Raw genomic sequence first — 56,134 nt, 5'->3', positions numbered from 1 at the left:
TTGTGTTAAACCACTTTACAGTGCCGGTTGGCATTGGTCTTCCTCCGTAGTGACGCCCTGAATAGATTTCCCCCAAGGCTTGTATGTCTAGACTTATGTGTTTTATGCAAAATGCAAGTGACAGCTTACCGCAAGTACGGAACGCTTCAAGACATTCAATCAGGAGGTGAAATGCGCTTTTTCGGTCTAAAAACATGCGATACCTGTCGCAAAGCGTTAAAATCATTGCAGGCGGCGGGTTTTACCCCCGAGATTATTGATGTGCGCGCAGACGGGGTTTCGGCCGCAGATTTGGCGAAAATCGTTGATGAGTTTGGTGAAAAGGCGATCAATCGCGCGTCAACAACATGGCGTGGACTGTCTGACGAAGAAAAGTCAGGCGCGCCGCTTGCACTTCTTGCTGCGCATCCGACCCTTATGAAACGCCCGGTGATAGAGGCTGATGGTGTCTGGACTATCGGTTGGAAAGCTGACGCGCAGGCGGTCCACCTTGGCGAATAGTATGCGGACGACTATCTACATTCTGAGCAGTACGGAGAAATAGATGCGTAACGCAGCGCTGACCCTTGGCCTAATCGCAGGTGTGATGGGAATTTTTGTGGGATTGTTTGGCTATGGCTATGCCGAACTGACCGAACGCCATACCGAAGTGGGGGAATTCCTGGGGGTCTTTGAAAACCCCGGCTTTATCCGGTTTGCGAGCTTTGTCGCGCCGATGCTAGCGATTGCTGGTGGCGCGATGGCAAAGGCGCGCGCGCTTTGGGGTGGGGGGCTGATGCTATTGGCAGCGCTATGCACCTATGCGGCCTTTGGGTTTAACGTTGCGACGATGTTCCCCATCGGGTTCGCAGCATTGGGCGGTATCTTGGCGATTGCTGCCGGTAAACCCGACGAGCCTAAGGCGCATTTCTAAAGATCAGCCGGTCGATTGAAATCGCGCCGGCACCTTTGAAGACCAAGGTCAGCAGGCAGAATACCCAAAAAGCCCGCTGATCAAGAATGAGCCCATCTGGCAGCCGATCAAACCACATACCGAGCGTACCAGCATGCGCGATCCCACCGTGACCAAAGAGATCGGTCAGCGATTGCACGATGATAAATCCAATCATGCCAAGTGCAGCCAGTCGCGTCATCAAGCCGACAAGGATTAGTAGGGGCAAGATGAACTCGGCCAATGTTCCTGCTGTCACAACCGCCCAGTGGAAAATTGTAAGCTGACTGGTGTCATAGCCTGCGGCCTCCATCGCGCGGGGGAAAATCTGGACGTAGGCGCCTGATGAGGGGCTGAGAAAGCCGAATATCCCATCGCCAAGTTTGGTTTTGGCAGAGTTCCAAAAGTAAAACAGCAACACGGCGGCAAAGATAAACCGCGCGAGAAACGGAAGCAGCGCGTCACCAAGGCGGTGCAATCGGGCGGCGCTGTGAGATAAGAGAGGTGAGTTCAGCATTGAAGCGCCTTTCAGTAGATTTCGGTGACCGCAGATTGCCCCAAGAGTAGTGACAAAGTCGCGCCCAGATCCAATGTTTCATCAGTGAGCGTTTCGCCCAGTGGTGAACCCTGCATCAGTGTTGCAATGCAGCTTGCGGATGCTTGACTGATGAGATGTATCTCAGGATCAAGGTTTGGACGGGTGACCAAGACGGTCTCGGGGCGCATTATAGGGGCCGGTGCATCGGCAGTCGTATTTGCCAGATAAATCGCATGGATCGGATAGTCTGATCGAATGATAGCAAGCGCAGGGGCAAGCCGAACGCGCGAAGAAAGCAGTTGATTGGGGGCGATTTCTGACAGGCGCTGCGGATCAATTGGGGTGGCATCTGCGGCATGATAGGCGCGCCGCATCGCGATCTCGAGCTTGGCAATATCGGGAAGGTATTTCAGGCTTTGTGCTGGCTGAAAGCGGCGCAAAAACTGGGGCATTTCTTCGCCGTAATACATCATCAGCGGAGACTTGGGCGGATGCTTTCGCAGGTATACCCCTGCCATCGCGCGAAAAAACTGATCACCGACGAGTTTGTGCAACACGGGAAACCCCGCAACAAGCGCATCTGTCAGGCTGACCGCGACATTGTTGCGATAGACGTCGTAGCGTTTGCTTGCCTGTTGGCCGTCGGGATTGCACAGCCCATTTGGGGCGGCGAGCGACGGATCAAGAAGAGCCGCTTGAAATGATGATTGGCTCACGGTCATGCGGTAACCTTCGAGAGTGCGGTCGCTGCACGTGTTGCCTCTGCCGCCAATTCTGGCCAATCGGGAACATCATTATCCCATTCAATTAGCGTTGGTTTCGGGCCAGATCGTTCCAGCGTGTAGTCCAGCAGGGCCCAGACGGGATCAACAATTGCCGCGCCATGGCTGTCAATCAAGAGGGGCGCACCTGTTTCGTCTTCGTCCTCGTCATGACCGCCAAGGTGGATTTCGCCCACCGCGGTCAGCGGAAAATCGTCGATATAATCTTGTGGAGAGGTTTTGAGATTGGTTGCGCTGACAAAAACGTTGTTCACGTCCAGCAGAAGGCCACAGCCTGTGCGTTGCGTGACCCGGCGCAGAAATTCGGTCTCGGACAGGGTGGATTCAGCAAATGCCAAATAGCTAGATGGGTTTTCCAGCAGCATTTGACGGTTCAGTGTCTCTTGGACTTCGTCAATATGATCGCACACACGTGTAAGCGTGGTTTCGGTATAAGGGAGCGGCAGCAAGTCATTTAGGAAATGACTGTCGTGCGTGGACCAAGCAAGATGTTCGGAAAAGCTTGCTGGATTGAGCCAATCCACCAAATGTTTCAGTCGCGCGAGATGATCTTTGTCGAGTGCGCCTTCGCCACCGATCGACAGGCCGACCCCGTGGACGGAAATCGGAAAACGCTCTGCCAGATGGCGAAGCTGCGCAATCGGGCGGCCACCGTTGCCCATGTAGTTTTCGGCGTGGATTTCCAGCCAGCCCACGGGCGCAGGATCGGCCAAGATCGCGCTGTAATGCTGCGGCTTGTAACCAACGCCGGGCAGGGGGGGCAGGTGATTGTCGCTGTTGTGGTCAAGCATGGCGGCCTCCGAATTGCTGGTGGGGTGGATCAAGATCCACCCTACGCGGTGTTGGTTTATGCTGGCAGGTCGCGATCAAGCGCCTCAAGCGAGCCCATGCGCTCTTTACCGTCGGCCGTTGCAGGCAGTTCCATTGTTGTGCAAGTGCCCTCTGGAACCAGCGACCATGCGTTACCTTGGTAATCAACAGTAGATGTGCCTGCGCAGCTTGTACCTGGGCCAGCCGCACAATCGTTTTCACCGGCGAGCGAAACACCGTAGCATTTTTCGTCAGCGGCATGTGCTGTCGTGGCAAGGCCAGCAACCGCAGAAGCAACAGCGGTCGCGAGAACAAGAGTTTTCTTCGTGTTGGACATCAAAATATTCCTTCAGTTGGATCAATTATGTGGTCGCCTCGCAGCGGCGATGCCTAAAGATTAATCGTTGCAAATATGGGTTTTCTATTCACAGCCGCGTGCATCGCGTTTCCGTGAGGTCGCGTGAGGTACGCATTTTCGGTGTGACCTGCTGACGCACCACAAATTTTAGACAAAAAAGAACCCGCCGTGCGCGTGGCGCGGCGGGTTTGTTACAGCTTCCAGCGCTGGAATGTTACAAAAGATCGGGTGCTTTCGCGCTTTTTGTGAGTTCCGCGAGGATGTCTTCAAAAGATGTTACAGTCGTTTTGTTCTCGCCAAGGCGGCGGACTGTCACGGTTTTCTCTTCGACTTCGCGTGCGCCAAGCGCCAAAATCACCGGAACTTTGCCGACAGAGTGTTCACGAACTTTGTAGTTGATCTTCTCGTTTCGTGTGTCTGTCTCGGCGCGGACGCCAGCGGCGCGCAGCGCTGTGACGATCTCTTCGGCGTAGTCATTGGCGTCGGATACAATAGTCGCAACAACAACCTGACGTGGCGCCAGCCAGAACGGCAGCTTGCCTGCGTGTTCTTCGATCAGGATGCCGATGAAACGCTCAAACGATCCGAGCGTTGCACGGTGCAACATAACGGGACGATGTTTCGCGCCGTCTTCGCCGACAAAGGTTGCGTCCAGCCGCTCGGGCAGGTTGGCGTCAACTTGCAATGTCCCGCACTGCCAGTTTCGGCCAATCGCATCAGTCAGTGTGAACTCAAGCTTAGGTCCGTAGAACGCGCCTTCGCCCTCGAGGATTTCGAACTCGTGACCGGCTGCACGGCAGGCATCGCCAAGCGCCTTTTCCATGTTGTCCCAAGTTTCATCTGATCCAATCCGCTTTTCTGGACGGGTGGACAGTTTGATCGTCCAATCGTTGAACCCAAGGTCTGCATAGATCCTCGATAGGAACTCAATAAACCGGGCTGTTTCGGCCTCAATTTGATCGTCAGTACAGAAGATATGCCCATCATCTTGGGTAAAGCCACGTACGCGCATGATGCCATGCAACGCACCCGATGGTTCATAACGGGCACATGACCCGAATTCCGCCATGCGCAATGGCAGGTCACGATAGGATTTCAGACCTTGGTTGAAAATCTGCACGTGGCATGGGCAGTTCATCGGCTTTAGCGCATTCACAGCCTTTTCGCGGGCATGCTCTTCGTCCACTTCGACGATGAACATGTTTTCCTGATATTTTTCCCAGTGGCCAGAGGCCTCCCAGAGTTTGCGGTCAACGACCTGCGGAGTATTGACCTCAACGTAGCCGCCTTTGCGCTGTTGACGACGCATGTAGTCTTGTAGCTCGGTGTAGACTGTCCAGCCGTTCGGGTGCCAGAATACCTGACCGGGGGCTTCTTCTTGCATGTGGAACAGGTCCATTTCGCGGCCCAGCTTGCGGTGGTCGCGTTTGGCGGCCTCTTCCAACATGTTCAGATGTTTGCGCAGGCCCTCTTTGTTGGTGAAGGCACAGCCGTAAATTCGCTGAAGCATGGGGCGGCTGCTGTCGCCGCGCCAGTAAGCGCCTGCGATTGACATCAGTTTAAAACCATCTGCGGGGACTTGGCCCGTATGTTGCAGGTGCGGGCCGCGACACAGGTCTTGCCATTCGCCGTGCCAGTACATGCGCAGCGGTTCATCGCCCGGGATGCTTTCGATCAGTTCAACCTTATAGGGTTCGCCGCGGTCCTTATAGTATTGGATCGCGCGGTCGCGTTCCCAAATCTCGGTCCGGACCTCATCGCGTGCGTTGATGATTTCCTTCATCTTCTTTTCGATGACGGCCAAATCTTCGGGGGTAAACGGTTCTTTGCGGTCAAAGTCGTAGTACCAGCCATCCTTGATCACGGGTCCAATTGTTACCTGCACATCTGGCCAGATTTCCTGAACGGCACGCGCCATAATGTGCGCCAGATCGTGACGGACCAGCTCGAGCGCGGGTTCTTCGTCTTTCATGGTGTTGATGGCGATGCTGCTGTCAGCGTCAATCGGCCATTGCAAATCCCAGTGCTGACCATTCACGGTCGCTGAAATTGCCTTTTTGCGCAAAGAGTTGGAAATTTCCGCCGCGACATCAGCAGGGGTGATACCTGCCTCGTACTGGCGGCTGTTACCATCGGGGAATGTAAGAGAAATCTGGGCCATTGCCGGTCTCCTCGTCAGTTTGGCGCCCACGGAACGCCCGGTTGCGGGTAAGGGTTTGGCCCGTCGATACCGCCAAGGCCCAAGGGGGGCAAGGGCCTTGATGCGCCGATGTTGCACATCAAGGCGATCTTTTAGGCGGCGGCAAAGACCGCGTAGCCCATGATCAGGCAGCACAGCCAACCAAGGTTAAACAAAATGGGCCGCAACGGCATCTTGGCCCAGCCGCCGATCATTCCGACCGCATGAGCAATCCTGATCCCTAAAAATGCAATGGCAGTCCAATATGTAAGTGCTGTAAAGCCGTCGACGCGGTCAATGATCAGCACCAAAACTGCAAAGGGCAAGAGCTGTTCGAGCAAGTTAAGGTGTGCGCGATGTGCCCGATGGACCCATGCAGGCAAGGTGTTCAAGTCAATCGGACGGGCAAAGGCGTCGCCTTCGGTCGCAGGCTGTCGCGAAATGCCGACAATATAAGGGATCCATAGCGAGGCGGCCAACAGCACAAGAAGCGTCAAAACACTGAGTTCAGTTGGGAGTTGTTCCATTTTGTATCCTCCTACATTGCGGCCTTTAGGCCAGTCCCGGTTTCTAGATATGTCTTGAGAGAAGAGGCCAAACGCGCCCAACCTTCGGCAAAGCCCTCCTGACCCGGCGCCATGTTGTAGTGCTCAATGGTGAGCTTGCACATCTCTCCTTGGGGTTCGATCAGGTAGACCATGTTTGATGCAGGCGCGTCTGGCCCCATAAACAGCGGTTCAAATGTCATCGCGATGCGGGTCTTGGGATCAAGTGCGGTCGTCACCTGCCGTAGCATCGCTTCGCCGTTGGGCAAGATAAATGTCGTGGTTTCGTCCACGGCGGCGTTTCCTTGAACGGCGTTGCAGGCAAAATGATAGGCGGCCATCTGATCCGCTTCGGTAAGGGCGGCCCATAGGGCGTCTTGGGTGCAGCGGATAAAGGTCTGCATCATGAAATCGGGTTTTCCCATTTGCGTATCTCTTTCCAGTTTTAGCTTTAATTCAGTCAATGCACGCGCTTGGCGCTGTAAAAATGGCGCAGCCCAGCGATCCATCAGTTCCTGCAAGGGCAGGACATTGAGGTAATGGTATTTGAACCGCCCCTGTTTACGGGTGACGATCAGGTTGGCGTCTTCGAGAACGCGCAGGTGTTTCATGACACCAAAGCGGGACATGCTGAGGTGGGTTTCAAGGTCCGACAGGCTTTGACCGTCTTTTTTGCGAAGCTGGTCTAGCAATTCCCGTCGGGCGGGGTCGTTCAGGGCTTTGAATAATGCGTCCATGGAATCAACTATACGTTACATTCTAGTCACGTGACAATATGGTAACGTAATTCTCAATTGGCGGCGACCCGCAGATGTGATTTTGTTACGGCGAACTAAGACCAAAGGACACGCCATGCCCGCATTCTTGACGACGCCTCAGGGGCGACAGATCGCCTATCACTTGACCCAAGGAACAGGCCCAGCGGTGGTATTTTTAGGCGGTTTCAAATCCGACATGGGGGGCACGAAGGCTGTCTACCTCGAAGAATGGGCACGTAAATCCGGCCGCGCGTTTCTGCGGTTTGACTATTCGGGGCATGGCGAATCGAGCGGTGCGTTTACCGACGGCGCGATTGGTGACTGGTTCGAAGATGCCTGCGCTGCCATTAGCCTGCTGGATGGCCCGGTTATTCTGGTGGGGTCCTCAATGGGTGGCTGGATATCGCTTCTGATTGCGCGCGCGATGCCTGAGCGCGTGGCGGGGCTGGTGACCATTGCAGCAGCCCCCGATTTTACTGAAGACAGCATGTGGGGATCATTCACAGATGAACAACGTGCCGAGGTCATGGCAGGGCAACTTGCCTTGCCGTCAGAGTATGGCGAGCCCTACATCATCACCCGCCGCCTGATTGAAGAAGGGCGCAACCGGCTTGTCCTTCGCGATCCGCTCGCATTGCCATTTCCGACGCGGTTCTTGCAGGGGACAGCAGATGCAGATGTCGATATGTCCGTTGCGCTAAGGCTTCTTGAGCACGCTGAAGGGGATGACATGCGTCTGACATTGGTTGATGGGGCGGATCACCGTTTCTCGGATGATCGTTGCCTTGCGCTGATTACGCAGTCTGTCCAAGAGCTCATCGACGCCGCCACGTAACTATTGGCGGCGCGTACTCTCTCAGGCTAACAATTTGAAACAACAACGCATTTATACGGTTAGGCGCAGTCATGAATATTGCGACGATTGAACAAGAAATTGCAAATGCCGAAGCGCAGGTGCCCAATCTGCGACCCGGCTGCGAAAAGCACATTGTCTGGGCGGATAAACCAGCGACCAAGACGGCACAGGTATTGCTGAATATCCACGGATTTTCTGCCTCGCCCAAGGAATTGCATCCGCTACCAGAAATGATCGCTCAAGACATTGGGGCTAACGCTGTCTACGCGCGACTGACTGGGCATGGTCAGGATGGCGACGCATTGGCGAAAGCTACATTCGTTGAATGGATGAACGATGTGGCCGAAGCGGTGAAAGTTGCCGAATTGCTTGGCGATGAGATTATTCTCATGGGGTGCTCGACCGGTTGTACGATGGCCGCTTTGGCACTGGCGAGCGGTGCTCAGGCAAAGGCCTGCATAATGGTTTCTCCGAACTTTGGTCTGCGAAACTGGTTTGCTCAGACCATTTTGGATATGCCGGGCGTGCGTTACTGGGGGCGCTATGTCGCAGGGAAGACCCGGAATTTTGACCCCATAAATGAAGGGCATTCCGCTTATTGGACAACGCGTTATCCGACCGAAGCGCTGTACCCGATGGCCGATGCCGTGCGTGCAGCTTGTCAGGCGGATTATTCAAGGGTGACCACGCCAACTTTGCTGGTGATGAACGAAGCAGATACAGTCGTGCACCCCAAGCGAACACGCAAGGTCATGGCCGGCTGGGGTGGCCCAGTCACCGAAGAGATCGTGATAGCCGGGCCAAATGATGACGCCAGCGGGCATGTTATGGCGGGTGAAGTCTTTAGCCCCGATCAAACTGAACCACTTGCTCGGCGGATTTCGGCTTGGTTGCAGACGCTCTAGCCGCGCGATCCGGTTGCACCACAGGGGCGACCACGTCAAAGTTGCGCAGAGCAATTGCCTGACAATCGGGCGTAACGCAGGTCTTATTCTATGCCATGTGAAACACTGGTGATGATCCCACCAATGCTGTGTGATGCGCAAATCTTTGAGCCGCAGTTTCGCGAATTGGGGCAAGATCACGCAATCATGTTCGCGCCAACCAGCAAGGGTGAACGCATGGAGGAAATTGCATCGCAAATCCTGTCTTGGGCGCCCAGTAAATTTGCTGTGGCTGGCATGGGGATGGGCGGGATGGTCGCGATGGAAATCATGCGCCGCGCGCCTGAAAGGGTAACGCGGATTGCATTGATCAGCACAAGCCCGCAACCAGACACACCAGAGATGGCTTCTGCGAGAGAACCGCAAATCATAGCGGCGCGAGCAGGGCGCTGGGCGGATGTGCTACAGCATGAAATTCACTCAACCTGGATGTCGCCGCAGATCGACAAGGTTGCGCTGGTGCGGATGCTGACGCGCATGGGGAATGCTCTGGGTCCAGAGGCCTATGTGCGGCAAGCCCGCGCAATGCAGCGCCGCAAAGACCAGCAGCCAGTGTTGCGCAAGATTACGCAGCCTGCCTTGGTTGTGTGTGGGCGGCACGATGGGATGTACCCGGTGAAACGCCACGAATTCATGGCAGAGCTGATCCCCTACGCGACGCTTTCCGTTGTCGAAGAGGCAGGATATCTGCCCACGGTTGAGGCACCAGAGGCCGTCAACGCTGCGATGCGCGAATGGATGAAAGCGCCGCTTATGCTGCGGCGTTAGATCAGGCAGCGGCGTTCTTGTTCGCGGCTTTGACTTTTTTGCGGGTGCCAGAATTCGCGTCAATAAAATCCAGAACCAGCGGGCGGATGTTGTTGCGCCAGCTACTGCCCGCGAAAATGCCGTAGTGGCCAGCATTAGGTTCGAGGTGCGAAGCTTTCTTTTCTTCGGGAAGATTAGTCAGCAGGTCAAGCGCCGCGAGACATTGACCGGGCGCTGAAATGTCGTCCTTCTCACCTTCGACGATCTTAACAGCAACAGTTGTGATCTTACCAATGTCGACCTTACGGCCAGCTACCGTGAATGTGTTGCGTGCGATGTCACGGTTTTTGAATACGCGTTCAACAGTTGATAGATAGAACTCTGCAGTCATATCCATCACGGCCAGATATTCATCGTAGAACACGTTATGTTTATCGTGCTCGCGCGCCTCGCCTTTGGCGGTGCGGATAATCTGGTCGCGGAATGCATTCGCGTGTGTTTCGCCGTTCATTGAAATGAACGACGCCAGCTGTAGCAAGCCGGGATAAACGGTGCGTCCGACGCCAGCGTATTTGAAACCAACGCGCTGGATCATTGTTTGTTCAAGCTGTCCCATCGTTACCGAACGGCCAAAGTCGGTGACCTCGGTGTGGTTTGCTTCGGGATCAACTGGGCCACCAATCAAGGTGAGAGAGCGGGGCTGCGCATTGGGGTCTTCTTCGGCCAAATAGGCTGTCGCCGCGAGCGCAAGCGGAACGGGCTGGCAGACGGCGATGACGTGTATATCGGATCCCAGTTCGCGCATGAAATCTGCCAGATAAAGAGTGTAATCTTCGACGTCGAATTTGCCCTCGCTGACTGGAATGTCGCGGGCGTTGTGCCAATCGGTGATGTAAACGTCGCAATCAGGCAAAAGGCTAATTACGGTTTTGCGTAGCAATGTCGCGTAGTGCCCAGACATCGGCGCAACCAAGAGCACACGACGCGCGCTGACCTTGCGGCCCGGAATGGTAAAGTGGATCAAATCCCCAAATGGGCGCTCCATTACGGTTTCGATCACGACTGGGTGGTCTTTGCCTTTTTCGCAGGTGACAGGGGGGATGTTCCAGTCAGGTTTGACGATCATGCGGGCGAATGTACGCTCTGTCACTTCGCCCCATGCCATCAGCCAATCCATCGCCGGGTTCGCGCCCATGGACATCATCGGGTAAGAGGCAAACGCCCGCGCAGTCGCACCAAGCCATTGGTTCGTATTACGCGCGCTTTCCATCAGGTCGTAGGTCATCATATACTTCATAAGAGCTCTCCGAGTTAGGCGCGCATTTCATGCTGCAGTTGCAGCATACGCATAGGAACGTGAATATGACAACAAACGATTTAGAAACCAACGCAGCGTCTGATCACAACGTCACTACATTAGAAGCCAATCTTGTCCATATTGAGGAATTAACGCAGCGTCTTTTGATAGCGATGGGGCAGGCGCGTAAGATCCCGAACGCTTTGCAAGGGCCGAGCCATGAGCTCTATTTCAAGGCCGCAAGCAGCTATATGACGGAAATGATCAATAATCCGGCCAAGTTAATCGAACAGCAGGTCGCGTTTTGGGGCAAGTCGGTCAAGCATTTTGTCGAGGCACAGCATCTGCTCGCGCAGGGCAAGCTTGCCCCTGCCACAGACGAAACCCCCGATGATCACCGGTTTCGGCACGAATTGTGGCACACCAATCCCTATTTCAATTTCATTAAGCAACAATACTTGATGAACTCTGCTGCGGTGCAGCAGGCGGTCGATGAAATTGAGGGTCTCGATTCGGCAGAAAAAAAGCGGCTGAAATATTTTAGCCGGCAAATTATCGATATGGCCTGTCCGACAAATTTCCTTGCCACGAACCCCGAGGCTTTGGCGCTCGCGGCTGAGACAGAAGGCGAGAGCCTGATCGCGGGGCTCGAAAATATGATTGCTGACCTCGAGGCCAATAACGGCGATCTCGTGGTGACGCTTGCGGATAAGGCGGCTTTTGCCTTGGGGAAAAATCTGGCGACCACACCGGGATCCGTTGTCTATCGCAATCACCTCTTTGAGTTGATCCAATACGCGCCCACAACCGAAAAGGTCCATGAAACACCGCTGATTATATTCCCTCCGTGGATCAACAAGTTCTATATTCTCGATCTTAAGCCCGAGAATAGCCTGATCAAATGGGCGGTTGACCAAGGTCACACCGTATTTGTGGTGTCATGGGTGAACCCGGATGCGAGCTATAAGAATACGTCGATGTCGGATTACATCGAGGATGGGTATCTGACTGCGATCAACGAAGTAAAACAGATCTGTGACGTCAAAAAGGTGAACGCTGTTGGCTATTGCATCGCGGGAACGACGCTTTCGCTGACCTTGGCATTGATGAAGCAGCGCAAGGACACCTCGGTCAAAAGCGCGACGTTCTTTACAACATTGACCGATTTCTCGGATCAAGGCGAAGTCGGTGTGTTTCTCGATGATGATTTTGTTGATGGCATCGAACAAGAAGTGGCGGAGACGGGGATATTGGATTCATTCTTTATGTCACGGACGTTTTCGTTTCTGCGGGCAAATGATTTGATCTATGGCCCGGCGATCAAGAGCTACATGATGGGAAAGGCGCCTCCAGCATTCGATCTGCTGTATTGGAACGGGGATGGCACCAATCTGCCCGCGAAGATGGCCGTCGAATATCTACGCGGGTTGTGTCAGCGCGATGAATTCGCCAACGATGGGTTCACGGTGTGCGGCACTAAGGTCAAGCTCAAGGATGTGTCAGTGCCCCTTTGTGCCATTGCTTGCGAGACAGATCACATTGCGGCGTGGAAGAGCAGCTATGCCGGAATTCAGAAAATGGGGTCAAAGGACAAGACATTTATCTTATCTGAATCCGGTCATATCGCAGGGATTATCAACCCACCGTCAAAACGCAAATACGGACACTATACGAACCCTGACTTGGGCATGAATGCGGACGATTGGTATCAGTCAGCAGACAAGCATGACGGGTCTTGGTGGAATCGCTGGGATGTCTGGCTGTCAAGAAAATCAGGAAAAATGGTGGATTCTAGACAACCTGGGGGAGATGATCACCCTATATTGAGCGCATCACCTGGGAGCTATGTGAGCGCTAAGTAGCGGTGGTAGCTGCATTATTTTGCGGATGCAAAAAAATCTATGCTGCATTGCAGAAAAAGCTTGAATTGCTGCATTGCAGCATGCATATTGGTGTCAGGAAGTCACAGCGGTCACACCGCTTTACCTGAGAGGCTGATAGTATGGCTACGAAGACCCAAGATTTTACGGCAATTTTCAAAGATTTCGCTGACGCATTCCCCGTGGATACAAAAGCGATGGAAGAACAGTTTAAGAGCCAATCTCTTCTGGCAGAAAAAATGTCTGCTGTTGCGTTGGATGCCGCTGGTAAGTCAGCAGAGCAATCCGCAAAGTGGACACAAGACACAATCGCAAAGCTTGAAGCGATGTCAAAAGCAAAGACTGAGCCTTCTGACTATGCCAAGGCTGTAACTGATTTCGCATCTGCAACTGCAGAATCTGCAGCAGAGCACATGTCTGCATTTGCTGAAATCGCTAAAAAAGTTCAGACCCAAACGATGGAACTGGTTCTCGCTGCTGGCAAAGACATGTCCGAAGATATGGCTGCCGCTGCGAAGAAAGCCACAACCGAAGTCACCGCAGCTGCCAAGAAAGCGACAGCAGCAAAGTAACCCCCGGTGAAATCGATCCTTACCTCCCTTTGGATCGGATCTCCCAGAACGGCTCGCATTTTGCGGGCCGTTCGTGTTTTTGGCTGTAATTCTTAGCTTTGTTGTTTCTTCACCTTCCAAGTGTATCAAAACGCTTTCTTTTTGCGCAGACGCGGCATAGGCTTCTCTGCACTGCAATATATCTTGGGAGGGATCGCTGTGGCCGACACAAATAAACCGCTTCTTATCAAGCGCTACGCGAGCCGACGTTTGTATAACACGGAAACAAGCGACTACGTGACGCTTGAAGATATCGCGCTGTTCATTCGTGAAGGGCGTGAGGTACAGATCGTTGATCTGAAATCAGGGGATGACCTGACGCGTCAATATCTGCTTCAGATTATTGCCGAACACGAAAGCCGTGGCGAAAGCGTGCTGCCTGTTGATGTGTTGACCGATTTGGTGCGCAGCTACACCAGCCAAGCGGCGTCTGTGGTGCCCGATTTCTTGCAGGCGAGTTTCGAGATGTTGCGTGAAGGACAGTCCAAAGTCCTCGATAACTTGGGCAAGGCTGGACCATTGGCAGGGATGCCCGGGCTCGAGGCGATGCAGGCCCAACAGGCTGCGTTTTTCAAAGCGATGACCGGAGGCATGATGCCCACGAGCAGCGTGCCTGAAAAGGAAAGCGATGATCTGGGCGAAATCAAAGATCAGCTTGCGGCATTGCAGGAAAAACTCGCGAAGATGAGCAAATAGCGGCGAAGGAATTTCTAGAAATTCCTTCTGACAGATCAAATCTTGCTAGATTTGATCGTTCTCAGCACAGCAATGCGACAGGGGCATCGTGGCAAACGATGACAAAGTAGTGCCGCGTTCGGATAAGGCGAAAGCCGCGGCGCCTGACCTCTCTGATGAGCGCTTGAACCCCAATTTCACGTTCAACGTCGATAATCTGACGACGTATGACGCCTTCGGTATGGGCGGCGCGGCAATCAAAGATTTGCGCCAGCCAATCGCGCTGGCGCTGATGTTGAGACATACGGTGTTCCATCGCTACAGCTTGCTGCAGCGATGGTTAACATGCGCTTAAGCGACAGATGCAAAGACGCCGTCCAGCGCCTTTTCCAGCTTACTGAACATTTCGTCCATATGAGCGGGTGTAAAGATGAACGGCGGGCAAAGCACCACGGCTTGTCCAAGCGGTCGGCAGATTAGCCCCTGATCTGTACAGGCATTTGCGATGCGCTCACTGACTGACAATGATCCATCAAAAGGTGTCTTAGTCTCTTTATCTGCCACAGCCTCGAGCGCGCCCATCAATCCCTTGCCGCGCCATTCACCAATGTTTTTCTTTTCGGCCAGACGCGCCATGCCTTCCTCAAACAGCGGGGTCAGGGCGCGCACGTTTTCCGCCAAACCTTCGTTCATCACGACGTCAATCGCTTTGAGCGCAATGGCGCAGCCGACAGGATGGCCAGATGCGGTGAAACCGTGTGGGAACTCTTCGATGGCTTCTGATGCGGCTTGCAGACGATCCGCCAGTTCCGGCCCCAAGATCACAGCGCCCATAGGAAAGAACCCTGCGGTGAGGTTCTTGGACGAAATTATCGCATCGGGGACAAAATCGTAGGTTTGACAGCCCCAAGTTTCACCCGTGCGGCCAAAACCTGTAATCACTTCATCTGCGATCAGGGGAATCCCGTATTTCTTGAGAATGGGTTGGATGGCCTGAAAATACCCGGCTGACGGTGGAATGACACCGCCCGCACCCATAACGGGCTCTGCAAAGAAACCAGCAATCGTGTCCGCGCCTTCGCGTTGGATCGTTTCCTCAAGTTCGGCAGCCATGCGGGCTGTAAATTCAGCTTCGCTTTCGCCCGCTTGGCCGAAACGCCAGTAATGTGGGCACGACAGATGAATAAACCCATCCAACGGCAAGCCAAATACACTGTTGTAGGGCTTACCAGTCATTGAAGCTGAAACCGCCGTCACCCCGTGATAGGCATTCTGTCGGGTGAGGATCTTGCGTTTTTGCGGATATCCCTCTGATTGGCCTAAGAACCAAAGCATTTTGACCATAGTGTCGTTCGCTTCAGAGCCGGAATTGGTATAGAAAACCTTGCCACGGGCAAAGGGCGATACTTCGACGAGCTTCTCCGAAAGCATCACGGTCCGATCCGACATGCGCCCAAAAAACGCGTGATAGCCGGGAAACCGATCATATTGAGCCTTTGCGGCTGCGATAAGGCCCGGATGATCAAACCCGGCAACCATGTTCCATAGACCAGAGTTCGCATCCAGATATTCGCGCCCGCGCACGTCATAGACATAGGGGCCTTTGCCATGCGTCAAGACGACGGTGCCGCGCTCTTTGACTGTGGGCAGATCGGTAAAACCATAAAAGCTGTTTTCGTCAGCGCGGTTTTCCCAGCTGTTGGGGATGTCGTTAGACATTTTTGACCTCATGAATTGTCTGAGAAAACGATATGCCTGTCTTTCAGACCTTACAATGTCCTGATTGATGTGGCGCGTATTTCACCATAGCTTGGCCGCAAGAAACGGGGGATAAAATGGCGACAACTGGTAAGATCACGCTTTGGGGTGTCGAGGTGTTTGTTGCCACAGCAGAAGAGGCCTCGATTTCAGGGGCCGCGCGCCGATTGGGAAGCTCGGCCGCGACTGTTAGTCAGCAAATCACCAACCTCGAAGGGGCGATTGGCGCGACCCTGCTGAACCGAAGCGAACGTCCGGTGACATTGACACCTGCGGGCGAGATGTTCTTGCGCCGTGCGAATACGATCCTAAACGAGGCGGATCAGGCCAAAGCGGAACTGGCTGTTGCCGATTTTAGTCGCCTTACACGGTTTCGCCTTGGAATGATCGAAGATTTCGACGCCGATGTAACGCCGGGCTTGCTCACCGGCATGAGCGACGACTTGAGAAACTGTCAGTTCTTGCTGGAAACTGGCGCATCGCACCGATTGTTCGACCTTTTGGATAGCCGGGCGTTGGATGTGATTGTTGCAGGCGACATGGGGCAGGCGAGCGCTGGAATGGAGGTGCATCCGTTGCTCGAGGAACCCTTTGTTGTCGCGACGCCCAAAGGTGCCTTAACAGGCGAGAACATCGGAGAGCAGCTACGCCGCATGCAGCTCATTCAATATACGACGCGGCATTACATGGGGCGATTGATCACGGCGCATCTGGCGCGGCAAAACCTGCGTATAACGCATCGGTTCGAACTGGACAGTTATCACGCGATTATGGCGATGGTTGCCGCTGGTTCGGGATGGACGATCCTGACGCCCCTTGGGTGCTTGCGGGCGCAGCGATTTAGCGATGATGTTGATCTGCATCCGCTGCCATTTCCGCCGCTGACGCGCACGATTTCATTGACGGCGCGCCGCGATATTTTGGCAGATATGCCGACGACGATCGCGGCACGGATCAAACCCTTGCTCAAGGACAAGATCGTGGGGCCGGCTGTGAAGCGCTATCCATGGCTCCACGATCAGTTGCGCGTGCTTTAGCCGTAGGCGCGGGCGGGCGTCATTGTCGCGGTCGCTGCATCAACAATGATTTGCGCGATTACATCACACTCGTCTAGCGTCAGCCGCGCAGGTAGCCGCACGTCACATGCCTTCATCAGCATTGCACGGGTCTTGGGTAGGTCGGGGATTTCACCGATGAACTGCCAGTTCCAATAGGCGCGGGCGTTATCGGGGCTTTGGCCAAAGACCTGAATTTTCACGCCTGCGGCGGCGGCTGCCTCGACAAAGCGTGCGGTATCCGTATCCGTCATATCAACAAGGTTGAACTGGATGGAATCTGGCGCTCGCTCTTCTTTAGGCAGTGAATCCGGAACGCTGAGCCAAGCTGACTGGTTCAGTTGGCTGGCGACGTGGTCATGATTGCGTCGCCCGTCTGTCACGCGGCGTTGCAATTCATTAAGCTGGGGCCGGATCAATGTTGCCGATAAGTTATTGAGCCGTTGGTTATATAGCGGCAGTTTGTTTTGCCATTTGGCAAAGCTGTTCAAGAGGACCGGGTGCTTTTTCCAGTTATGTTCATAGGCGCCAGACATAATCACCGCGCGGGCGATCAGATTAGGATCATCTGTGATCATGATGCCGCCTTCACCTGCGTTTAGCAGCTTGTAGGACTGAAAGCTGAAGCAGCCGATTTTTCCGATCGTGCCGATGTTGCGGCCATCCCATTGCGTACCCAATGAATGCGCGGCGTCTTCGACCACTGGAACGCCAGCGTCATCACATAGCTGCATGATCGCATCCATATCAGAGGTATGTCCGCGCATATGGCTGATGATCACGGCGTCCACGTGCGGCAGTTTGGCGGCAAAATCGTCGAGATCAATGCGATAATTGTCACCACATTCACACAAAACAGGAATGCAATCGGCATGCACAACGGCTGATGGCACCGCACCAAATGTAAAGGCAGGGATCATCACCCGAGCGTCGCGCGGCAGGCCAAGCGCCTTGAGCGACAAAAACAATGCGGCGGAACATGAGGATACTGCCAGCGCATATTTGCTGCCGAGCTTTTCAGCAAATTCTTGCTCTAGCAGGGCAACGGGCGAGTTGTCAGAGGTGTACCGAAAGAGGTCGCCAGATTGTAGGATGCGGTTCACCTCATCCATTGCGGCGGTTGGGATAGGTTCTGTATCATAGACGTTTGGTACTTCAGACATAGAGTTTTGGCTTTCCCGAAAGTAGAATTCGATAAAACCTAACACAGTCGGATTAACAAATCTATGACAGTTAGATACCTAACCGATCACGCAGCGCGTACCATGTCATCGCAAGCGTCAAGAGAGGCGCGCGCATTGTTGGGCCGCCTGGAAAATTGGGAACCTTGAGCCCAGTGAGCGTATCAAATCGGCCCGCTTGTCCTGCGATTGCTTCGGCCATGACTTTGCCTGCAAGGCCAGACAGGGCGACACCATGCCCAGAAAATCCGCCCCCGGACAGAATATTTGGCGCAACACGTTGAAGCGCGGGCAGGCGGGTCATAGTGATGCCAAGTGTCCCGCCCCAAACGTAGTCAATACTCACACCCTTTAGCTGTGGGAACAGGTGGGTCATGCGTTGGATCAGGGCGGTATTGATGTCCTTTGGAAAGCCGATGGAATAACTCTCGCGGCCTCCAAACAAGAAACGATTGTCTTCGGACATACGGTAATAATTCACGACAAATTTGCTATCGGCCACCGCGATATCACGCGCGAGAACCTGCGCCGCACGGTCACCCAAAGGCTCGGTTGCGCAGATAAAACTATTGATCGGCATCACCTTTGCAGCGGTTTTGGGTTCGATGTTGGGCAGGTATCCGTTGCCCGCGATAATGAGATGGTCTGCTGTAATCGTGCCCCTTGGTGTGCGGAGTTTCACAGGATTCCCCTGCTCAATATGGGTGACTTCGGTGCGTTCATAGATGACGGCACCTGCCGTTTCGGCCAGACGCGCCAGCCCAAAGACGTAGCGCAGTGGGTGAATATGACCTGCACCCATATCCAGTAGCCCACCTTGATAGAGCGGTGAACGCACGACCTCTTGCATTTCCTGCGGGTTCATCACCGTTATCTGGTCGTAGCCGTAGACGTCAGACAGATAAGACGCATCTGCGGCGTAGCTGTCCGCTTCTTTGGCGTTATAGAAGCCGTGGGCAACGCCCGGACGATAGCGCGCCTCGGGGATTTGCGTTTCGCATAGCTGGCGTAGGGCAGATTTCGCCTCTTCGGCGAGCGACCAAAGCGCTGCCGCTGCATCTGGCCCCAACTTTGCGGCCAAACTGGACTGTGCTGCGTTATATCCGCTGCCAACCTGACCACCATTACGCCCCGATGCGCCGAAGCCTGCCCGATGAGCGTCAACAACAACAACATGCAATCCTTTTTCAGCAAGCACACGTGCGGCGGAAAGCCCCGTAAAACCTGCACCAATCACACAGACATCAACTGCGATATCGTGATCCAATGGCGGGCGTTCCTGCGGGATATCTGTACTCGCGGCGTACCAGCTTGAGGGGAACTCTCCGGGGGCGTCATTACGGTATAGGGGGTTCATGCGTCGATCCACAGCATCGGTAATTGTAATATTGGTAGGCTGGCGTAAGCTTGGTGGCAATCCAAGCTGAAAGTATCAGAGATGCCAACACAAGATATTCATCAAGCCGCCTGCCATTGCGGCGCTGTTCAGTTCGAAGTGACACTACAAGGCGGTCTAGATTCAGCACGGCGATGTACCTGTTCATATTGCGCGATGCGGGGTGCCGTTGCTTTGACGGCACCATTGGACGGCCTGAAAATTGTCTCGGGCCAAGAGGTGCTGAAACTCTATCAATTCAACACCAAGACGGCAGAGCATTATTTTTGTTCAGTTTGCGGCATCTATACCCACCACAAGCGGCGTTCAAACCCCAATGAGTATGGCGTGAACGCTGCTTGTCTGGCCGGAGTCAGCCCGTTTGATTTTGATCAGGTCATTGTCAACAATGGCGTGCAGCACCCAACGGATTATCCTGACGCGGACCAGATCGCAGGCGTCCTGAGGTTTGATCGAAACTAGACGTTCAGCAACAGATGCTCGCGTTCCCAAGGGCTGATAACTTGGAGGAATTCCTTGTATTCCAGCCGTTTCACCACCGAATAGACATTCGCAAATTCGGGGCCGAGCACTTCGTGTAATGCTTTGCATTCTTCAAACAGGTCAAGTGCCTCGCTCAGCGATCCCGAAATTTCGGCCTCGGATTCATATGCTTCTCCGCGCCAGCGTTTGTCGGGCCAGATTTCATTTTTTAGCCCCAGATAACCACAAGCCAATGAGGCAGCGATACACAGGTATGGATTGCAATCCATTCCGGGTAGACGGTTTTCGATCCGTCGGGCGGCGGGATCACTGATCGGAATACGAATACCAGTTGTTCGGTTGTCACGGCCCCACTCAAGGTTCACAGGCGCCGCACTGTCTGGCACATAGCGGCGATAGCTATTCACATATGGGGCAATCAGCGCGACGGCGCTGGGCATATATTCCTGCAAGCCACCAATAAAGTGAAAGAACGCGTCAGTCTCACCGCCCTGAGGGCCGGTAAAGATGTTACGCCCATCCGCATCACTAACTGAGTGGTGCACATGCATGGCGCTGCCTGGTTCACCTTCGATTGGTTTGGCCATGAACGTGGCAAAGCAATCATGTTTTAGGGCTGCCTCGCGGATCAAACGTTTAAAGTAAAATACCTCATCGGCGAGTTTGATCGGGTTACCGTGGCGCAAGTTAATCTCGAGCTGACCCGCGCCACCCTCTTGGGTGATGCCGTCGATTTCAAAACCTTGCACCTCGGCGTATTCATAGATGTCGTCAATAACGGGGCCGTAATCATCAACGGCGGACATGGAATAGGCTTGCCGTCCCGCTGCAGGACGCCCCGTGCGCCCCATCATCGGTTCGATTGGTTTTGCGGGGTCGATATTGCGCCCAACGAGGTAGAATTCCATCTCGGGGGCGACCACAGGTTTCCAGCCTTCGGCTTCGTACAAGGATACGACACGGCGCAGTACGTTGCGGGGGGAAAATGCGACAGGCCGACCTTTTTGGTCGTAGGCATCATGGATCACCTGAAGTGTGCCGTCATCTGCCCAAGGGGCCGCTGTTGCCGTCGATAGATCTGGCTTGAGGATCATATCAGGTTCGAGAAAACCATCCTGACCGGGGGCTTCGCCCCAATCGCCGGTGATCGTCTGAAAAAAAATCGAATTTGGTAAGTGGAAATGCGACTGCTTTTCCCATTTGCCTGCGGGTACGGCCTTGCCGCGTGCGATGCCTGGCAGATCGGCGATCACACATTCAACCTCGTCCAAACGGTTGTTCTCGATGTAGGTCCGTGCCGCTGGGGGGATTTTGTCGATCCAACTCATTCCAAATGTCTTTCTTTAAAGAAATGCGCGATCTGCGCGGCGATCAATGCACTGTCGTTTGGCTTATCTAGATTGGCAGCAACCTCGGCTAATTGGGCGTCAGGGACGTTACCGGGGCCACGGTATTTGACCAATCCATCGACGACAGGCGCCGTGAATTCAGGATGCGGCTGAATGGTAAAGGCGCGCCGGTCGTACAGTAGGGCGGCATTGGCGCAGAACGGATTGCTGCCAACCACGGTCGCACTCTCTGGCGCGGTTGTTACCTGATCTTGATGCCATGCATTCAACGCAATTTCTGTGCCGTTTAGGTCATAGATCTGTCGACCCACGGCCCATCCGTCAGCAAATTTTTCCACCTTACCGCCCAATGCTTGGGCAATGATTTGGTGCCCAAAGCAAACTCCCACAAGCGGGATATCGGCCGCAAATATCTCTTGGATCAATTTCTCAAGCGGGGGGATAAATGGGTGGTCCTCATAGGCACCATGTTTGGATCCTGTAATGAGCCAACCATCGCAGGCCGTTTTTGAGGCCGGGAAATCCATATCCACCACGTTGAAGACGTGAAATGTAAATCCGTGACCGCTGAGGAGCGTTTGAAAAAGATCAGAGAAGTCGCCGACATCGGGGCGCAGTTCATCTGGTGCGTGGCCCGTTTGGAGAATGCCGATGTGCATGAAGTCACCATAGTTGAGGTTTCGATTCACGCTACATTGCCGCACTCACCGCCGCAAGCACGAAGGATTTTAGCTAAAATCCTTCGCTGCGACCTGTCACATTTTATCGGGTGTCAAACAGTGTCGAGATAAAGATCGAGCTGCTCTTCTGCGCTGAGCTGATCGAAATGCCGCATTTCTTGGCGTTTCGTGCGCAAGAGATTGTCGATGAGTTGCGCATCAAAAACACGCGGCACAAATGCACTTGCTTCAAATGCATCGATCGCCTCGTTCCATGTCTTGGCAACTTGGGGCAGGTCTTGGGCGTAGGCATTGCCGCTTACCGGGGCGGGGGGTGTCAACTGGTCTTCGATCCCAACCAGCGCGGAGCCCAAAGTTGCGGCTAAGAATAGATAGGGGTTCACATCCCCACCGGCGGCGCGGTGTTCGATCCGGCGTGCATTGGGGCTACCACCCGGAACACGGACAAGCGCGGTACGATTGTCAAACGCCCAGCAAATGCTGGTGGGCGCGTGATTGCCGGGCACCAGCCGTTCATAGCTATTGCCATGCGGTGCAAAGACCAGCCCCAGATCGCGAACCCCAGCGAGGCATCCCGCAATGGCATTTTCCAGCAGGGCTTTGCCGCCCGGACGATCATCAGCAAAGAGGTTCTGGCCATCCTTATCAACGATGGAAAAATGGGTGTGCAGCCCGTTGCCAGCATAATCTGTGTATGGTTTCGCCATAAAACTGGCGGCCATACCGTGATTGCGGGCTAGTCCGCGCACCAGCATCTTGAACAGCCATGCGTCATCCGCCGCGCGCAAAGCATCGGGCACATGTTCGAGGTTCACTTCGAACTGTCCGATCCCGCCTTCGGAAATGGCGGCCTCGGCCGGAATGCCCATTGCATCGCAGGCGTCGTACAGTTCATTAAAAAACTGATCAAAGGCGTCTAACGCCCTAAGCGAAAGTATTTCGGCACCGGCGCGACGCTTGCCTGATTTTGGCGATTTGGGCTGTCGGATCTCACGCCCGGAATCGTCAACCAGATAGAACTCCATCTCGGTCGCAACCACAGGGGTCATCCCCCGTTCCGCATAGCGTGCGATCACTGCGGCCAAGGCATGTCGGGGATCGCCAGTAAATGGCGTACCGTCATCGTGATAGGCCCAAACGGGCAGGATCGCAGCGGGCGAAGACAGCCACGGCATCGGCACGTAGCCACGTTCTGTCGGTTTGAGGACGCCATCTGCATCGCCGCTTTCCAAGACGAGTGGGCTGTCGTCGATGTCTTCGCCCCAGATATCTAGGTTTAGGACCGATAGTGGAAACCGAGTGCCTTCGGTTTCCATCTTTTGCGCAAAGCGGCGCGGGACACGTTTACCACGCGCTTGGCCGTTCAGATCAGCAACGCCGCATCTGACGTGTTTGACGTCTGGATGATCATCGAGCCAGCTCATCTTAGAATCTGAGGTCTGATCCTCAGCTTCTTGCGCCGCGCCTGAGGTAGGTGGCGATTGAGCCGGGTATTCACCAATCCAAACAATCCAATCACGATTAGCGTCAGTACGATGAAATAGCCGGCCAAGATCGGGTAGGGAATGAATGGGTTAAAGGATTTATCCGCAAAGTAATTCGCATAGTACAACGCATCACCGCGTTGTTGGAATGCGGGAAATCCTGAAAAGAATACCAGCGTTGTGGCGTGAAACAAAAAGATCGCTTCGTTTGTATACGCGGGCCAAGCAAGCCGGAGCATGGTCGGCCAGATGACCCGCCGGAAACGCGCCCAGCCAGACAGGCCATAGGCGTCAGCGGCTTCGATCTCGCCCTTTGGAATAGACAGCAATGCGCCGTAAAATATTTCGCCCGAGTAGGCAGCCGTATTCAGGAACAGTACCACCAGCGCCCCTGCCCAAGCCGAAGTCAGTGGACTAAAGATAGGGAACTGGGACTTGAGGCTAAGAAACAGGAAGTAGGCGAAAAAGAACTGGATAAAGAGCGGAGATCCCCGAAACACAAAGATGAACCACTCTGCCGGTTTGCGCAGGTAGACTGAATGCGACGCCTTACCCAATGCCACGGCCGTCGCCAAAAAGAACCCAGTACAAAGGGCGACGATCCCAAAGTAGATGTTCCAGATCATGCCTGACCCGATCAGCGTGAACTGCTGGCAAAGCGTAAAGTCGCTGCGTGGCAAGAGGCGTTCGCCAATGCCTTGGCTCCGAAGCCCATAGTCGATGATTGTTTCCCAACAGCTCATGCCGCTGCCTTTCGCTGTGCTTCGCCTGCGGCGGTTGCTTGACCTTTTGACAGGCGTGCCATGATACGGTTCAGAACGACTTCTGACACTTTGGTAAACGCGAGGTAGAACACGAGCAAGGCAAGGAAATACCACATTCGCCAGTCAGGGTGTGGGTAATCTGTAAATTGCGGCCGCTTTGAACCACCAAGTTCGCGGGCCCAATAAACGATGTCCTCGACGCCCAGCAGGAACAACAGAGGGGTCGCCTTAATGAGGACCATCCATAGGTTTGAAAGGCCGGGTAGGGCGTAGACCCACATCTGCGGGACCAGAATGCGCCAGAATGTCTGGCGACGAGTCATGCCATAGGCCTGTGCTGTCTCAAGCTGGCCAAGCGGGACCGCACGCATCGCCCCCAGCAGAACATTTGCAGCAAATGCCCCAAATACGATCGAGAATGTCAGCACCGCCAGCGCAAAGCCATAGGTTTCATGCACCCATTGCGGTGCATTGCCGAGCGGTAGTTTTGCAGCGGTACAAACCACAAAGTCATTGCCCTGCCGAATGGGTTCGTCCCAGTCGGGGCATTTGATTTTGTGGCGGATGAATTCGAAACCTTGATCCAGTGCAATCACAAAGAACAAGAAGAACGCGATGTCGGGGATGCCACGGACAATCGCGATATAGGTTTGCCCGATCCAGCGAAGCGGGGCGATATGGCTGCGGGCAGCCGATGCACCGGCAAATCCAAACGACAGCGCGACAGGGGCCGTAATACCAAGCAACAGCAACACCGTGCCGAATGCGTAATACATCGACATGTGCTTGCCCGTTGTCAGGTAGCAGCTAAGCCATTGAAAACCTTCAAGGCTGGCGGGGTCTGTACAGTAACTAAAAATGGAAGTTCACCAGTCGGGTGGGATGAGGGGGCGCAACGCCCCCTCAAGAATTTTAGAATGTAGCGGAGTCTGGCAGCCACTTAACGATCAACTCGTTCAATGTGCCGTCTGCTTTCATTGATTGGATCGCAGCAGTGAACTTGTCACGCAGCTCTGTGTCGCTTTGACGGACACCCAGACCAATACCACCACCGATCAAGACATCTTCGCCGATCAGGGATACTTCTGCGTCAGATTCTGCGATTGGCAGCAAGAACGCTTTGTCAGCCAGAACAGCGTCAGCTTCGCCGTTTTTCACAGCTGCAACTGATTCATCAGGAGTTGCGAATTCCAGAAGGGTCGCACCTTCCATTTCAGCAACGTATGCTGCTTGAATTGTGCTGGCCTGTGCTGCGATGATCGCACCGGACAGTTCGATTTCGCTCAGCGCGAGGAAAGCAGATGGATCAGGCTGTGTGTAGTTTTCCGAGAAGTCGATGACTTCTTTGCGCTCGTCAGTGATGGACATGCCTGCGATGATCGCATCGTAGTTACCAGACACGAGGTTTGGAATGATGCTGTCCCATTCGTTGGTGACCCACTCGCAAGTCAGTTCTGCGCGTGCGCAAAGCTCATCGCCGAGTTCGCGCTCAAAACCATCAACCTCACCAGCGTCGTTGATGAAGTTATATGGAGGGTAGGCGCCCTCGGTGCCCAGACGGACAACAGAGTGGCCTTCGGCCATCGCCATTGTGCCCGCAACGGCCAGCACAGCAGTGCTTAGGATCAGGTTTTTCATCAGTTTTCTCCCAATTGATGATTATGAGACCGTCGCGGAAAGAAACCCGCGAAGCCGGTCGGTTTTTGGTTGTCCAAACAGAACGTCAGGTGCGCCCTCTTCGATGATCTTACCTTGGTGCAAGAATACAACGTGGTCGCTGACGTCCGCCGCCATACGCATGTCATGCGTCACAATCAGCATGGTCCGGCCTTCGTTCGCCAGATCTTTGATCACTTTGACCACTTCTTGTTCCAATTCAGGATCAAGCGCGCTGGTGGGTTCATCGAATAGCAGCGCTTTGGGTTCCATGCACAATGCGCGTGCGATGGCTGCACGCTGTTGTTGTCCACCAGAAAGCTGTGCGGGATAGACATCGCATTTATCACCGATCCCGACCTTTGTCAGATACTTGCGCGCGGCGTCTTCGACCTCAGCTTTGTCGCGTTTCAGCACGGTAACCGGGGCTTCCATGACGTTTTCCAAAATTGTCATATGTGCCCATAGGTTAAACTGTTGAAACACCATGGATAGATTTGTGCGAATCCGAATGAGCTGGTTGTGATCGCCGGGTTTGCGATGTGCGCCCGTGCCCTTCCATTTGACGGGTTCCCCGCAAAAAAGCACTTCGCCTTGCTGGCTATCCTCGAGCAGGTTGGCGCAGCGCAAAAGCGTTGATTTACCTGATCCCGAAGATCCAATCAAAGAAATCACATGCCCAGCAGGGGCGGAAATGTCGACGCCTTTGAGCACCTCCAGATCGCCATAGGCTTTGTGAAGGTCGCGGATTTCAATAACGGGGGCTTGATCAGTCACGTTGGGTCGCTTTGTTGTTTGTGCTGGCGATTAGGGCTTATTTTTTTGGTTTTTGCAACGCTCGCATCGCGTCAACATTGGTTGGCAAATCTTACACGCGTCCGCATGGGCGGATGCGGCGGATTTGATACCTTTTGCGGCAGTAAGCGGATAGTCAGGGTGTGACGCGCAGTCGTGCGGCGTTGCTATCTTGGTCGCTAATCCCGAGCAAATTGGCGATCATGCGCATGTTGCTGTCTTCTTCTTCATCACGCACGCCATCGGCAAGAACGACAGACCACATCGCCTCGATCACGGACAGGCGGTGATCGTGATCAACCGCATCCTTGATCGCCCGCGTAAAGCGTACCGTGTCAGGGGCATCGGCTTCGATTGCTTCGCAATCCGTCCGCAGCGATGCCGCCTCTTGCGCGCTCAGACCATAGCGGGCGGACAATGCGCGATCAATCTGGGTGATTTCCTCGGCGGCGTAGTCACCATCTGCACGTGCCAAACGCACCAAAAGCGCCCCAATCGCGAGCCGCGCATCAGGGTCAGACAGCGGTTGTGGAGCCGGAGAGGTCAAACGTCGCAGGAAATCACTAAACATATCGTCTACATAGTCCCTTGGGTTAGGTCTGCACAGTCAGGCAGGCTTCAGGTTTTCGTGAAAAAGGCGTGCAAGCCGCGCGGCTTCTTCGGCGAAGCCATAGGGCGCGTTGACGGCAAAGATGCCAGATCCCACCATGCGGTGACCAGGTCGGGCTGGCGGAAAGGACATCTCGGACACTTCGGCATCCGGCAAGGCCCTTTGCAGCGATTTGATCATCGGCTTGTGAGGGGCATCTGTCAGTATCGGATACCACAGTAAGATCACCCCAACGCCCCATTTGCGATGGAGTTTCGAAATCGTGGTGGGAATGCTTTGATAATCTGATTTGACCTCGAACGAGGGGTCAATCAGCAGTAGGCCGCGACGTGGTTCGGGCGGACACATGGACATCGCCATTTCCCAGCCGTCCCGCTGACGATAGACCCCACCATAAGGGGCCATGTTTTCGCGCAAGGCTGCGAATTCCTGCGGGTGCAATTCAGAAAGATGGATATTGTCCATCGGACGCAGGCTTTCGGCGGCCACCAGTGGAGAGCCGGGATAGGCATCTGCCCCGTGTTTTGACCAAATGCGGTCGAGCACTTGACGATAAGGGTGATCTGACGCGAACCAATCGGCTGCAATCGATATGCCTTGCGCGGCCTCTCCGGTCTTGACCGCGGCGTCATCGGTCAGGTCATAAAGACCGCGACCCGCGTGCGTTTCTAGATAACTAAGAGGCTTATCCTTGCGCGTCATATAGGCCAGCGACCACGCCAAGAGCGCGTGCTTGTGCACGTCAGCCATGTTTCCAGCGTGGAAGCTATGTTGATATGACAGCATCGTGGTCTTTCAGCAGATGGCGGGCACAGCCCGCCAATCAAGTTATACCAAACGCGATACTTCGACAGCTGCGCGCACGAAATCAGCAAACAGCGGGTGCGGTGCGAAAGGTTTGGATTTCAGTTCTGGGTGGAACTGAACACCGATGAACCATGGGTGGTCTTTCCATTCTACGATCTCAGGCAGTTTTCCGTCTGGCGACATACCCGAGAAGCAAAGACCAGCTTTTTCCAGAGGCTCGCGATACTTGGTATCAACCTCATAACGGTGACGGTGGCGTTCCTCGATTGAGGTATCACCGTAGACCTCGGCCACTTTGGAACCTTCGGTCAGGGTCGCAGTATAGGCGCCAAGACGCATGGTGCCGCCTTTGTCGTCATCCGCTTTGCGGGCGACCTTGTGGTTACCCTGAACCCATTCCTTGAGGTGATATACCACAGGTTCAAACCGTTTCTTGCCAGCCTCGTGATCAAACTCTTCTGAGCCGGCCTTATCAACGCCAGCGACGTTACGCGCCGCTTCGATCACGGCCATCTGCATCCCTAAGCAAATGCCGAGGTAAGGGATCTTCTTTTCGCGCGCGAATTGCGCGGCTTTGATTTTGCCTTCGGTGCCGCGTTCGCCAAATCCGCCCGGCACAAGGATCGCGTGGAAACCTTCGAGGTAAGGGGTCGCATCTTTGTCATCGAACAGCTCTGCATCGACCCATTCGATTTTGACCTTAACACGGTTGGCCATGCCGCCGTGCGTCAGGGCCTCTGCAATAGATTTATATGCATCCTCGAGCTGCGTGTATTTGCCGACAATGGCAACTTTGACTTCGCCTTCGGGGTTGTGAATGCGGTCATAGACATCATGCCAAACATCCAGCTTGGGCGAAGGTGCTGGCGAAATGTCAAAGGCATCCAGAACGGCCTGATCCAAACCTTGTTCGTGATAGGCTAGCGGCGCTTCGTAGATTGATTTCAGATCATAGGCTGCAACAACGCATTCTTTGCGTACGTTACAGAACAACGCAATCTTTTCGCGCTCTTTTTCTGGGATCGGCTGTTCTGAGCGGCAAACCAGAACATCGGGTGCAATACCAATAGACTGAAGTTCTTTTACACTGTGCTGTGTCGGCTTTGTTTTCAGCTCACCACTTGCCGCCAAGTAGGGCAGAAGGGTCAGGTGCATAAAGATGCACTGGCCGCGCGGTTTGTCATGGCTGAACTGTCGGATTGCCTCAAAGAATGGCAGGCCTTCGATGTCACCGACTGTACCGCCGATTTCACATAGCATGAAATCAACTTCGTCTTCGCCAATGCTGATGAAATCTTTGATTTCGTTGGTGACGTGCGGGACAACTTGGATGGTCTTGCCCAGATAATCGCCACGGCGCTCTTTTTCGAGAACGTTGGAATAGATGCGACCAGAGCTGACCGAATCTGTCTTGCGGGCAGGAACGCCTGTGAAACGCTCATAGTGACCAAGGTCGAGGTCGGTTTCGGCACCATCATCGGTCACAAATACTTCGCCATGCTCAAACGGTGACATCGTGCCCGGATCCACGTTCAGATAGGGGTCAAGCTTGCGCAAACGCACCGAAAATCCGCGTGCTTGCAATAGTGACCCAAGCGCGGCCGAGGCGAGCCCTTTGCCAAGCGACGAAACAACGCCACCTGTAATGAAAATGAAACGCGCCATGAGCAGGGATCCCCCGTGAAAACTTACAGTTATTGTTGGAAAACGAACGCCGAAATTCGCATCACCACGGGATTTAACTCATACCGGATTCGGATGAGTTGCGCAACCGCTGACGCAAGATCATGTTGCCGAACAATATTGCCCGGCAATCAGTAGTGGTTAGTCCGCAGATGGAACCAATGGCGCATCGTCGCTGGATGGTGGCAGCAAGCTTTCGCCAAGGTCAGGGACACCCGCATCATCTGCGGCGTCGTTTGTGATGTCCACGCGGTCTACAACCGAAGAATTCGAAGAATTGCTCGCGGCGATCAAGGTCAATGCGATTGAGGTGCAGATGAACGCAACAGCAAGAATCCACGTGAATTTGCTCATTGCGGTGGGGGCAGGGCGCCCACCTGTTGCACCCGCGCTTCCGCCCATGCCAAGACCACCACCTTCGGACCGCTGCAACAGAACGGTACCAATCAGGCTAAGGGCCAGGATCAGGTGAATGACTAGGACAACATTTTCCATCGAGATGCCTTTCGGGGCGTGCGTGAACACGCGGTATCTAAAAGCTGCGAGCGATTGCCGCAACCCCTGAAAATCGGGTTATTCGTCGATATCATCGACATCGGCCTGTCCGGACAGCTTTCTGCGGACAATTGACCAGCTTAATCCAACGGCCAAAACGATCGAAAGCGCGACAATCGCGATCCAGGTATTCAGCGTCGGGTTGTCGAGGCTGATGAGGTTTTGATCATACATCACCCACAGCGCCGTCGCGACGACCGCAAGGATCAGGATCATGCCGAACAAACCAATCGAACGCAGGGTCGCGCGCAAATAGATGACGTAGCCGACAAACAGGATCAGGCTGAATAGGACAACCAGCGACAGCTTGGTCTCATAGTTTTCCAGCCCCCAGCGCAGTATATTCCATTGCGTCGGATTGTAGGTCGCAGCCAGCAGCAAAAATGCAAAAATCCAGCGTAAGAGAAAGCCCATCGCATGCCCCAATTTGTTTGCGCGACAATGCCAAAGGGTGCGGGCATTTGTCTAGCCTTGGTTGATTGCGTTGATTTTTTACCGATTATCGCGTGACATGTTCCTACGCAAAGCCAAAGGAAGCATCATGCCACCTTATTCCGTTTTACCTGAACACGTTATTTCTAGCGAAGATTCGCTTCGTGCATTATTTCCTGCAACCCATGAACTCGCCGCGCTAAAGGTGATGACCGCACTTGATGTCTATGCAAAAGAGTTCATCGCACGTTCACCATTCGTCTGTATCGGAACCCAAGGTCAGAACGGACAGGCCGATGTGAGCCCGCGCGGTGATCCTGCTGGATTTGTACGGGTTCTTGATGAGCAGACCCTCGCGATTCCGGATCGGCCCGGAAATAATAGGCTTGATACACTCGCCAATATCGTCGTGAACCCACAGGTTGGTTTGTTGTTTATGGTACCGGGCTATGATGAAACGCTGCGGATCAACGGTCATGCGCGTGTAGTTAACGACCCTGCGTTGTTAGAACAAATGCAAGTGAATGGCCGTGCGCCGCGGGTTGCGATTGTGGTCACGATTGCAGAGGCGTTTTTACACTGTGCCAAAGCGTTTCGTCGTTCCAAGTTGTGGGACCCGAGCGCGCTGCAGGATCGCAAGCAGCTTCCATCTTTGGCGCAAATGCTGATGGAGCAAACTGTCGGCGCGCCAAGTGACCCAGATCTTCAGGCGCGGATCGACGCGGATTTAGAGGCAGAATACAAAAAGACAATGTATTAAGGTTGCCCTGTCAAACTTTGTGGTTCCCCCTACGCCATAGCAACGATATAGGGGGCACGAAGTTCACAAAGGACAGTATTCTTATGGCAAATGTGGTGGTCGTTGGTGCCCAATGGGGTGACGAAGGCAAAGGTAAGATCGTTGACTGGCTCTCGGAACGTGCTGATGTCATCGCTCGGTTCCAAGGTGGTCACAATGCGGGCCACACATTGGTGGTCGATAGCAAGGTTTACAAACTCCACGCGTTGCCTTCTGGCGTAGTTCGGGGCGGCAAGCTGTCCGTCATCGGCAACGGCGTCGTGCTGGACCCGTGGCACCTGTTGAAAGAGATCGAAACAATCCGCGCGCAAGGCGTTTCGATCACGCCAGAAACGCTGATGATTGCGGAGAACACGCCACTGATCCTGCCCTTCCACGGAGAGTTGGACCGCGCACGCGAAAACCAGAACTCTGTCGCGAAAATCGGCACCACAGGGCGCGGTATCGGCCCATGCTACGAAGACAAAGTTGGTCGTCGTGTCATTCGTGTCGCTGATCTTGCTGATGCCGCGACGCTTGAACTGCGCCTTGATCGCGCCCTTGTTCACCACGATGCCTTGCGTCGTGGCCTTGGGCTTGAGCCGATCAACCGTGACGAAGTTCTGGCACAACTGCGTGAAATCGCGGATGATATCCTGCAATATGCTGCGCCCGTCTGGAAGGTCCTGAACGAAAAGCGCAAGGCCGGAAAACGCATTCTATTCGAAGGTGCGCAAGGCGCGCTGTTGGATATTGATTTTGGCACCTACCCATTTGTTACTTCGTCCAATGTGATTGCCGGGCAGGCCGCAACGGGTGTCGGATTGGGGCCAAACGCGATTGATTTCGTATTGGGTATCGTCAAAGCCTACACAACCCGTGTGGGTGAGGGGCCATTTCCAACAGAGCTGGACGATGCAGACGGCCAACGCCTAGGTGAGCGCGGACATGAATTCGGGACGACAACAGGTCGCAAACGTCGCTGCGGTTGGTTCGACGCATGTCTTGTGCGTCAAACTTGTGCGACCTCGGGCGTCTCTGGCATCTCATTGACCAAGCTGGACGTTTTAGACGGGTTTGAAACGCTCAAGATTTGCGTGGGCTATGAACTGGATGGCAAGAAGCTGGACTATCTGCCAACAGCGGCGGATGAGCAGGCACGCTGCACGCCGATTTATGAAGAAATCGAAGGCTGGTCCGAATCCACTGAAGGTGCGCGTTCTTGGGCTGATCTGCCTGCGCAGGCAATCAAATATGTCCGCCGCATCGAAGAGCTGATTGAATGCCCTGTTGCATTGGTATCAACTTCGCCAGAGCGTGAAGATACCATTCTCGTGACTGACCCATTCTCGGATTGATCTGATGGGATATAAAGCGCGCAAGCGACTTGCCTTGTTCATTTTGGTCATCGGCCTGCCAGCCTATATTGTGCTTGCTGTGACCATGATGAATATCGCGCCGGGCTTTCCCAAGCTGATCGAATTGATCGTTTATGTGTTACTTGGGGTCGGTTGGATTTTCCCGCTGAAATGGGTGTTCAAGGGGATCGGGCAAGCAGATCCTGATCAGCAAGAAGAACAATAGAAAAAACAAAAAAGGCGCGGATCAGACCGCGCCTTTTTGCTTTATGAGATGTACGTCTTATGCAGATGCATCAGGGCGAAAACGTGTGTTTTCCGCGACTTGGAAACGTCCATTGTTCAGCTTAACGATCTTGCTCTGGCGCAGCAGGCGACCAAAGGACCGCAGACCGTCTTCACGTGTGATTTCCTGTGCGGTCGCGCTTTGCACCTTTTTCATCACCTGTGGACGCGAGAAATCGTCGTCCCCTTCGACAAAAGCGATATAGGCTGCTGCGGCTTCGAGCAGGTCACCCAACTCAGTCGCGCCCTGTTGTTGCGCGAACTCGGCGAAACCACCAGCACCCGTTGTGGTGTCGGTCTTTTTCTTTGATGCGATCTTGCGAAGCCGTTCTGCGGCTGCGTCTACCGGCTTGTCGTCAGATTCGGTGCGTTGCGAAGGCACCAACCGGAGCGGAGCAGATTCGCGTACTTCGCTTTGAATTTCGGCTTCATGCGCGCCAAGGTCTTCGCGGAAGGCTTCGTCGCGGTCCTCGGTCGGTGCGTCGTCACCGAGTTGCTTTGCCGCCTCAGTGGCTGCAACCGCTGCCTTGAGCTGCGCAAAGGCGTCGCGATGGCGGCGGCCCTCAGGTTCTTTGAGGTGCTCGTCGGTTTGCATCAAAATCCGGCTCATCGCAGATTCTGGTGTATCGGTAAGCTCTTCTCGCTTAGAGCGATTTGTTTCGACGGCAGCCTCGTCTTGTAGATCGAAATGATCGTCATCCGCCGACCCGCCATCGTCGTTCGCAGCGGTTAGAACCAGAGGTTCCTCGGTGTCATCGGCCAATTCGTCGTCGTAATCGTCTTCGATTTCGTCAACCTCAGCAGTTGCTTCTGCTTCGGCAGCTTCTTCGGCGTCGAGTTCAGCGTTACGTTTCGCCAAATCAGCGAGGCGCTGCGCCAGCGGGTTGACTGGAATTTCTTCCTCGTCGTCATCGGCGGCTGTTGTCGCTTCTTCGGTGGCCGTTTCTGTCGCAGGTGCCTGCACATGGCCCCGCCCGACGACCGCGCGGATACGCTGAAGCTTAGCGGCAATGCTTTCTTCTTCTTCAAACGCTTCGGGCTCTTCAGGAGCTTCCGCTTGCAGCGGCTCTTCGTCTTCGAGATCCTCGACGAATTCTTCATCCTCATCGGTAATGTTCGTGAAGTCTTCGTCGTCGAATGCGTCTTCGTCGTCTTCTTGCGCCGTCAGAGAAATCGGATCTTCGTCTTCTTCCGCAACTTCGACATCGTCGATATCATCGTCCGCGACGATGTTTTCTGCGATCTCTTCATCATCTTCGAAGGTTTCGTCTTCTGCTATGATTTCTTCTACGTCGTCGGCAGCTACGATTTCTTCTTCGGCATCCTCATCCACAGCGCGCAGCGCGACATTGTGCCCTTCGCCGGCGATCTCAACATCTGAATCGGCTTTCGCCGCGGTCAACAATGCGAGCTCTTCCATATCTGGCGCTTGGGGTTCGACATCCATAAAACGGTCGTGCCCGGCGAGTTCATGGAAATAGGACACGACGGTTTTCATGACCTCGACGGAGTCTTCAAATCCTTCTAAACGGCACGAAAATGTTCCATAGGAAACATCTAGAATCTGGTTGCTCTTGGTCATAGATGGTCTGCTTTCTTCGGTTTTAGTGGCCGTTTGCTCGATTGAGGATTGCTCTCATTCACGATCAGGATGAGGTTACATTAGGGATCATTTTGTGACCTTTTGGGGGAATGTTTGTGAATGAGGTCTGAATTGATGTCGTCTGCTATGATTGTTTCTGAACAGCATACGGTTTGCTTGGTTGGTGGCGCAAGGGTGAACCCGGCGACGATTACGTTGATTTTACCGCATGTTGAGAAATTTATTGCCGTTGACGGCGGCGCGGATCACCTTTTGACGCATGAAAAAACGCCGATTGCCGTAATTGGTGATCTCGATAGTATTTCTGAACATGCGCGTGCCACATTTGCCGAACAATTGGTCCATATCGCCGAGCAGGACACGACGGATTTCGAAAAGGCGCTCAGCCGGGTTGATGCACCAGTTGTTATTGCGGCGGGTTTTACGGGTGGTCGTATTGATCACACATTGGCCACACTGAACGTTCTGGCACGGTTTTCAGAGCGTCGCGTGGTGTTGGTGGATGATTGCGACGCCTCCTTTGTGATTTCTGGGCGCTTTTGCGAAATCGACGCACCTGTCGGCGCGCGGATTGCGATCATGCCGCTGGCAGAGACAATGGTTTCGGTGACCGGCGTGCGCTGGCCATTTCAAGATCGACTGATGCGCCCTGATGGTTTCATAGGCTCTTCGAACCAAGTTACAGGGCCGGTAAGTGTCCGGTCGGATGGTCCGGTTTTGGTCAGTCTGGCAAGTGTGCATTTGGATGTGGCGCTGCGAGCCGTCTCTCGCGGATAACAATATAAAGGCCTGCGCTGATCGTCACAAAGATTCCGATAGCGGCCAATCCGTTGGGTAGATCTGAAAAGATGACCCAGCCGATCAAAGTGCCAAAGGGAATTTCCAAATATTGCATCGGTGCAAGCGTTGAGGCGGGCGCGAATTTAAGGCTCCACGTCATAAAGAGATGCGCGAGCGTTCCAATTCCGCCAAGCAGAGCTAGCAGCCCCCAAGTGCCCATTGCCGCTGGTAAATTCCCTGTTGGGGTGAACCACAGACACAGTGGCAACAAAATCACGCAGGCCTGAAAGCCGCTGATTGCCTGAAGCCTTATCGGGTCTATCTGCGTCGCGAGGCGTCTGGTGACCATCATAAACAATGCGAATATGACCGCGACGCCAAGGGGAAACAGCGCAGCGGGACCGACCTCGATCAGGTTTGGTTGAATCACCAATAGCGTGCCCACGAAACCTACGGCGCAGGCCGTCATACGGTGCGGGCCGACGGCCTCTTTCATTACGAAATAGCCTAGCAAAAGCATGATGAACGGCATCACAAACGCAATTGCCAGCGCATCAGCGAGCGGCAAATAGCGGAGCGCCGTAAACATCAAGGCAATCCCAAGAATATGCAAAATGGTACGAACAAGCGTCCAGCTGAACGCCCCTTTGGGTAGGCGCAAACGTGACCCTGACATCACGACAATCGGCGCGAGGATGATCGCTTGCACACCGAACCGGGTCAGCACCAAGACCAGCAATGGCACCGCACCGCCAAGCAGCTTTGCGATACTGTCCCCCAGAGGGGCGAGCACGCAGAATGCGAGCATCAACATGACGCCCAAAAACGGCCTGTCAGCAGTTTGGGACATTGACCGCTAAGCCCCCAAGCGCGGTTTCTTTGTACTTTTCGGACATGTCGACCCCGGTTTGGCGCATGGTTTCAACAGCAACGTCTAAGGAGACAAGATGCTGGCCATCACCACGAAGTGCAAGCGAGGCGGCCGAAACCGCTTTGATCGCGCCAAGGCCATTGCGTTCGATGCAGGGCACTTGAACCAATCCTTTGACAGGGTCACAGGTCATCCCAAGATGATGCTCCAGCGCAATTTCCGCGGCGTTTTCAATCTGCTCGGGCGTGCCATCCATTACAGCGGCTAGCCCCGCTGCGGCCATCGCAGCGGCGCTGCCCACTTCGGCTTGGCAGCCGCATTCAGCACCAGAAATGGATGCGTTAAATTTGATCAGCCCGCCGATTGCAGCAGCGGTTAGCAAGAATTCGGGTACTTTGCTTGCCGTCGCGCCGGGCATGTGATCAAGCCAGTACCGGATCGTTGCTGGGACCACGCCTGCTGCACCATTGGTTGGGGCAGTCACGACTTGGCCACCGGCGGCGTTTTCTTCGTTCACGGCCATCGCATAGGTCGACATATAGTCGTTGATCGTATGCGGCGCAGTCAGGTTCATCCCGCGTTCAGCCATCAATGCATCATAGATCCCCTTGGCGCGGCGGCGAACGGATAGTCCGCCGGGCAGGGTGCCCTCGGTGGTCAACCCGCGTTCAATGCAATTGTTCATCACCTCCCATATCCGCGTCAGCCCCTGATCAAGGGTCTGCGGCGATATGCGGGAGAGTTCATTGGTACGCTTCATCGCGGCGATTGATTTGCCTGATTTGCGCGCCATCTCAAGCATTTGCGCCGCATTGTGGAATGGAAAAGGGACCGCAGGGCCATCATCGGTGTCTTTGCCAGCGCTGAGTTCAGCTTCTGTCAGGACAAATCCACCACCTATCGAATAGTAAGTGATTTGGGTAAGTATATCACCCTGTCCGTCTGTCCCTGCCAAAATCAAACCATTGGCGTGACCAGTCAGTGCTGGTCCATAGTCGAAAATCAGGTCCTCTTTGGGGTGAAAGCGTAGGGTGCCAAGTCCCTCTGGCTGAACGGTTTTTTCGGCTGCAATCCGGGCGAATTCGGTCTCGGCCTTCTCTGCGTCGTAATCATCGGCGCGAAAACCGGCTAATCCCAAGATGACCGCACGATCCGTGGCGTGGCCGACACCAGTAAAGGCAAGGCTACCGTGGAGCGACGCGCGGACACCTTCGACAGTGAAAGGTTGCGCGCGCAGATGATCCAAAAACCGGGCGGCGGCGACCATCGGGCCAATCGTATGGGATGACGATGGCCCAACACCGACTTTAAACATATCGAACACAGATAAAAACATCAGAGGGCGACCCCTTCGGGTGGACAGCAAGGGGAGGGAGCTGAAATCGGTGTCGGGCCCAGCCCCTCGCTTTTGGCTGCGCGCAGCATCGCAGGCCGTTGTTCAAAACGACGCGCAAAAGATAGCAGGTTCGGGTATTGTTTGAGGTCAAACCATTCGGTGTTGCCCCCATAGAGCGCACACCAGCGCAGCAGCGGCGCCAGGTAACAGGCATGAATGCTCGCCTCATCGCTGTCACGCCACGATACAGTGGAAGCTTGGTCAAGCATCGTCAGTTGATCGATCAGACGGTTTCGGGTGACAGCACGGAAATCTTCGACGTCAGCATTTGTGTATTTGTCGGGGTAGAACAACATGCGTAATGACGTGTGGAATGTGTTCGATATCCAAAACAGCCATTGAATGGATTGAACGCGCTCAGCCGCATCAATGGCTGGGATCATCTGCCCTTTGCGATCCGCGAGCCAAAGCAATATCGCCGCGGTTTCAAACATCGGTCCACTGGGTGTTTCCAGAACCGGGATCAGCCCGTTCGGATTGAGCGCAAGATAGGCTGGTGACTTATGCGCCGAGGTGCTTCGGTCAACCAAGGTCGTTTCGTAGGGCAGGCCCAGTTCCTCGAGGGTGAGGCGAACGCAAAGCGAAGCGTTGTCGGGGGCGTAATGCAGGCGGAGTTTGTTTTCCATAGGTCTAGATTAGCGTCTGATTGGGGGTACAACTGCTTAAATACGACGGTTTCACAAGAAAAACGCATCAAGTCCAAGTATATTAACAGCAAATGGGGTCTCGCACCCTGTTAACATCTTGCTTATAAGTTTGAGCGACTACTGGGGAGTAAGCAGATGGCGAGTGAATTGTCACCAATCGACAAAGCGAAATTTCTTGCGGCAAAGCAGGCGACGGAATACGTCGAAACCGGGATGAAGGTGGGCCTTGGGACGGGTTCTACCGCAGCGTGGTTGGTGCAGTGTCTTGGCGAAATGGTTCGCGAAGAAGGATTGAAAATCAAAGGTGTGCCAACATCGACACGTACCGCAGACCTCGCGCGTAAGGTTGGTATCGAGGTGATCACACTGGACGAGGCTAAATGGCTCGACGTGACCATCGACGGTGCTGACGAATACGATAGCAATCTGACGCTGATCAAAGGTGGCGGCGGTGCGCATTTGCAGGAAAAGGTCGTGGCGACCGCCAGCGAACGCATGATTGTCATCGCTGACGCCAGCAAAAAGGTAGACACGCTTGGTGCCTTTCCCTTGCCCGTCGAGGTGATCCCATTTGGCGCAAATATCACAAAAAAACTGATCGAAGAAACGCTGGTCGGGATGGATGTTTTGGGCCGCGAAGTGACCCAACGCATGAATGGCGACAAACCGTTCATTTCGGACGAGGGCAACTTTATCTTTGACCTACACCTCAAGCGTATTGGCAATCCGCATCAGTTAAGCCTCGCATTAAATCAAATCCCAGGGCTGGTTGAAAACGGTTTGTTCATCGATATCTGTGACGTGGTGATCGTTGGGCATGGCGACGGGCGTGTGGACGTTCGCGACCTGAGCAACGACATTGACGAGGTCGTGCGTTTTGACCTGCGCGACGATGATAACATCTTTACGGATCTGGGTGACTGACCCTGTGATCTTGGCAAAACAGAATGGAGCCTGCTTATGACATTTGACTATGACCTCTTTGTCATTGGTGGTGGTTCTGGTGGTGTGCGTGCCGGCCGCGTTGCGGCGGCAACCGGTGCCAAAGTCGCTTTGGCCGAGGAATTTCGCATGGGTGGCACCTGTGTGATCCGGGGCTGTGTGCCCAAGAAGCTCATGGTGTTCGCATCAACCTATTCTGAGATGTTCGAAGATGCGCGCGCCTACGGTTGGGACGTCACTGACGGCGCATTCGACTGGCCGCGTTTTCGCGGTAAACTGGATGCCGAGCTGGAACGGCTTGAGGGGATTTACCGCAAGCTGCTGAACGGATCAGACGTTACGATTTATGACGCGCGCGCAACGATCAAAGATGCTCATACTGTTACCCTGTCCACGGGCGAAGACATCACTGCGAAGCATATTTTGGTCGCAACTGGTGGACGCCCCGTCCTACCGCATATCGAAGGCGCGGAATATGGGATCACCTCGAACGAGGTCTTTAATCTGGAACAACTGCCCAAGTCGATTTTGATCGTTGGTGGTGGGTATATTGCTTCGGAATTTGCGGGGATCATGAATGGTCTTGGTTGCAAGGTGACGCAGTTTTATCGCGGAGAGCAAATCTTGCGCGGCTTCGACAATGAGGCACGCGGGCTGGTTGCCGAAGGCATGCGTGCAAAGGGTGTCGATCTGCATCTGGGGACGAATGTTCTAAAGATGGAAAAACGCGATGAAGGCATTTGGGTCCAAGCCACCAATGGTAGCGAAGCGATCTATGATCAGGTGATGTTTGCCACCGGCCGCGCGCCAAATACCGAGGGCATGGGGCTGGCCGAAGTTGGCGTTGAACTGGGCCGTAGGGGCGAAATCATCGTGGATCAGTACAGCCAGACAAAGGTCCCTTCGATCTTTGCGATTGGCGATGTGACTGATCGTGTGCAGCTAACTCCGGTTGCTATTCGCGAGGGCATGGCCTTTGTCGAGACAGTGTTTAAGGGGAACCCGACACCGGTTGATCACGACCTGATACCGTCCGCTGTCTTTACGCAACCTGAACTTGGCACCATCGGCCTGACCGAGGAAGAGGCTGCAGAAAACGGTCCAATCGAAGTCTATTCCACGTCGTTCAAACCGATGAATCATGGCTTCGCAGGGCGCGATGACCGCGTTTTGATGAAATTGATCGTCTGCGCCGAGACCCGCAAAGTACTGGGTTGTCATATCGTGGCCGACCACGCAGGCGAAATGATCCAACTTGCTGGTATCGCGGTGAAAATGGGCGCAACCAAAGAAGACTTTGACCGAACAGTTGCGGTCCATCCGACCATGGCAGAAGAGCTTGTAACAATGAAAGAGCCCGTCAGGACCGCTTGATTTTGCGGTCTGATGGCACACATGGCATTATGACAGCCAAGACATTGGCTGAAGAATAAGGGAAGCTGAGACAAATATGGCAGGAAACTCTGGTGGCCCGTGGGGCGGCGGCGGAAACAGCGGCGGTGGAGGCGATGACCGTAATCGTGGTGGCGGGCGGAAACCCGGCAACGATTCTGGCATGTCCGAGATTGATGATCTGGTAAACAAGGGTCGCGAACAGCTTCGTGTTTTGATGGGTGGGCGCGGTGATAATCGCAGCAACCGTCCGACAAATGGCGGCGGCAGCGACGGCGGCCCAGAAATCACACGTGGTATGGTTGGCGTTGGCGTCGTGGGGGCAGCGCTTCTTTGGGCGTTTGCATCTTTTTACACCGTTAAACCCGAGGAAAAATCCGTCGAGCTGTTCTTGGGCAAATTCACCGAGGTTGGCGAACCTGGTCTGAACTTTGCGCCATGGCCTTTGGTGACCTACGAAAAGGTCGCAGTGACCGAAGAACAACGGATCGACATTGGTACATCGACCAGCGGTCAAGAGGCCGGTTTGATGCTGACGGGCGATGAAAACATCGTGGATGTCGATTTCCAAGTTGTGTGGAACATCGAAGATCCTGCCGAGTTCAAGTTTACACTGCAAGACCCAGTTGCCACGATCCGTGCCGTGGCGGAATCCGCCATGCGTGAGATTATTGCGCAATCTGATCTGACACCAATTCTGAACACGAACCGTGGTGTGATCAGCGAACGTCTTGAGGTTCTGATCCAGCAAACTTTGGATGAATACCAAAGTGGCGTGAACATTGTCCGTGTGAACCTGAACAAGGCCGAAGCGCCTGACATTCGTGTCGAGGTGACCGACGCCGAAGGTAACATCTCGCTCACTTCACCGTTTGATGCCTTCCGCGAGGTGCAAAACGCTGAGCAAGAGGGTGCACGTTTGCAAAACGTCGCAGATGCCTATGCGAACCGCGTTGTCGCTGAGGCCCGCGGTGAAGCCGCACAAATGCTAGAGCAGGCCGAAGGTTACCGTGCCGAGGTTGTGAACACCGCCCTAGGTGAGGCATCACGCTTTAGCGCTGTGCGCGAGCAATATGATCTTGCCCCTGAAGTGACCCGGAAACGGATCTATCTGGAGACCATGGAACAGGTCATTGGTGGGGTCGATGTCATCCTGCTTGATGAAGATAAAGAGGGTGGACAGGGCGTCGTGCCGTATCTGCCGTTGAATGAACTACGCCGTTCCGGAGGGTCAAACTAATGAAACGCTCTGCATTTATCCTACCGGTCTTGGCTGTCTTGCTGATGGTCGCACTTTCATCGATGTTCATCGTTGATGAGCGCGAGAAAAAGCTCGTGTTGCGGTTCGGCCGCGTCGTACAAGTCCACGAAGATCCGGGCCTCGCGTTCAAAGTGCCGTTCTTTGATGAGGTCGTGCCTTACAGCGATCTGATCTTGTCGCGTGACCCTGCGCAAATTCGTGTCATCCCAGAGGATCAACGTATCCTGATTGTTGATGCTTTTGCCCGTTATCGCATCGAAGACGTCACCAAATTCCGTCAGGCTGTTGGTTCAGGCGGGCAAGCAAATGCTGCCAGCTCTTTGGATAAGATTCTTGACGATAGTATCCGTGAAGTTCTGGGTTCAGTGACTTCGAACGACATTTTGTCAGTTGATCGTGCAACACTTATGAACCGAATTCGTGACCGGACAAACACCCGTGCTGAGAACCTTGGTTTGTCGATTATCGATGTACGTCTGAAACGTACTGACTTGCCGACAGAAAACCAGACAGCGACCTTTGCCCGCATGATCGCAGAACGTGACGAAGAGGCGGCTGACCTGCGCGCGCGTGGCCGTGAGGCGCAGCAGCGTATTCAGGCCGCGGCCGACCGGACAGCGGTTGAGCTACGTTCAGAAGCACGCCGCGAAGCCTTGGTGATCCGTGGTGAGGCTGACGGTGAGCGCAACCGCATCTTTGCCGAAGCATTTGGCGCCGATCCCGAGTTCTTTGAATTCTACCGTTCGATGACGGCCTATCAGAACTCGCTTAAGGGGGATAACACCACCATGGTTTTGTCGCCGGACAACGATTTCTTTAACTACCTAAAATCAGACGTGGGTAGCGCCATCGCTGAGTAACATCGCCAGATGGTCAAAAAATCTGAGGGCTGGCCAAAGTGCTGGCCCTTTTTATTTCGATTTATGTTAAAAGATCACAGGCTGGTGAGATAGTTTGTGTTGAATGTTTCCGAGCATAGATAGAACAATGCCTAGACTGGTCGCGACTTTTATCGCGTTTCAAAACATCACAAGGAGTAATGCCCGTGGAATCAAAGGTCATCGCAATGCAGCAAGAACAGGGGCAGGCGCGCCGCTTGCTTGTCGCGGGTTTTGCTGCGCTGTCATTGGCGACTGCATTTGTCTTTGCTCAGGTCACGGTGGTTCACGCGCAAGAGCGTCCTGAAACATTTGCTGATCTGGCTGAGCAAATCAGCCCGTCAGTTGTGAATATTACCACTTCGACAGTCATCGCAGGGCGGACTGGGCCACAGGGCCTATTGCCCGAAGGATCACCGTTTGAGGATTTCTTTAACGATCTCGAACGTGGACCGGGGCAGGGGCCGGGATCGCAGCGGTCGTCCGCTCTTGGCTCTGGGTTCGTGATTTCTGAGGACGGATATATCGTCACCAATAACCACGTGATCGAAGGCGCAGATGAAATTTTGATCGAATTCTTTCCGGGTGGCGAACCTGGTGTACCTGCAGAGCTGATCGGCACAGACCCGAATACTGATATTGCTGTACTGAAAGTTGACTTGGATGGTCTGCCATACGTTACCTTTGGCGACAGTAACGACGTGGGCGCACGTGTCGGTGACTGGGTCATGGCCATGGGGAACCCGCTGGGGCAAGGCTTCTCGGTCTCTGCTGGTATCGTGTCTGCGCGCAATCGTTCGCTGCAGGGCACATATGATGACTACATCCAGACAGATGCTGCGATTAACCGTGGGAACTCTGGCGGGCCATTGTTCAATATGGACGGCGAGGTCATCGGCGTGAACACCGCGATCTTGTCGCCGAATGGTGGTTCAATCGGGATCGGGTTTGCGATGTCTTCGGCTGTTGTGACGAATGTTGTCGATCAATTGATCGAATTCGGTGAAACCCGCCGTGGTTGGCTGGGCGTTCGCATTCAGGATGTGACACCAGATATGGTGGATGCCATTGATGGGTTGGACCTTGCCCGCGGTGCATTGGTTACTGACGTACCTGCTGGCCCGGCCGAGGATGCAGGGATGCTGTCTGGCGATGTCATCGTAAATTTTGACGGTATCGAAATCGAAGATACGCGCGAATTGGTTCGCATCGTTGGTAACTCGCCGGTTGGCAAAGAAGTCCCGGTTGAGGTGCTGCGCAATGGCGACACGGAACAACTGACCGTGGTCTTGGGACGTCGCGAAACCTCAGAGGCCGTCGCTTTCCCCGCGTCGAGCGATGTCGAAGAAGCACCAGAAACATCGGATATTCTAGGGTTGAGCCTGTCAGAGATTACGCCTGAGCTCTCTGAGCAATACGGCCTTGATATCGAAGCAGGGCTTGTCATCACTGCGATTGACGGCGCATCGGAAGCCGCATCCAAAGGCCTGATCGAAGGTGATGTCATCACCGAAGCAGGACAGCAAGCTGTGACAACCGTGGCAGAGCTTGAGGGTCGTATCCAAGAGGCCAAAGACGGCGGTCGCAAGTCGATCCTGATGCTGGTCCGTCGCGGCGGTGACCCGCGTTTCGTGGCGCTACCTCTGGACGAATAAATCCACCGGATATCTTGCAAAAGGGGCCGCTTTATGCGGCCCTTTTTACGTTGGATTTTGGGTGATCCCGTCAGTGAGTTCGTAGTAGTCACCCTTTTCGCCGGTAAAGATATGCATCGACAGACTAAGCTGTGTTTCCCCGTCTAAGGCCCCCATGGCAACGGCCGTCCAATCCTGAAACAGTGGATCCCAAAACAGCGTAGACCCGCAGGTTTTACAAAACCCGCGTCTGGCCTTTTCTGAGGCGTGATACCATGTGATCTGATCCGTTCCCGTGATGCGCAACGCGTCCTTGGGGATATCAATCGAGGCAAAGAAATGCCCCGACTGTTTTCGACAACTGGTACAATGGCAGGCGTTACCCGTGGTCGGGGATTGATCCGCCGAAAATGTAATTGCACCGCAAAGGCAGCTACCCTGAACTGGCATGATGAACTCCTGACTGAATATCGCGACGATTCCAGATCAAGAGCCCAATGACAAGCAACGCAGCAGGGAGCTGAACCCAAAGCGCGAATGGCCAGATACAGGCCGCCCCCGCACAGATCATCACCGCACGTAGTACTGGACCAATTGGTTGCTCCATGCACCCTTGCAGGGCGGCAGCGATAGCATAGATACCGACAACCCCAAACCCAAAGATGATCAGCATGACACCCCAGTCACCCGACAGGAATGGCGTATAGGCGATCATCAGGGGAACGATGTACAGCCCCTTTGCCAGCTTCCAACTGGCGATGCCTGTTGCCATTGCTGGTGCTTTGGCGATTGCTGCGGCGGTAAAGGCCGCAAGCGCGACAGGGGGGGTGACATTACTGTCTTGGGAGAGCCAAAAGATGATCATATGTGCCGACAACAATGCAGCCATGGCGACCTCTTGCGGGACAACCAGATCACGCAGCGGGGCCGCGACCTCAAGCGGGAGCGTCTTGATGATCGCAGCCGCCTCTGCATGTGTAAGTGGCCCCGCCAATACAGATGGATCAGGGATGCCAAACATCAAGATCGCATTGGCCGCATCTCCCATAGTACCCGCCGCCAATGCCTCGATCACAAAGCGGTCACTGATCATGCCTGCCAAGGCCGGTGCGGATAGCGTGGCGAGAACGATGTAAGCGGCTGTGACAGGCAGGCCCATGCCTAGAACAAGGCTCGCGATGGCGATCAAGATAATCGCAATCAACAGATTTCCGCCCGCCCATTTTGCAATCATCAAGCTGAACGTGTTTCCGATACCCGCAGTGGCGATCACGTTCACCACCAATCCCACAGCGCAGAGCAACACAGCCGTCATGATCATCCCATTGGTGCCCATGATCATGGCCTCAACGACGGCGCGCGGACCCATTGGGTTTTGGGTCAGCCAGCTGGATCCGATAACCGCCACGATCCCAAAGACTGCTGCATAGGCCGGGGTGAACCCCGACACTAATAGTGCGATCAATCCGCCAATCGGGATGACAAAGCTTGCCCCACCTTTGGCAAAGGCCGAGCGCAGCGTTTCCCCGTCGCTTTCCATCGGGCGTAACCCGAGGCGGCGGGCTTCGATACGGACAAAGAATGTGACCGACAAGAAATACAACAGCGCAGGCAAGGCTGCGACGGCCACGATGGTTTCATATGGAATCTGGGTAAAGCTGGCCATGACAAAGGCACCAGCCCCCATGATCGGCGGCATTAACTGCCCGCCTGTTGAGGCGGCGGCCTCAACCCCGCCTGCGAACTTGGGGGGAAAGCCCGCCTTTTTCATCAACGGAATTGTAATCACACCCGTAGAGGCCGTGTTCGCAACGGCAGAGCCTGAGATCGTCCCCGTCAAACCAGAGGCGATCACAGCGACAATGCCTGGCCCGCCTACCATGCGTCCGGCCACGGCGCGGGCAAGATTGATGACGAAATCGCCTGCGCCCGAACGCAAAAGAAACGCGCCAAAAATGATAAACAGAAACACATATGTCGAAGAAATCCGCGCGATGGTTCCGAACATCGCATCGTCACCGTAAATCGAACGAAACGCGATGGATTCCCATGACAGCCCCGGAAAGGAAAACACGCCTCCGATGTATTGCCCCCAAAACCCGATATAGCTAAGCGCAATGATGATCAGTGATGGAATAACCCATCCCGTCAAGCGCCGCGTCAGTTCAATCGCGCCAATGATACATATTATGGCCGCGGCCCAATCGAGCCAGATAAACTTTACCCCGCGATCGTATATCCCGTTTTCTGCAAAGGGCAGATAGATCGCAGCCGCCGCAATAAGCAACCCAAAGCAAAGGTCAAAGAAGGTTCCAGCTTTGCTCTTGGTTTTGCCCTTGATCGCGGGAAATAGAACAGCCGCAAGAAAGGCAAACCCGGCAAAGTGGTAGGCGTTGCGCTGGGTCTCTGAGATGATCGGATCAAAGGCAACATAGATGTGCCCGGCAGCGATGACAAAACACAGGATGGACAGGGCAATATGAGGCGCGCCACGAAAGCTTCGCTGCGCTAACCCTTCGGCGGGGCGTTCTTCGGACATGGGTATTTCCTAGCAAAATGGCCCGCAGTGATGCGGGCCAAACTGGACTTAGTTTGCGATCAGACGGTCGGGGATATCAACACCGACCTCTTGGTAATAGCGCACCGCACCTGGGTGCAGCGGGACAGGTAGGCCAGCGATAGCAGACTCAATCGCCATTACTTTGGTTGCTGGGTGAATCGCTTGCAGGAATGGCAAGTTCTCATAGATCGCTTTGGTGATCTGATAGACGTTCTCTTCTGGCAGATCGGTGTGTGTCGCCAAAAAGTTCGGCTGTGCGATGGTATTCACATCGGTGTCTTGACCGGGGTAGGTGCCCGCTGGGATCAAATATGGGGTCCACAGTTCACGCCCACCGTCTGCGGCGGCCAGCTCTTCTTCGGTGAAGGAAAGCATCGTGACACTATCACCGGCGGCGGCCATCAACTGGCTGATCGCGCCTGTTGGAACACCTGCCGGCGTGCCGATACCTTTGACTTGACCGTTTTGTAGCGCCTCGGCTGATGGGCCGTAACCACCGTAAACCAGTTCGTAGTCTGTGTTGATATCAACCCCGAGCCCAGCAAGCAGCGCGCCGTTTGATCCGATGGTGCCCGAGTTTTGTGAACCCAACGCCATTGCTTCGCCCTTTAGCGCGACCATATCGGCCATCGTGCCGGTTGTGGCAGCATCCGACGCAACGACAAACTGTTCGACGTTTTGCCATAGCATCGTGACCGAGCGCAGATGCTCTTGTGGGCCGGATTCAGCAACTGGGCCCGTGCCTGTTGCCGCATAGTAGCCGTACAGCCCCTGAAGGATCGCAAATTGTGCTTCACCTTCGCGGATCAAACGCACATTTTCACCCGATCCGGCCGAGCTAATGGCGGACATGCCGATTTTCTCTTTCGGCTCCAGTTTTACTTTTACCAATGTCGAAAGAGCGACCCCAACTGGATAGTAGGTTCCGCCAGTCGAAGCTGTCGCTAGGATATAGCTGGCTTCCTCTGCTTGCGCAGCCGGAGCGGCCAGCACAAAACCTGCCGCAACTGCGGCTTTGAAAAATGTCATAGTGTATCCTCCCAAAGATAACGGTGTCGCTGGTTTTGCCAGCGTCTGCAAATATGAAACAATGCTAATGACCGAGGGGCAAGCAGTTTATTGAATTTCTTGTCAGTCGATTGAAAACACAGATGAAATCGTAACCGAAGCCACCATGTGAGTTTGATTCTTGATGATAACCGGAAAAATCACGGCATCGGTTTCAGATCATAGGTTTGTGATTTACGCTGGCCCCGCCTTTACAGGTGATTTACTAATGCGTGAAACACTAGTGTAAGCACAAAGGATCATAGCAACATGGCCAAGATCACCTATGTCGAATTCGGCGGTAAGGAACACGTCGTTGACGTCGCAAACGGTTTGACCGTCATGGAAGGTGCCCGTGACAATGGCATTCCGGGGATTGAGGCGGACTGTGGCGGTGCTTGTGCTTGCTCTACCTGCCATGTCTACATCGACGATGCATGGGTTGATAAACTGCCTGCAAAGGACGGCATGGAAGAGGATATGCTGGACTTTGCCTATGAACCTGACCCGGTAAAGTCGCGCCTGACCTGTCAGCTCAAGGTGACCGACGATCTGGAAGGGTTGCGGGTCCTTATGCCAGAAAAGCAAATGTGATGCGGATTGGCGCGTTCCTCTTGGCCGCTTGGCCCATCGCGACGGGCGCGCAAACCATTTCCTCTGCCCAATTTGTTGAACCCACGACGCGCTACGATCATGGCATCTTAGGCGATGCGATCGAGTGGGGCGGGTTGGAGATAACAACAAACGGCGGAGCGGCCGATAGCGGCTTGATTTTGCGCGGTCGTAAGCAAAAAACTTGGCCGATCGACCTGCCTGAAGATCAGGTGTTCGAAGATTTAGCACCCAGATTGTGGGACGTCACTGGTGATGGACAACCCGAAGTCGTCGTCATCCACACCCATATTCAACGCGGTGCGCGATTGGTCGTTCTGGGCGTCGGTGACAACGGGGTGCTGACCCAAATTGCGCAGACGCCTTATATTGGCCGGACACATCGATGGCTTGCTCCGATTGGGGCGGCGGATCTGGATGGTGATGGCGCAATTGAGATTGCGTATATTGATCGTCCGCATCTGGCAAAAACGCTGCGTATTTGGCGTTTCGCCGAAGGTGCACTGACCCATGTTCTTGATGTGCCGGGATTAACCAATCACCGAATCGGCGAGGATAGCATTGCTGGCGGTATTCGCGATTGCGGTGGCGCACCCGAGATGATCACCGCCAACGCAAACTGGACCCGTGTGGTTGCGACCACTTTTTCGGATGGTCGCGTGCAAACCCGCGACCTTGGCCCCCATGAGGGGCGCGCCTCTTTTGAGGCTGCGATGGACTGCACGCTTAACTAATCAAGGCGAGCAGTAAGACGATTTCAGTGATCTGTTGGGTCGCGCCCAGAATATCACCGGTTTGTCCGCCGATCTTTTGCTGTGCAATAATGCCGCAGGCAAGGGCTACGATCCCCGTGCCAAGGATTAAGAACGGAAGCCCGCAAAGCACCCCGATAATTGCGGCGGCGGCAATAGATACCCACAGTGTTGGCAATGTCGGTCTACCGACAGATTGGCTAAGTCCCGTTGCGCGGGCGTTTGGCAAAGTGGACATCACGCCAACCATGCCACATCGGCTAAGTGCTCCAATGGCAATCAGTCCCGTCCAATAGTGATCAAATGCAATCAGCGCCGACAGTGCCAGCCAGCGGATCAGGACAGAAAAACACAGCGCCAAAACGCCGTAGACCCCAATATTGCTGTCTTTCATGATCTCAAGGCGGCGTGACTTGTCCCAGCCACCCCATAGCCCATCGGCAGTGTCGGCAAGCCCGTCTTCGTGCATGGCACCCGTGATGATCGCGCTGATGGCAAGGGTGATCGCGGCAACAATTCCGGCGGGCAGACCTACCCAGATCAATAGGCTCGCCGATGTAGCCAAAATTACGCCGACAAGCGCACCGGCCAACGGATATGCCCAAGCAGATGCCGCCCCGCGCGCCAAGGCCCGTTCTTGTGGAACGTGAATGGGTATGCGGGTTAACAACCCAATCGCCGCCGGTAGATCAATTGCGTCCATGAGTTTGACGTCGCGATTGTCCAATGGGATGCCCCTTGTAGCCTTTTCTTTGCTGGCTTGATCGTTAGACATAAGCAACGATTCACGCAACGAGGTCATGATGCAAGCGCCGTTCAATACACTTTCCGAATTCCGCGAAACCTTGGCGCAGGCGCCAATGACCGACAGCAAAAGCGTGCAAGCTGCACAAGAACGCAATGGCCAACTGACGAAACCACCCGGTGCTTTGGGCCGTCTTGAGGACCTCGCCATTTGGTACGCAGGCTGGCGCGGCACGGCCAAGCCCCAGATTTCTGCGCCACAGGTTGTCATTTTTGCGGGTAATCATGGTGTTTGTGCCCAAGGCGTTTCCGCCTTTCCCCCCGAGGTTACTGTCCAGATGGTTGCTAACTTTGAACATGGTGGCGCTGCGATTAACCAATTGTCGGCAGCATTTGGTGCGAAAATGGATGTACACGCCTTGTCGCTCGAGACACCCACGGCGGATTTCACCCAATCACCCGCGATGACAGAAGCAGAGGTTGTCGAGGCCCTACAGATCGGATGGGACGCTGTTGATCCAAACAGTGACCTTTTGGTGACTGGCGAAATGGGGATCGGCAACACCACCTCTGCTGCGGCGGTTGCTGCGGCTGTTTTGGGTGAAAACGCGGCGGATTGGACCGGGCGTGGAACAGGTGTTGATGACGCTGGATTGGTGCGCAAGACCGAAGTTGTGGCTAAGGGGCTAGCGCTGCATGAAACGGATGACCCGCTAGAGGCGCTGCGCTGTCTTGGCGGGCGCGAGCTTGCCGCGATGGCAGGGGCGATTGCAGCGGCGCGCCATCACCGTATCCCCGTAATTCTGGACGGGTTTATCTGCTGTGCTGCCGCAGCAACCCTTGCAAAATCGGTTGAGGGTGCGTTGGATCACACTGTTGCCGGTCACCAAAGCGCCGAGGGCGCACATGGCCGTCTGCTCTCTGCACTTGGTAAGGAACCTTTGCTAAACCTCGGGCTGCGTTTGGGCGAGGGATCAGGGGCGGCGCTTGCGATTGGCGTTTTGAAGGGCGCAATCGCCTGTCATTCCGGCATGTCCACATTTGCCGAGGCGGGTGTTAGCGCAGGCTAACTATCTTTGTTTTCGTTAGTTTGCTGCCGTGTGGCCAATGCCGTTTCCAGATCATTGTTAAGCGCGCGTGCGCGTTCAACATAGTCAGGCAGATCAGATACAGGCACACCAGGTTGCCACAGATCGGCCAACTCACGCATCGCGCGGCGGTCATGCTGATAGAACGTCTGCTCTGCTTCGGCGGCCTCAAACTCGGTGAGCCCAAGGTTCTCTAACGCGTAGCGCCCTGCGCGCAATGAGCTGTCGAACATTTCGCGGACGATGTCGTTGGCGCCAGCGGCGTATAGCTCATAAACATGTACGCGATCGCGGGCGCGGGCGACAATATGCAGGTCTGGCCGCGCTTTGCGCGCGTAGCTGACCAGTTTGGTGGCGGATGCTTTGTCGTCTATCGCCACCACGAGAACACGCGCATCGTCTAGCCCCGCCGCGCTAAGTAGGTCAGGGCGGGTCGGGTCGCCAAAGAACCCGCGAAACCCGAATTTACGCATCATTTGCACGGTCTGTAGATTGCTGTCGATCACAACGGTTGAGAAACCTGCGCTTTGCACAAGCCGGTTCACGATCTGCCCAAACCGCCCGATCCCAGCAATAATGACCGTGCCTTGCTCATCGACTTCGTCATGCTCGGGCGTGTCACTCTCGCCAATCCGGCGGCTAAGTAAATCGTATATGATAAACAAAAGCGGCGTGATCAGCATGGACAGCGCAATCACGAGCAAGAGCCGCCCGGCTAATCCGTCGGTTAGTACGCCCTGTTGTGATGAGAACGAGATCAGCACAAACCCGAACTCACCCGCCTGCGCGAGGCCAAGCGTGAACAGCCACTGATCTTTGCCCTTGAGCTGGAAAACATAGCTCAATCCATAAAGGATCACGCCTTTGATCAGCATGACACCTGCTGTGAGGCCAAGGATATAGGCAGGGTCGGCAAAGAAGAGATCAAAGTTTATGCCCGCACCAACCGTGATGAAAAAGACGCCAAGCAGTAGGCCCTTGAACGGTTCGAGGTCGCTCTCCAATTCGTGGCGAAATTCAGAGTTCGCCAAGACAACGCCAGCAAGAAATGTGCCTAGCGCAGGAGACAATCCGACAAGCCCCATCAAGACCGCAATTGAAACAACTAGCAGCAGTGCAAACGCTGTGTACATCTCGCGTAGTCGGGCATGGTGGATGTAGCGAAACAAGGGGCGGATCAAAAACACCCCGACCAAAATAATCGTCGCGACAGCACCAATGGTGACCAGCGTTACACCCCAACCCGGTAACCCATCGACAAGGCTCATGCTGCCGTGGGCGTCATGTGCATCGTCGCTGACACGTTGCATTGACCCGTCAGGGGCCAGCCGTAGCAGCACAGGTGTGGCCAGCAGCGGCAAGAGCGCAAGCATCGGGATCACAGCGATATCTTGGGTTAGCAATACCGAAAACGTGGATCGCCCGCCCGCTGTTTGCATCAGCTTTTTCTCGGTTAACGTCTGTAGGACTATGGCCGTTGACGAAAGCGCAAAGATCATCCCGATCGCAAGAGATACAGTCCAATCATAGCCCATCAGCATACACACGCCCATGATCGTCATCATGGTTAGCATCACCTGCATGCCCCCCAAGCCGATCAGTCGCTTGCGCATATCCCAAAGGGCGCGCGGCTCTAACTCTAGCCCGATCAAAAAGAGCATCATAACAACGCCAAATTCTGCGAAATGCTGGATGTCTTGGGTTTCTGTCCCAACCAGACCCGTCAGCGGTCCAATCACGATCCCGGCCAAAAGATAACCAAGCACAGAGCCAAGCCCGAGCCGCGCCGCGAAGGGAACCGCGATGACGGCTGCGCCCAGATAGATTGTTGCCTGAAGTAGAAAATTTTCCATGGGGCTAGATATGGATACTCGATGGCTGTGCCACAACGCGCAATGCGATTAATGTTTTGCGGTCTGGTTTGTTATGTTGGCCAAGGGCCTTTCAGCCGCCGGGCAGTTCCAAAACCACGGTACGTCCGCGCTTGACGTAGTTCAACACACCATTGCCAATTGCGGTCACCTGTCCGCCATCTAGGGAACTGCCGACCTCGACGTGCTGGTAACGACCATTGCCAAGCCGAACGAGCGCACGCGGCGCATTGGGGCGGCCATAGATGCCAATCAGGTTCAGGTCACGCAGGCGGATCACGCCGTCTTGCGTCGCGGCGCGTGCGACGCCACCGGGCACCGGGGCATAATTTTGTGGTGCGACCGAGGCAGCGACTGGCGGTGCAGCTGCTGGCGCTGGTTGGGTTGCTTGACGCTCACGTGCGGCGGCCACAACCCGGTCAAAATTGCGGGGACGCAATGTTGGGCGCACTGAGGATGCAACAGCCTGAGCAGTCGGGGCAACAAAGGGATCTGTTTCGCCTTCGGCGATGACGCTTTCGAGGATCGCAGTAATATCGGGGGTGCCGGGATCAGGCGTCGGGGACACAGGAACCAGTCCATCTGGGCGTGATTGCGGGCGTAGCGTGTCCTCTGCGATTTGATCTGCGGCGTCATCCGTCAGCGCATCAAGTGTCACTGCCCCAGCGGTTGCGGTGTCCTCTTGAGGCGCGTCATCTTGCGGAAGAGCCGCATATTCTGGTCGCGTTGGCGGCGTGATCGCTGGGCGACCCGCGATGACAACCACACCGTCGGGCGCGTTCGCGACGATCTCCATCTGGGTGCGTTGCTCTTCGGTCAGTTCCGGGCGAACTCTTAGGTTGTCATTGGGCAACCCAGCAAAGACCACTGCGCCCTGCGGCGTTGGTGTCCCTTCTTCGGATGGAATGATTTGTCCGCTTTCATCAAGTGCAAATGAAACATCCGCGGCAGGCGGGTTGTTTGGTGCGAGGAAGCTTTGATCCGCCTCGGGGCCATCCATCGTTAAGGAATCGGGCTGTATACCGCGATGCGCGGCGGTTACCTCGGACGGCAGGTCCACATTTGCAGCGGCCTCAATCCGGGGGCTGTCAACAAAACGCGGGGCACGCTGCCATACACCTGTTGCCTCATAGGCGGCTTGGGCTTCGGCCGGGCTTAGTACACGCCCCGTGACGCGCGGGGTCTCGGCGTCTTGGGATAGGGGATCTTGTGTCGCGGGCGGCGGTGGGCTCGCGGTAAATAGCGTTGGTGCAACGCCGACATCGGCTGAAACAATAGCAAGCGGCACGGGCCGCGCAGTGGATGTTTCGGTAATTTCTGCGGGGAGAATGACGTCGCTTGGCCCGACGTCCAGATAAGACATGCGTGCGACCTGCAAGTCGTGAGCCTCAGGAGCGCGGTCTTCGACTGTGACTTCGGCAATCACGTTTGGCGCGTCGACAGGTGCGACAACGGCAGGAGCTTCGACGATTTCTTGGGTCGTTGAGGGGGATGCCTGCGGCGCCCATTGCCACCAAGCAAAGAGAGCGGCGGCTGCGGCACTCGCCGCGATCGCAGTAATCACAACAGTACGATTGCCTTTCTGAGCGGTCGAAGCTGTTTGCGTTTTGGTTGCCGTCAGTTTTGGCCCAGAGGCAGATGTGGCTTTGAGTGGCGTGATCGCGCGCAGGACAGGTTTTTCCCTGCGCAACCGTTCAGGATAGATTTCGCGAATTGCCGGGTGCAGGCCGATTGTCGAGGCAAAGCTGGGATTTGCGACAACCACATTACGCTTTGCTACGACCGGGGCAGGGGCGGGGATTGGCCCTGCGTGATGCTCTGAAATGATGCGGTCTAACAATTTTGGTTGCGCGAGCGCGGGTGCCTTGGGTGCCGATACGGGTGGCTCTGGCGGCACGACGATCGCTGCGGGCGTCTCTACGGTAACCGGCGGGGCGAGGTCATTCAGCAGGTCGGATTCGTCGGGGGCGTCCGGGATGGGAGCCATGACCAGTAAGCGGGATTTAACCCGTGTCCCTACTTTCATTACTGGCAACTGGTCGCGCTCTGGCAACACGCCATCATCTAAGATCTCGTTGGCGATGGATGTTGGCCCAAAGAACACTTCTTTTTGAAAGGTAAAGGGCTCTGGCACGGCAACAAATGCAACCGGATTGAATTGATGCGCACTTGCGAAGCTTTCTGCTTCTTGCAGGGTTTCTTTGGTAACTGCGGCGATATGCGTGCGCCCACCAGAACGTTCGTAATCAATCACCAGATCGTCGAGATCGTAAGGGGTCGCGCCTTCGAGGGCGGCATGAACATCATCAAGCGTCGTTTGGGTGCTATCAATGGCCAGATACTTAATCTGATCCATTGGGATGATCAGCTTGCTCCGGATGCCGCTTGGATCAAGCCCGAGAGCTTTTTCCCGCAGGCGGGCCAGAACAGCATCAAGATTTTCGTCTTCTACATCAGCACCACCAACGCGTTTCCAGCCGCGTGTGACCCGATGCAAAAGTTCAATACCTTCAAAAGAAAGAGAGAGCGCAAAATTTGTCGTCATGTGCCGAATCTAGCATATTGGTGTTCTCGGCAAAATGCGTTTTGCCCCCGCAGCGAAAGCGTATAGCAGAAAACTGCCCACGCCAAGGGTGCCGACATCTTTGTGAACGATCTCCGAAGCTGTGTTCGTTGCGTTACTTTTGGCCGTGTGTAAGGTCGAACAGTAACTATGAAGCGGGGCCAAATAAAAATGACTTATCCATTCCATCTCGCGTTTCACGTCACTGACTTGGATGTCGCCCGAGATTTCTACGGTCAGGTTCTGGGCGCAACAGAGGGACGCTCAACAGACACTTGGGTCGACTTTGATTTCTTTGGGCATCAACTGAGCCTGCATCTGGGTGAGCCGTTTCCAAATGCGGCGACAGGCAAGGTTGGCGATCACATGGTGCCCATGCCGCATTTTGGTGTCGTTCTACCGCTGCCCATATGGAAAGATTTGTCTAACCGTCTGACGGCCCGCAACACCGAATTCATCATCCCGCCGTCTGT

The 56,134-nt window shown here is 54.7% G+C and carries 58 protein-coding genes (2 of these 58 running past the window's edge); 24 read left to right on the top strand and 34 right to left on the bottom strand.

Translation table 11 applies throughout. The features are described 5' to 3' along the window. Positions 1-34: the start of a cold-shock protein gene (locus tag TW80_RS07345; protein WP_045996599.1), read on the bottom strand. It extends 173 nt beyond the left edge of the window; the window shows 34 of its 207 coding nt (coding positions 1-34); the start codon lies at positions 32-34; its stop codon lies beyond the left edge, outside the window. A gap of 137 nt (positions 35-171) precedes the next feature. Here TW80_RS07345 and TW80_RS07340 point away from each other — a divergent pair, with 137 nt between their 5' ends. Together TW80_RS07340 and TW80_RS07335 are read left to right on the top strand one after the other, a co-directional pair. Beyond that, entirely contained in the window at positions 172-501 is a 330-nt protein-coding gene (locus TW80_RS07340; protein ID WP_045997089.1) for an arsenate reductase family protein, read from the top strand. 43 nt (positions 502-544) lie between these two features. Then, a complete protein-coding gene (locus TW80_RS07335) occupies positions 545-913 on the top strand; it encodes a hypothetical protein (RefSeq protein ID WP_045996598.1) in 369 nt (122 codons plus the stop codon). Here the strand turns inward: TW80_RS07335 and TW80_RS07330 are convergent. The 7 genes from TW80_RS07330 to TW80_RS07300 form a co-directional block, all read right to left on the bottom strand. Further along, positions 897-1,448, bottom strand: coding sequence for a DoxX family protein (locus TW80_RS07330; RefSeq protein WP_045996597.1), 552 nt, complete (start codon positions 1,446-1,448; stop codon positions 897-899). The genes TW80_RS07335 and TW80_RS07330 overlap by 17 nt on opposite strands. A gap of 11 nt (positions 1,449-1,459) precedes the next feature. Beyond that, entirely contained in the window at positions 1,460-2,191 is a 732-nt protein-coding gene (locus tag TW80_RS07325) for an HvfC/BufC N-terminal domain-containing protein (protein WP_045996596.1), read from the bottom strand. Then, on the bottom strand, positions 2,188-3,042 hold the full coding sequence (gene bufB, locus TW80_RS07320; RefSeq protein WP_045996595.1) for an MNIO family bufferin maturase: 855 nt from the start codon (positions 3,040-3,042) through the stop codon (positions 2,188-2,190). The genes TW80_RS07325 and bufB overlap by 4 nt, the downstream gene beginning before the upstream one ends. A 56-nt stretch (positions 3,043-3,098) precedes the next feature. Next, positions 3,099-3,398 carry a BufA1 family periplasmic bufferin-type metallophore gene (locus tag TW80_RS07315; protein ID WP_045996594.1) on the bottom strand — a complete coding sequence of 100 codons (300 nt, stop codon included), beginning with the start codon at positions 3,396-3,398 and terminating at the stop codon, positions 3,099-3,101. A 235-nt stretch (positions 3,399-3,633) separates the two neighbouring features. Beyond that, entirely contained in the window at positions 3,634-5,580 is a 1,947-nt protein-coding gene (gene thrS / locus TW80_RS07310) for a threonine--tRNA ligase (RefSeq protein WP_045996593.1), read from the bottom strand. Between the two features lie 131 nt (positions 5,581-5,711). Continuing rightward, positions 5,712-6,125 carry an MAPEG family protein gene (locus tag TW80_RS07305; RefSeq protein WP_045996592.1) on the bottom strand — a complete coding sequence of 138 codons (414 nt, stop codon included), beginning with the start codon at positions 6,123-6,125 and terminating at the stop codon, positions 5,712-5,714. Positions 6,126-6,136: 11 nt separating this feature from the next. Beyond that, complete coding sequence (locus TW80_RS07300) at positions 6,137-6,880, bottom strand: ArsR/SmtB family transcription factor (RefSeq protein ID WP_045996591.1); 744 nt, start codon at positions 6,878-6,880, stop codon at positions 6,137-6,139. 115 nt (positions 6,881-6,995) lie between these two features. Here TW80_RS07300 and TW80_RS07295 point away from each other — a divergent pair, with 115 nt between their 5' ends. The 3 genes from TW80_RS07295 to TW80_RS07285 all read left to right on the top strand — a co-directional run bounded on the left by TW80_RS07295 (position 6,996) and on the right by TW80_RS07285 (position 9,469). Beyond that, the gene (locus TW80_RS07295; protein ID WP_045996590.1) at positions 6,996-7,736 is read left to right on the top strand and encodes an alpha/beta hydrolase; all 741 of its coding nucleotides are present in this window, start codon (positions 6,996-6,998) and stop codon (positions 7,734-7,736) included. Between the two features lie 71 nt (positions 7,737-7,807). After that, positions 7,808-8,662: an alpha/beta hydrolase gene (locus TW80_RS07290; RefSeq protein WP_045996589.1), complete on the top strand. Its 855-nt coding sequence runs from the start codon at positions 7,808-7,810 to the stop codon at positions 8,660-8,662. Positions 8,663-8,752: 90 nt separating this feature from the next. Continuing rightward, on the top strand, positions 8,753-9,469 hold the full coding sequence (locus TW80_RS07285) for an alpha/beta fold hydrolase (RefSeq protein ID WP_045996588.1): 717 nt from the start codon (positions 8,753-8,755) through the stop codon (positions 9,467-9,469). Between the two features lies 1 nt (position 9,470). Here TW80_RS07285 and phaZ read toward each other — a convergent pair whose 3' ends face one another. Next, entirely contained in the window at positions 9,471-10,745 is a 1,275-nt protein-coding gene (gene phaZ / locus TW80_RS07280) for a polyhydroxyalkanoate depolymerase (protein ID WP_045996587.1), read from the bottom strand. A 65-nt stretch (positions 10,746-10,810) separates the two neighbouring features. Here phaZ and TW80_RS07275 point away from each other — a divergent pair, with 65 nt between their 5' ends. The 4 genes from TW80_RS07275 to TW80_RS18045 all read left to right on the top strand — a co-directional run bounded on the left by TW80_RS07275 (position 10,811) and on the right by TW80_RS18045 (position 14,266). Further along, a complete protein-coding gene (locus TW80_RS07275) occupies positions 10,811-12,607 on the top strand; it encodes a PHA/PHB synthase family protein (RefSeq protein WP_045996586.1) in 1,797 nt (598 codons plus the stop codon). 140 nt (positions 12,608-12,747) lie between these two features. Next, positions 12,748-13,197 (top strand): phasin, encoded by a 450-nt coding sequence (locus TW80_RS07270; protein ID WP_045996585.1) that lies wholly within the window; start codon positions 12,748-12,750, stop codon positions 13,195-13,197. Positions 13,198-13,395: 198 nt separating this feature from the next. Further along, positions 13,396-13,932, top strand: a complete 537-nt coding sequence (gene phaR, locus TW80_RS07265; RefSeq protein ID WP_045997088.1) for a polyhydroxyalkanoate synthesis repressor PhaR — start codon at positions 13,396-13,398, stop codon at positions 13,930-13,932. Positions 13,933-14,020: 88 nt separating this feature from the next. After that, positions 14,021-14,266 (top strand): hypothetical protein, encoded by a 246-nt coding sequence (locus TW80_RS18045; protein WP_045996584.1) that lies wholly within the window; start codon positions 14,021-14,023, stop codon positions 14,264-14,266. On the opposite strand, the gene TW80_RS07255 is transcribed toward TW80_RS18045, so the two are convergent. Further along, a complete protein-coding gene (locus tag TW80_RS07255; RefSeq protein ID WP_045996583.1) occupies positions 14,263-15,630 on the bottom strand; it encodes an aminotransferase in 1,368 nt (455 codons plus the stop codon). The two genes, TW80_RS18045 and TW80_RS07255, sit on opposite strands and share 4 nt — an antisense overlap. 116 nt (positions 15,631-15,746) lie before the next feature. On the opposite strand from TW80_RS07255, the gene TW80_RS07250 reads away from it, so the two are divergent. Next, complete coding sequence (locus TW80_RS07250) at positions 15,747-16,706, top strand: LysR family transcriptional regulator (RefSeq protein ID WP_045996582.1); 960 nt, start codon at positions 15,747-15,749, stop codon at positions 16,704-16,706. On the opposite strand, the gene TW80_RS07245 is transcribed toward TW80_RS07250, so the two are convergent. Next, positions 16,703-17,887, bottom strand: a complete 1,185-nt coding sequence (locus tag TW80_RS07245) for a DegT/DnrJ/EryC1/StrS family aminotransferase (RefSeq protein ID WP_045996581.1) — start codon at positions 17,885-17,887, stop codon at positions 16,703-16,705. The two genes, TW80_RS07250 and TW80_RS07245, sit on opposite strands and share 4 nt — an antisense overlap. A 70-nt stretch (positions 17,888-17,957) precedes the next feature. Further along, the gene (locus tag TW80_RS07240) at positions 17,958-19,262 is read right to left on the bottom strand and encodes an NAD(P)/FAD-dependent oxidoreductase (RefSeq protein WP_045996580.1); all 1,305 of its coding nucleotides are present in this window, start codon (positions 19,260-19,262) and stop codon (positions 17,958-17,960) included. 81 nt (positions 19,263-19,343) lie between these two features. Between TW80_RS07240 and TW80_RS07235 the strand changes: the two genes are divergently transcribed. After that, on the top strand, positions 19,344-19,763 hold the full coding sequence (locus tag TW80_RS07235; RefSeq protein WP_045996579.1) for a GFA family protein: 420 nt from the start codon (positions 19,344-19,346) through the stop codon (positions 19,761-19,763). Here TW80_RS07235 and TW80_RS07230 read toward each other — a convergent pair. The 12 genes from TW80_RS07230 to TW80_RS07175 all read right to left on the bottom strand — a co-directional run bounded on the left by TW80_RS07230 (position 19,760) and on the right by TW80_RS07175 (position 30,581). Further along, positions 19,760-21,112 carry a glutamine synthetase family protein gene (locus tag TW80_RS07230; protein ID WP_045996578.1) on the bottom strand — a complete coding sequence of 451 codons (1,353 nt, stop codon included), beginning with the start codon at positions 21,110-21,112 and terminating at the stop codon, positions 19,760-19,762. The genes TW80_RS07235 and TW80_RS07230 overlap by 4 nt on opposite strands. After that, positions 21,109-21,792 (bottom strand): type 1 glutamine amidotransferase, encoded by a 684-nt coding sequence (locus tag TW80_RS07225; RefSeq protein WP_045996577.1) that lies wholly within the window; start codon positions 21,790-21,792, stop codon positions 21,109-21,111. Before TW80_RS07225 ends, TW80_RS07230 begins: the two co-directional genes overlap by 4 nt. 113 nt (positions 21,793-21,905) lie before the next feature. Then, positions 21,906-23,237, bottom strand: coding sequence for a glutamine synthetase family protein (locus tag TW80_RS07220; RefSeq protein WP_045996576.1), 1,332 nt, complete (start codon positions 23,235-23,237; stop codon positions 21,906-21,908). Continuing rightward, positions 23,234-24,040: an ABC transporter permease gene (locus TW80_RS07215; RefSeq protein ID WP_045996575.1), complete on the bottom strand. Its 807-nt coding sequence runs from the start codon at positions 24,038-24,040 to the stop codon at positions 23,234-23,236. Before TW80_RS07215 ends, TW80_RS07220 begins: the two co-directional genes overlap by 4 nt. Continuing rightward, complete coding sequence (locus tag TW80_RS07210) at positions 24,037-24,921, bottom strand: ABC transporter permease (RefSeq protein WP_045996574.1); 885 nt, start codon at positions 24,919-24,921, stop codon at positions 24,037-24,039. Before TW80_RS07210 ends, TW80_RS07215 begins: the two co-directional genes overlap by 4 nt. Positions 24,922-24,973: 52 nt before the next feature. Further along, a complete protein-coding gene (locus TW80_RS07205; protein WP_045996573.1) occupies positions 24,974-25,699 on the bottom strand; it encodes a transporter substrate-binding domain-containing protein in 726 nt (241 codons plus the stop codon). A 21-nt stretch (positions 25,700-25,720) separates the two neighbouring features. Continuing rightward, a complete protein-coding gene (locus TW80_RS07200) occupies positions 25,721-26,494 on the bottom strand; it encodes an ABC transporter ATP-binding protein (RefSeq protein WP_045996572.1) in 774 nt (257 codons plus the stop codon). 154 nt (positions 26,495-26,648) lie between these two features. Next, entirely contained in the window at positions 26,649-27,083 is a 435-nt protein-coding gene (locus TW80_RS07195; RefSeq protein WP_045996571.1) for a tellurite resistance TerB family protein, read from the bottom strand. Positions 27,084-27,119: 36 nt separating this feature from the next. Further along, entirely contained in the window at positions 27,120-27,908 is a 789-nt protein-coding gene (locus TW80_RS07190) for a 23S rRNA (adenine(2030)-N(6))-methyltransferase RlmJ (RefSeq protein ID WP_045996570.1), read from the bottom strand. 42 nt (positions 27,909-27,950) lie between these two features. Next, positions 27,951-29,594, bottom strand: coding sequence for a CTP synthase (locus tag TW80_RS07185; RefSeq protein ID WP_045996569.1), 1,644 nt, complete (start codon positions 29,592-29,594; stop codon positions 27,951-27,953). A 159-nt stretch (positions 29,595-29,753) separates the two neighbouring features. Next, positions 29,754-30,107, bottom strand: coding sequence for a preprotein translocase subunit SecG (gene secG / locus TW80_RS07180; protein ID WP_045996568.1), 354 nt, complete (start codon positions 30,105-30,107; stop codon positions 29,754-29,756). Between the two features lie 78 nt (positions 30,108-30,185). Continuing rightward, on the bottom strand, positions 30,186-30,581 hold the full coding sequence (locus TW80_RS07175; protein WP_045996567.1) for a DUF6524 family protein: 396 nt from the start codon (positions 30,579-30,581) through the stop codon (positions 30,186-30,188). A gap of 127 nt (positions 30,582-30,708) precedes the next feature. Between TW80_RS07175 and TW80_RS07170 the strand changes: the two genes are divergently transcribed. From TW80_RS07170 to TW80_RS07160, 3 genes are all read left to right on the top strand, one after another. Continuing rightward, on the top strand, positions 30,709-31,359 hold the full coding sequence (locus TW80_RS07170; RefSeq protein WP_045997087.1) for a pyridoxamine 5'-phosphate oxidase family protein: 651 nt from the start codon (positions 30,709-30,711) through the stop codon (positions 31,357-31,359). 83 nt (positions 31,360-31,442) lie between these two features. Then, positions 31,443-32,735: an adenylosuccinate synthase gene (locus TW80_RS07165; protein ID WP_045996566.1), complete on the top strand. Its 1,293-nt coding sequence runs from the start codon at positions 31,443-31,445 to the stop codon at positions 32,733-32,735. Positions 32,736-32,739: 4 nt separating this feature from the next. Then, the gene (locus TW80_RS07160) at positions 32,740-32,961 is read left to right on the top strand and encodes a DUF2842 domain-containing protein (protein WP_045996565.1); all 222 of its coding nucleotides are present in this window, start codon (positions 32,740-32,742) and stop codon (positions 32,959-32,961) included. Positions 32,962-33,018: 57 nt separating this feature from the next. Here TW80_RS07160 and TW80_RS07155 read toward each other — a convergent pair whose 3' ends face one another. Next, complete coding sequence (locus tag TW80_RS07155; RefSeq protein WP_045996564.1) at positions 33,019-34,602, bottom strand: hypothetical protein; 1,584 nt, start codon at positions 34,600-34,602, stop codon at positions 33,019-33,021. A 135-nt stretch (positions 34,603-34,737) separates the two neighbouring features. On the opposite strand from TW80_RS07155, the gene TW80_RS07150 reads away from it, so the two are divergent. After that, positions 34,738-35,400 carry a thiamine diphosphokinase gene (locus tag TW80_RS07150; protein ID WP_045997086.1) on the top strand — a complete coding sequence of 221 codons (663 nt, stop codon included), beginning with the start codon at positions 34,738-34,740 and terminating at the stop codon, positions 35,398-35,400. On the opposite strand, the gene TW80_RS07145 is transcribed toward TW80_RS07150, so the two are convergent. Genes TW80_RS07145 through TW80_RS07135 form a run of 3 tightly spaced genes read right to left on the bottom strand, consistent with a single transcriptional unit; the run spans position 35,345 to position 38,296 of the window. Further along, a complete protein-coding gene (locus TW80_RS07145; protein ID WP_045996563.1) occupies positions 35,345-36,253 on the bottom strand; it encodes a DMT family transporter in 909 nt (302 codons plus the stop codon). The genes TW80_RS07150 and TW80_RS07145 overlap by 56 nt on opposite strands. Next, positions 36,237-37,610 carry an L-serine ammonia-lyase gene (locus TW80_RS07140; RefSeq protein WP_045996562.1) on the bottom strand — a complete coding sequence of 458 codons (1,374 nt, stop codon included), beginning with the start codon at positions 37,608-37,610 and terminating at the stop codon, positions 36,237-36,239. The genes TW80_RS07145 and TW80_RS07140 overlap by 17 nt, the downstream gene beginning before the upstream one ends. Then, the gene (locus tag TW80_RS07135) at positions 37,610-38,296 is read right to left on the bottom strand and encodes a glutathione S-transferase family protein (RefSeq protein WP_045996561.1); all 687 of its coding nucleotides are present in this window, start codon (positions 38,294-38,296) and stop codon (positions 37,610-37,612) included. Before TW80_RS07135 ends, TW80_RS07140 begins: the two co-directional genes overlap by 1 nt. Before the next feature lie 156 nt (positions 38,297-38,452). On the opposite strand from TW80_RS07135, the gene rpiA reads away from it, so the two are divergent. From rpiA to TW80_RS07110, 5 genes are all read left to right on the top strand, one after another. Further along, complete coding sequence (gene rpiA / locus TW80_RS07130) at positions 38,453-39,241, top strand: ribose-5-phosphate isomerase RpiA (protein WP_045996560.1); 789 nt, start codon at positions 38,453-38,455, stop codon at positions 39,239-39,241. 36 nt (positions 39,242-39,277) lie between these two features. After that, the gene (gor, locus tag TW80_RS07125) at positions 39,278-40,633 is read left to right on the top strand and encodes a glutathione-disulfide reductase (protein WP_045996559.1); all 1,356 of its coding nucleotides are present in this window, start codon (positions 39,278-39,280) and stop codon (positions 40,631-40,633) included. 76 nt (positions 40,634-40,709) lie between these two features. Continuing rightward, positions 40,710-41,891 (top strand): FtsH protease activity modulator HflK, encoded by a 1,182-nt coding sequence (gene hflK, locus TW80_RS07120; protein WP_045996558.1) that lies wholly within the window; start codon positions 40,710-40,712, stop codon positions 41,889-41,891. Then, positions 41,891-42,772: a protease modulator HflC gene (gene hflC / locus TW80_RS07115; protein WP_045996557.1), complete on the top strand. Its 882-nt coding sequence runs from the start codon at positions 41,891-41,893 to the stop codon at positions 42,770-42,772. Before hflK ends, hflC begins: the two co-directional genes overlap by 1 nt. Before the next feature lie 179 nt (positions 42,773-42,951). Continuing rightward, the gene (locus TW80_RS07110) at positions 42,952-44,445 is read left to right on the top strand and encodes a Do family serine endopeptidase (protein ID WP_045996556.1); all 1,494 of its coding nucleotides are present in this window, start codon (positions 42,952-42,954) and stop codon (positions 44,443-44,445) included. A 45-nt stretch (positions 44,446-44,490) separates the two neighbouring features. Here the strand turns inward: TW80_RS07110 and TW80_RS07105 are convergent, their stop codons facing one another. From TW80_RS07105 to TW80_RS07095, 3 genes are read right to left on the bottom strand one after another with little or no spacing between them, the layout of a single operon-like run. Continuing rightward, positions 44,491-44,874, bottom strand: coding sequence for a GFA family protein (locus TW80_RS07105; RefSeq protein WP_045996555.1), 384 nt, complete (start codon positions 44,872-44,874; stop codon positions 44,491-44,493). Then, positions 44,858-46,963: a TRAP transporter permease gene (locus TW80_RS07100; RefSeq protein WP_045996554.1), complete on the bottom strand. Its 2,106-nt coding sequence runs from the start codon at positions 46,961-46,963 to the stop codon at positions 44,858-44,860. Before TW80_RS07100 ends, TW80_RS07105 begins: the two co-directional genes overlap by 17 nt. A 48-nt stretch (positions 46,964-47,011) precedes the next feature. Continuing rightward, positions 47,012-48,013 (bottom strand): TAXI family TRAP transporter solute-binding subunit, encoded by a 1,002-nt coding sequence (locus TW80_RS07095; protein ID WP_045996553.1) that lies wholly within the window; start codon positions 48,011-48,013, stop codon positions 47,012-47,014. Positions 48,014-48,301: 288 nt separating this feature from the next. Here TW80_RS07095 and TW80_RS07090 point away from each other — a divergent pair, with 288 nt between their 5' ends. Together TW80_RS07090 and TW80_RS07085 are read left to right on the top strand one after the other, a co-directional pair. Next, on the top strand, positions 48,302-48,625 hold the full coding sequence (locus TW80_RS07090; RefSeq protein WP_045996552.1) for a 2Fe-2S iron-sulfur cluster-binding protein: 324 nt from the start codon (positions 48,302-48,304) through the stop codon (positions 48,623-48,625). Then, the gene (locus tag TW80_RS07085) at positions 48,625-49,377 is read left to right on the top strand and encodes an FG-GAP repeat domain-containing protein (RefSeq protein WP_045996551.1); all 753 of its coding nucleotides are present in this window, start codon (positions 48,625-48,627) and stop codon (positions 49,375-49,377) included. Before TW80_RS07090 ends, TW80_RS07085 begins: the two co-directional genes overlap by 1 nt. On the opposite strand, the gene cobS is transcribed toward TW80_RS07085, so the two are convergent. Further along, positions 49,370-50,098 (bottom strand): adenosylcobinamide-GDP ribazoletransferase, encoded by a 729-nt coding sequence (cobS, locus tag TW80_RS07080; RefSeq protein WP_045997085.1) that lies wholly within the window; start codon positions 50,096-50,098, stop codon positions 49,370-49,372. The two genes, TW80_RS07085 and cobS, sit on opposite strands and share 8 nt — an antisense overlap. Positions 50,099-50,198: 100 nt before the next feature. On the opposite strand from cobS, the gene cobT reads away from it, so the two are divergent. Next, positions 50,199-51,209 (top strand): nicotinate-nucleotide--dimethylbenzimidazole phosphoribosyltransferase, encoded by a 1,011-nt coding sequence (cobT, locus tag TW80_RS07075; protein WP_045997084.1) that lies wholly within the window; start codon positions 50,199-50,201, stop codon positions 51,207-51,209. Here the strand turns inward: cobT and TW80_RS07070 are convergent. Both TW80_RS07070 and TW80_RS07065 read right to left on the bottom strand, forming a co-directional pair. After that, positions 51,206-53,080: a monovalent cation:proton antiporter-2 (CPA2) family protein gene (locus TW80_RS07070; RefSeq protein WP_045996550.1), complete on the bottom strand. Its 1,875-nt coding sequence runs from the start codon at positions 53,078-53,080 to the stop codon at positions 51,206-51,208. The two genes, cobT and TW80_RS07070, sit on opposite strands and share 4 nt — an antisense overlap. Positions 53,081-53,171: 91 nt before the next feature. Then, positions 53,172-55,643, bottom strand: coding sequence for a hypothetical protein (locus TW80_RS07065; RefSeq protein WP_045996549.1), 2,472 nt, complete (start codon positions 55,641-55,643; stop codon positions 53,172-53,174). 189 nt (positions 55,644-55,832) lie between these two features. On the opposite strand from TW80_RS07065, the gene TW80_RS07060 reads away from it, so the two are divergent. Further along, positions 55,833-56,134, top strand: the 5' portion of a protein-coding gene (locus tag TW80_RS07060) for a VOC family protein (protein ID WP_045996548.1). 112 nt of this gene lie beyond the right edge of the window; 302 of the gene's 414 nt are visible here — the first part of the coding sequence; its start codon is at positions 55,833-55,835; its stop codon lies beyond the right edge, outside the window.

This window comes from Loktanella sp. S4079, assembly GCF_000967725.1.
Taxonomy (GTDB): Bacteria; Pseudomonadota; Alphaproteobacteria; order Rhodobacterales; family Rhodobacteraceae; genus Yoonia.
Note: the sequence above shows the minus strand (reverse complement) of the source record. Positions and strands in the feature narration are given on the sequence as shown.

Coding starts and splice junctions, on each gene's coding strand:
- TW80_RS07100 (WP_045996554.1), bottom strand. CDS start 46,963: ATGTCCGAAGAACGCCCCGCCGAAGGGTTAGCGCAGCGAAGCTTTCGT.
- TW80_RS07160 (WP_045996565.1), top strand. CDS start 32,740: ATGGGATATAAAGCGCGCAAGCGACTTGCCTTGTTCATTTTGGTCATC.
- secG (WP_045996568.1), bottom strand. CDS start 30,107: ATGGAAAATGTTGTCCTAGTCATTCACCTGATCCTGGCCCTTAGCCTG.
- cobT (WP_045997084.1), top strand. CDS start 50,199: ATGCAAGCGCCGTTCAATACACTTTCCGAATTCCGCGAAACCTTGGCG.
- cobS (WP_045997085.1), bottom strand. CDS start 50,098: ATGGACGCAATTGATCTACCGGCGGCGATTGGGTTGTTAACCCGCATA.
- TW80_RS07245 (WP_045996581.1), bottom strand. CDS start 17,887: ATGTCTGAAGTACCAAACGTCTATGATACAGAACCTATCCCAACCGCC.
- TW80_RS07205 (WP_045996573.1), bottom strand. CDS start 25,699: ATGAAAAACCTGATCCTAAGCACTGCTGTGCTGGCCGTTGCGGGCACA.
- TW80_RS07090 (WP_045996552.1), top strand. CDS start 48,302: ATGGCCAAGATCACCTATGTCGAATTCGGCGGTAAGGAACACGTCGTT.
- TW80_RS07275 (WP_045996586.1), top strand. CDS start 10,811: ATGACAACAAACGATTTAGAAACCAACGCAGCGTCTGATCACAACGTC.
- TW80_RS07150 (WP_045997086.1), top strand. CDS start 34,738: ATGTCGTCTGCTATGATTGTTTCTGAACAGCATACGGTTTGCTTGGTT.
- TW80_RS07315 (WP_045996594.1), bottom strand. CDS start 3,398: ATGTCCAACACGAAGAAAACTCTTGTTCTCGCGACCGCTGTTGCTTCT.
- gor (WP_045996559.1), top strand. CDS start 39,278: ATGACATTTGACTATGACCTCTTTGTCATTGGTGGTGGTTCTGGTGGT.
- TW80_RS07330 (WP_045996597.1), bottom strand. CDS start 1,448: ATGCTGAACTCACCTCTCTTATCTCACAGCGCCGCCCGATTGCACCGC.
- TW80_RS07240 (WP_045996580.1), bottom strand. CDS start 19,262: ATGAACCCCCTATACCGTAATGACGCCCCCGGAGAGTTCCCCTCAAGC.
- TW80_RS07235 (WP_045996579.1), top strand. CDS start 19,344: ATGCCAACACAAGATATTCATCAAGCCGCCTGCCATTGCGGCGCTGTT.
- TW80_RS07225 (WP_045996577.1), bottom strand. CDS start 21,792: ATGCACATCGGCATTCTCCAAACGGGCCACGCACCAGATGAACTGCGC.
- bufB (WP_045996595.1), bottom strand. CDS start 3,042: ATGCTTGACCACAACAGCGACAATCACCTGCCCCCCCTGCCCGGCGTT.
- TW80_RS07190 (WP_045996570.1), bottom strand. CDS start 27,908: ATGCTGTCATATCAACATAGCTTCCACGCTGGAAACATGGCTGACGTG.
- TW80_RS07170 (WP_045997087.1), top strand. CDS start 30,709: ATGCCACCTTATTCCGTTTTACCTGAACACGTTATTTCTAGCGAAGAT.
- TW80_RS07295 (WP_045996590.1), top strand. CDS start 6,996: ATGCCCGCATTCTTGACGACGCCTCAGGGGCGACAGATCGCCTATCAC.
- hflK (WP_045996558.1), top strand. CDS start 40,710: ATGGCAGGAAACTCTGGTGGCCCGTGGGGCGGCGGCGGAAACAGCGGC.
- TW80_RS07270 (WP_045996585.1), top strand. CDS start 12,748: ATGGCTACGAAGACCCAAGATTTTACGGCAATTTTCAAAGATTTCGCT.
- thrS (WP_045996593.1), bottom strand. CDS start 5,580: ATGGCCCAGATTTCTCTTACATTCCCCGATGGTAACAGCCGCCAGTAC.
- TW80_RS07335 (WP_045996598.1), top strand. CDS start 545: ATGCGTAACGCAGCGCTGACCCTTGGCCTAATCGCAGGTGTGATGGGA.
- TW80_RS07215 (WP_045996575.1), bottom strand. CDS start 24,040: ATGAGCTGTTGGGAAACAATCATCGACTATGGGCTTCGGAGCCAAGGC.
- TW80_RS07290 (WP_045996589.1), top strand. CDS start 7,808: ATGAATATTGCGACGATTGAACAAGAAATTGCAAATGCCGAAGCGCAG.
- TW80_RS07305 (WP_045996592.1), bottom strand. CDS start 6,125: ATGGAACAACTCCCAACTGAACTCAGTGTTTTGACGCTTCTTGTGCTG.
- rpiA (WP_045996560.1), top strand. CDS start 38,453: ATGGCGAGTGAATTGTCACCAATCGACAAAGCGAAATTTCTTGCGGCA.
- TW80_RS07230 (WP_045996578.1), bottom strand. CDS start 21,112: ATGAGTTGGATCGACAAAATCCCCCCAGCGGCACGGACCTACATCGAG.
- TW80_RS07340 (WP_045997089.1), top strand. CDS start 172: ATGCGCTTTTTCGGTCTAAAAACATGCGATACCTGTCGCAAAGCGTTA.
- TW80_RS07065 (WP_045996549.1), bottom strand. CDS start 55,643: ATGACGACAAATTTTGCGCTCTCTCTTTCTTTTGAAGGTATTGAACTT.
- TW80_RS07095 (WP_045996553.1), bottom strand. CDS start 48,013: ATGACATTTTTCAAAGCCGCAGTTGCGGCAGGTTTTGTGCTGGCCGCT.
- TW80_RS07255 (WP_045996583.1), bottom strand. CDS start 15,630: ATGTCTAACGACATCCCCAACAGCTGGGAAAACCGCGCTGACGAAAAC.
- TW80_RS07285 (WP_045996588.1), top strand. CDS start 8,753: ATGCCATGTGAAACACTGGTGATGATCCCACCAATGCTGTGTGATGCG.
- TW80_RS07220 (WP_045996576.1), bottom strand. CDS start 23,237: ATGAGCTGGCTCGATGATCATCCAGACGTCAAACACGTCAGATGCGGC.
- TW80_RS07140 (WP_045996562.1), bottom strand. CDS start 37,610: ATGTTTTTATCTGTGTTCGATATGTTTAAAGTCGGTGTTGGGCCATCG.
- TW80_RS07175 (WP_045996567.1), bottom strand. CDS start 30,581: ATGGGCTTTCTCTTACGCTGGATTTTTGCATTTTTGCTGCTGGCTGCG.
- TW80_RS07105 (WP_045996555.1), bottom strand. CDS start 44,874: ATGCCAGTTCAGGGTAGCTGCCTTTGCGGTGCAATTACATTTTCGGCG.
- TW80_RS07135 (WP_045996561.1), bottom strand. CDS start 38,296: ATGGAAAACAAACTCCGCCTGCATTACGCCCCCGACAACGCTTCGCTT.
- TW80_RS07110 (WP_045996556.1), top strand. CDS start 42,952: ATGCCCGTGGAATCAAAGGTCATCGCAATGCAGCAAGAACAGGGGCAG.
- TW80_RS07070 (WP_045996550.1), bottom strand. CDS start 53,080: ATGGAAAATTTTCTACTTCAGGCAACAATCTATCTGGGCGCAGCCGTC.
- TW80_RS07145 (WP_045996563.1), bottom strand. CDS start 36,253: ATGTCCCAAACTGCTGACAGGCCGTTTTTGGGCGTCATGTTGATGCTC.
- TW80_RS07165 (WP_045996566.1), top strand. CDS start 31,443: ATGGCAAATGTGGTGGTCGTTGGTGCCCAATGGGGTGACGAAGGCAAA.
- TW80_RS07325 (WP_045996596.1), bottom strand. CDS start 2,191: ATGACCGTGAGCCAATCATCATTTCAAGCGGCTCTTCTTGATCCGTCG.
- TW80_RS07185 (WP_045996569.1), bottom strand. CDS start 29,594: ATGGCGCGTTTCATTTTCATTACAGGTGGCGTTGTTTCGTCGCTTGGC.
- TW80_RS07195 (WP_045996571.1), bottom strand. CDS start 27,083: ATGTTTAGTGATTTCCTGCGACGTTTGACCTCTCCGGCTCCACAACCG.
- TW80_RS07300 (WP_045996591.1), bottom strand. CDS start 6,880: ATGGACGCATTATTCAAAGCCCTGAACGACCCCGCCCGACGGGAATTG.
- hflC (WP_045996557.1), top strand. CDS start 41,891: ATGAAACGCTCTGCATTTATCCTACCGGTCTTGGCTGTCTTGCTGATG.
- TW80_RS07155 (WP_045996564.1), bottom strand. CDS start 34,602: ATGACCAAGAGCAACCAGATTCTAGATGTTTCCTATGGAACATTTTCG.
- TW80_RS07085 (WP_045996551.1), top strand. CDS start 48,625: ATGCGGATTGGCGCGTTCCTCTTGGCCGCTTGGCCCATCGCGACGGGC.
- TW80_RS07250 (WP_045996582.1), top strand. CDS start 15,747: ATGGCGACAACTGGTAAGATCACGCTTTGGGGTGTCGAGGTGTTTGTT.
- phaZ (WP_045996587.1), bottom strand. CDS start 10,745: ATGAAGTATATGATGACCTACGACCTGATGGAAAGCGCGCGTAATACG.